This window comes from Paenibacillus sp. Soil522 (genome assembly GCF_001428245.1).
Classification (GTDB): Bacteria; Bacillota; Bacilli; order Paenibacillales; family Paenibacillaceae; genus Pristimantibacillus.
Window position 1 is genome coordinate 115,343 of record NZ_LMRV01000099.1, and the last position, 57,671, is coordinate 173,013.

Genomic DNA, 57,671 nt, shown 5'->3' on the forward strand with positions numbered 1-57,671 from the left:
GACGGGACATATGATCATCGTAGACGGTATGTGGCTCCAATCGGAACAGTATTTGACGAAATATGTAGCGAATACATTCAAAATCGTCATTCAGCTGGGTTCGATTTTAGCTGTAGTCATTATTTTCCGAGACCGGTTCTTAGAACTGCTAGGTTTGCGCCAAGGCAAACAGGATGAAGGGCAGTTGCCGTCCGGTCCCAAAAGCAAGCTAAAGCTTACGCATGTTCTTGTCGGTCTGCTTCCTGCTGGTGTATTAGGCCTTTTGTTTGATGACTACATCGATGAGTATTTATTTTCGATTAAGACCGTTCTATTCGGTCTCGTCATCGGCGCCGTACTTATGATTATTGCCGACCGCTTTAGACCGGCGAAGACAAAGGTGGAGACGGTCGACCAAATTACATACAAGCAGGCTCTTTCGGTCGGATTGATCCAATGCTTATCGCTTTGGCCGGGCTTCTCGCGTTCCGGCTCTACGATTTCAGGAGGAGTGCTGCTTGGGATGAGCCACCGCGCTGCGGCAGACTTCACGTTCATTATGGCGGTGCCGATTATGGCTGGAGCGAGCATGCTGTCACTGGCGAAAAACTGGCAATACTTCACGTTGGATACGTTGCCGTTTTTCATTGCCGGTTTCTTGAGCGCCTTCGTATTTGCACTTGTTTCTATCCGTTTCTTCTTGAAGCTGATTAATAAAATCAAGCTGGTACCCTTCGCGATTTACCGGATTGTGCTTGCTGTAATCATCTATATCGTTTATTTCTAAAAAAAATGGCCTGTGCCCGGAGTGGGCAGCAGGCCATTTTTATGCGCTGAAGAGGGGTCAGCCCGGCTTTTGAGCTTCGTAAATACCGATTCGACCCGAGCAGAGAAAAGCGATCACGCAGCCGATAAACAAATAAACAGCCCCTTCGGAGCCGAATAGCTCGATCCCCATTATGAAGCAGGCAATCGGCGTTTTGGCAGCTCCGCTAAATACGGAGACGAACCCGATAGCGGCAAGTAATGGTACCGGCACAGCGAGCAAGCCCGCAAGCGCACTACCAAGCGTTGAGCCGATGACAAATAGCGGCGTCACTTCACCGCCTTGGAAGCCTGTCCCTAAGGTAACGGCTGTAAAAAACGTCTTCAGCAGAAATACGAGCGGAGATACCGTTTCTTGAAACGACTGTTGAATGAGCGGGATGCCAAGTCCTAAATAATCCCGGGTTCCGATTGCGTAGACGAGCGCGATAATAATAAAACCGCCGACCGCGCTTTTTAATACCGGACTCGGAATCCTCCGGCTGAATTGCCGTTTGAGCCATCGTGTAAGCTGAGTGAAAAGCAAGGCTGCCAAGCCAAATAATACAGAAGCGGCAACGATCTTAGCTAATAACAGCCATTCGAGAGCAGGAACAACCCCTATCGAATAATGAATATGCTTAACTCCCCAGGCAGTGGTGATCAAATGGCCCACATAGCTGGCTATAAAGCAGGGAAGCAGCGCTTCATAGCTAATGATGCCGATTGCAAGCACCTCTAAGCCGAATATCGTACCCGCAAGCGGCGTGCCGAATACGGCGCCAAAGCCGCTGCTAATGCCGCACATGAGAATGATTTTTCGGTCGATCGGTTGTAATTTGATCAGCTTGCCGACCCATTCAGACAAGCTTCCGCCCATTTGAACGGCCGTGCCTTCCCGGCCAGCAGATCCCCCGAACAAATGTGTCATCAGCGTACCGAATAAGACAAGCGGAGCCATTCTTAAGGGAACCGCGCCGTTGCCGGAATGAATCTGCTCGATAATAAGATTATTTCCTCTTCCCGATTCTTTCCCGATCTTAAGATAGAGGAAGCTCACAAGAGCGCCGCCTGCGGGCAGCAGCCATAGCAGCCATGGATGTTGGATTTGCGTCTCCGTCACCCAGTCGAGGCTCGTAAGGAAGAGGGCGGAGGCAGAGCCTGACAGGATGCCGACTGTTCCGGCGAGCAGGAGCCATTTTAACATAAATTTAGCGATGGTGAGCGGCGCTAATTGTCGTGCATCAATCATGATGATAAACTCCTTTATTCTCCTCTGTACAAGAGTGCTCCAGGTAAACATATACTAGTATTATACAGCACCCTTGATAGAGGTAAAGAAAATCATCACAATGGTTTGGAGGATAGCAAGCATTCCTAAGCGACATAAGAAATCTAAATGAAGTAATAGATGTTGACGATGAAATAGAGCAAAGCCGTAATGAGAAGTAAAGGGTACGATAGCCGTACTTTTGTTACACTTTTAAAACTTGAATGAAGGAGTTTTTTGTCATCTCGACAAAAAACTCCTTTTTTCTTTTGGATACGCTAATCTATTTATAAAAAAAAATAATAAATATCACTCGCTTTTCGAAGAAGGCTGTAAAAAATCAAATAGAAAGTCATTTTCTGTTATGAACAACGAATGTATCAATAAACTCGGTTGAATTTATAAATAAAAATTATATAACATAACTCTTCGGATTTTTAAAATACCGTTTTGCTTACAATGTGGGAGGATATGGGAGGAACTAGATGAATCAGTCGGGTGACCTCATCTCTCACTAGGAGAGCTTTAAATTTGCTGAATTATCACTCAATTCTGGAAATGACCTCGTTGGGAATAGATGTTAGCCTTATAGGAGTTCGAAAATAAATGTAGAGGATGTGGAAGTACGTGAGGAAAGCTTTAGCTGTTTTAATGGCGATACCGATGTTGTTGTTGGCCGCTTGCGGAAACAACAGCGGGGACCAACTGGATACGCTATCACAAGCTAAGGAACAGGGGTACATTACTGTAGGATTCGCAAATGAGAACCCGTATGCCTACAAAAACGAGAGCGGCGAATTAACGGGGGAAGCTGTGGAAATTGCACGAGTTATTTTGAATCGACTAGGAATTAAAGAGTTAAAAGGGGAACTGACGGAATTTACTTCGCTGATTGCCGGGCTTCAAGCCGAGCGTTTTGACTTGATCACTGCCGGGATGTTCATAAATGAAAATCGCTGTAAAGCCGTGTTGTTTGCGGACCCGGAATACAGCATAGGAGAAGCTTTGGCAGTTAAAGCAGGCAACCCGCAAGGGTTAACCAGCTACCAAACGATAGCGGAGCAGCCGGATTTGAAGGTGGCGGTTATGGCGGGAGCAATAGAAGTAGAATATTTGAAGGCTGCTGGTGTATCGGATGAACAAATGCTTCAAGTGCCTGATCAGGATGCCGCGATCAGCGCACTTCAATCGGGACGCGCCGATGCGATGACCATGACAGGACCTGCTTTGCAATCACGTCTAGAGGCTGCGAATGACAGTGGATTGGAACGCGTTATGAATTTCGAACAACCTATGATGAATGGTGATAGCGTTCGCGGTTACGGCGCGACTGCATTTCGTTTTGGAGACGAGGCATTCCAAGAGGCATATAATGCAGAGCTTAACAAAATGAAGGAATCCGGCGAGCTGTTAGAAATATTAAAAAAATTCGGATTCACAGAGCAGGAGCTTCCACAAGATGCTACAGCTGAACAGCTCTGCAAGGCTTGAGATAAACATGCCATTGCACGAATGGCTGCCTTTATTGCTTGACGGGACATTGGTTACCGTTCAAGTTGGCATTTTATCTGCGATTGTATCATTGTTGCTTGCCGTAGGTGCTGGTTTAGGAAGCTTATCCCGATATGCCATTATAAGAGCCATTGCGAAGGCGTACGTAGAAATATTTCGAGCCTGTTCCTTGCTTGTTCTAATGTTTTGGGTCTACTTCGCACTGCCATTTCTACATATTGACCTTCCTAAGCTTATGGCGGCAGTGCTGGCTATAGGACTCAATATAGGTGCTTATGGAGCGGAAATTGTGCGGAGCAGCGTTGCAGCCGTTTCAAAGGGACAGCATGAAGCAGGTATTGCGCTGAATTTATCAGGAAACAAAAGAATAGTTCGTATTATTTTGCCTCAAGCAGCTGCGAGAATGATACCGCCATTTGGTAACTTAATGATCGAATTATTGAAGGCAACATCACTTGTGTACTTTATCACATTATCTGATTTGACATTTGCGGCGATGATATTGCGAAACAACTATTACATTTGGACGCCGCACATTTTCGGGTTGCTGCTGCTCATTTACTTTGTGCTCTCGTCCTGCATCTCCGTAACGTTCCGGTTGCTTGAGCGCAAGCTTACGGTATGGAGGTGATACAAGAGAATGTGGAAATGGGATTATGTTATTGAACTGCTTCCTATTTTTTCAAAAGCCTTTCCCGTCACACTAGGTGCAACTTTACTCGGTTTCGTTCTTTCGGTCTTCTTCGGTCTTTTATTAGCGTTTGCAGGACGCTCGGCCTTATGGCCGATTAGATGGATTTCCCGATCGATTGTTGAATTTATTCGCAGCACGCCGCTGCTCGTTCAAGTCTTTTTTCTTTATTTCAGTGTACCTATGCTAACATCGTTCGCGATGTCTGCCTTTGTAACCGGCATAATCGCACTTGGTCTTCATTACGGCACTTATATGTCCGAAGTATTTCGATCCGGTATCGATGCGGTACCCCGTGGTCAATGGGAAGCATCAACGGCGCTTCATTTATCGAAGAGAAAGACATGGGTATCTGTTATTTTACCTCAAGCGCTGCGGCCTGTTATCCCGATGATGGGCAATTATTTAATTGTGATTTTCAAAGAAACACCGACTTTGATGGCCATCACGCTTGTAGAGCTTCTTCTGACGGCAAAAAGCCAAGTATCTGTTTCCTATCGCGTATTTGAGCCATACACGATAGTTGGCCTCATATTCTTAGTCGTCAGTTTGATTTTTTCATTCGGTGTTCGCCGTTTGGAGAAGCGTTTGTTACAACGAAAGGAACGCGAGGGAGGTGAGAAACGATGAATGCACAGTTGGATAAAAGCTTCATAACCGAGCCGGAAAGCAACCTTCGAATGGAGTCGTCAACAGCACATGATGCATTGGTAAAGCCGAAACCGATTGTTAGTTTCCAATCCATACAGAAAAGTTTCGGTGATCTGCATGTCATTAAAGGAGTTGATTTAGATATTTATCCGGGAGAAAAGATCGCTCTCATTGGACCTAGCGGCTCCGGCAAGACTACGCTGGGACGAATGCTAATGACTCTGGAGGAACCGACATCAGGGACGATCTTGATTGATGATGAGCCGTTATGGCATACAGAGCCGAAGGGGAAACGGGTCCGCGCAAATGAAAAGCATTTACGGAAAATGCGCAGCAAGGTAGGGATGGTATTTCAGCATTTCAATCTATTCCCGCATATGAGTGTGATAAATAACGTTTCCATGGCGCCGCGCTCTGTACTAAAGCTTACGAAGGAACAGGCGGAGGAACGGGCGGTCATGATGCTTCGAAAGGTTGGACTCGAGGAGAAGCTTCACGTCTATCCTTCACAGCTTTCCGGCGGACAAAAGCAACGGGTTGCCATTGCAAGAGCGCTAGTCATGCAGCCTAAGGTCATGGTGTTCGATGAAGTAACCTCCGCTCTTGATCCCGAGCTTGTTGGCGAAGTATTGACCGTAATCAAAGAAATTGCCTACGAAGGTCAAATGGCGATGATGCTTATTACGCACGAAATGGAATTTGCCCGCGAGGTAGCGGATCGCGTTATATTCGGAGCGGATGGTCTTATCATCGAGCAAGGTACTCCCGAGGATATTTTTACTAATCCGCAGAGTGAACGACTGCAAGCCTTTTTGAAACGATTTTTGTAAATGAATTCGTTTATATGGGAGCTGCTGCCAAGGAGGTGAGAAGGATAAAGACTACTGTGACGGATGAGATTCAAGTACGTGCAACAACCGAGAGTGACGGCTCAGCCGTTTGGCAACTCATTAAGAAATCCGGTGCGTTAGATTTGAATTCGTCTTACTGCTATATCATGCTTTGCGATATTTTTAAAGAGACTTGTGCTGTCGCTTGCAAGGGCACTGAGATTGTTGGCTTTATGTCAGCCTATCGGCGGCCCGATCAGCCAGATACCCTTTTTGTTTGGCAGGTTGCCGTTAATGAGCAGACAAGAGGACGGGGTATTGCCAAAGCCATGCTGCAGGAGCTATTGAATCGTAAGGGAAATAAGTTACCTATACGGTATGTCGAAGCTACTGTGGGACCTCACAATATTCCTTCCAGAAGGCTATTTACGGGACTAGCCGGGAAACAGGGAACCGAATGTAAAATAGTTGAGCACTACGGGCAAAGCCTCTTTCCTGAAGGGATAAATCATGAGCCTGAGCTGTTGTTTCGAATTGGTCCGCTTAGAGACCGAAGTTAGACCTGTTAGATTTTAATGACAAACGGGGAGGTTTTACAATGGATCAAATACAAGATGGAAAAGATAATATGAAAGTTTTTAATCAAATGGAATCCGAGGTACGAAGCTACTGCCGCAGCTTCCAAACGGTTTTTACTACAGCAAGGAATGCAAAAATGTGGGATGTAAACGGTAAAAGCTACATCGATTTTTTTGCAGGGGCAGGAGCATTGAATTATGGGCATAATGATTCCCGCATCCGGACAAAGCTTATTGAATATTTGATGGAGGATGGGGTCACGCACAGCTTGGATATGGCTACCAAAGCGAAAGAAAATTTTCTCTTAACATTTAAAAAGACGATTTTGGAGCCGCGCGGACTTCAGTATAAGGTGATGTTTCCAGGCCCGACGGGTACAAACTCGGTGGAAAGCGCAATGAAAACGGCACGTAAAGTGACGGGTAGAACGAATATCATTTGTTTTACGAATGCGTTTCATGGCATGACGCAAGGATCCCTGTCTGCAACGGGCAATCGGTTTAAACGAAAAGGCGCCGGCTTATTTTTAAGCGGTACGACCTTCATGCCATATGACGGATATTTTGGAGATTCGATCGATACATCTGCGATGCTGGAGAAGCTTCTTGATGATCCCGGAAGCGGAATCGATTATCCAGCAGCGGTAATTTTGGAAACTTTGCAGGGTGAAGGCGGACTTAATAGCGCTTGCACATCATGGCTGCAAAATGTGGAACGAATTTGCCGAAAGCATCAAATGCTTCTCATTGTCGATGACGTACAGATGGGCTGCGGCCGAACGGGAACATTTTTCAGCTTTGAAGAGTCGGGTATAAAACCGGATATTGTATGTTTGTCGAAATCCATTGGCGGCTATGGGCTTCCGCTTGCGCTCACGTTAATTAAGCCAGAGCATGATATCTGGAATCCGGGTGAGCATAATGGGACGTTTCGCGGGAATAATCTTGGCTTTGTGGCAGCTGCCGAAGCGCTCCGATATTGGGAATCGGATGAGTTTCAAAAGGACATCAAACGAAAGTCCGACGTCATCTATACTTGTCTGAGTAAGCAGGCGGCGGACTATCCGGAATGGATAAGCGAAATTAAAGGTACGGGATTTATACAAGGGATGAGCTTCCGAGAGCCGGAGATGGCTTCGAAAGTATGTAAAGAAGCGTTCCGAAACGGTCTGATCATGGAAACCTCGGGACCGTTCGACGAAGTAGCCAAGCTAATGCCGCCTTTAACGATTGAGGACGAAGTCTTGAAGAAGGGGCTCGCAGTCATTGAGGAAGCATTGAAGAAGGTAATAGAAAGTGAAGAGAGAAGCAAAGCCAAGACGATAGCGGATAAGGTAGAAGTGAAGGTTTAATGAAGCAATTAATCATTTCGGCTTATTGAATAGGACGGTGACAGAAAATGATTGTAAAACATTTGGATGATGTTATTCAAACGAAGGATGATATCGATACGCAAACTTGGAATTCCCGAAGGCTGCTGCTCAAGAAGGACGGGATGGGCTTCTCTATGCATGATACGCTGATTAAAGAAGGAACAGAAACGCTTATTTGGTATCGTAATCATGTAGAAGCCGTGTATTGCGTGGAAGGCGATGGAGAAATAGAAGTTGTCGGAGGCGGTACCTACAAGATAAAAGAAGGAACGCTGTATGCGCTTAATGGTCATGAGAAGCATCTGCTTCGGGCCAATAGTCAAATGAGAATGATTTGTGTGTTCAATCCTCCGTTAACGGGCGATGAGGTGCATGATGCAGATGGTGTTTATCCTATAGTAGAAGCCAACTAAGCTAATTTACGAGGAGTGATTGATATGAATCGAATCATGAGAGATGAGAAAATGGTAAAACAAGGCTTAGAGGATAAGTATCCTTCCAGAATCGAGGATAAGCCTGTTGTGATGAAGCGTGAGGATGACGTACTCTATTCGGAATGGACCGCGAAAAGTCCTCTGAGCAAGGAGCAATCCGATTTTTACGAGAAAAACGGCTTCTTGGTTTTGGATCGATTTTTCTCTGAGTTGGAATTGTCCGAATGGCGAACAGAGTTGAAAAGACTAAATGAGATATATCGCGAGGAAGAAGCGGAGCACGTCATTTTGGAACCGGAGAGCAGAGAAGTGCGGTCGGTCTTCGCTGTTCATGACAACAATGAAAAGTTCAAGCAGCTGGCTGCTCATCCAAAGCTCGCAGCAATCGCAAATTATTTGCTTGGCTCCGATACTTATATTCATCAATCCCGCATTAATTTCAAACCAGGCTTTACGGGGAAAGAATTTTATTGGCACTCGGATTTCGAGACCTGGCATGTGGAGGATGGCATGCCTTCCATGCGGGCGTTTAGCTGCTCCATCGCGCTCGAGGATAACTTTCAGCATAACGGGCCTTTGATGGTCATTCCCGGCTCCCACAAGAAATTTATTTCCTGCATAGGGAAGACGCCCGACAATCATTTCAAGCAATCACTTCGCCGTCAAGAATACGGCGTTCCTGATCCACATAGTCTGAAAATGCTGAACAAGGAGGGCGGAATTCATACGATTACCGGAAAAGCTGGGTCCATCGTTTTGTTTGATTGTAATACGATGCACGGCTCTAATAGCAACATTACACCTGATCCGCGAAGCAATGTATTTCTCGTATATAATAGTACGGAAAATAAACTGCAGCAGCCTTACTCTGGTCAGAAGCCGCGGCCTCGTTACATCGCTTCACGAGAGTAGGCAATGAGCACGCTGCTCCTAGTCGGGTCGATCATCGGCATTAATATCGCTTATGTGTCTTTGTTTACGCTGCGCCTTATCTTTTCGATAAAAGGAAGGAGAGGCGCGGCTTCCCTCCTTGCGATGCTCGAGGTTTTTATTTATTTAGCAGGCTTGAATCTGGTTCTGCAGAATCTGTCCAATCCGGTTAATATGGCTGCTTATTGTCTTGGCTTCGGTGCTGGTGTCTATCTGGGTAGCCGGATCGAGGAATATATGGCGCTTGGCTATTCCGTCGTGCAGGTTATCGCCGATTCTGTTGAAACCAAGCTGCCGGACAAGCTTAGAAGCTACGGCTATGGCGTGACGTCATGGGCTGCGGATGGCCGGGATGGCAAACGCTTGGTCATGCAAGTACTCGTCAAACGAAGCAATGAGAAAAAGCTTATGGACAGCATAGCGGTAGAAGCGCCGCGGGCGTTCGTCATTTCCCACGAACCAAGACAATTCAAAGGCGGCTTCTGGACGAAAATGATCGAGAGGTAGCTCCATTTTATTTGACTAAACATAAGTTCTAATGGTATATTGGAATGTATGCTTAGGAGATGATTTGCACAAACGGCTGCGTGCTTGCACGCAGCCGTTTGTGCCTATTATATGGAGGCCAGCAACCCGTGAATAAATATCCGTTTGATTTTGACCCGAAACAGCCCTTTATCCAGCAGGCTAGCGATTGGATTGCCGATGTTTTTTATGAGAAGCTGCCCGAGGCCGGCTTTGAAATTAGAGACGAACAAATTTATATGGCCTTTCAATTGGAACGAGCCTATGCGGATAAACAAACCATTTTTGCGGAAGCGGGAGTGGGTACCGGCAAGACATTCGTATACCTGCTGTATGCGATCAGCTATGCTCGTTATACGAGAAAGCCGGCCATTATTGCTTGTGCCGATGAATCGTTAATCGAGCAGCTTGTGAAGCCCGAAGGCGATATCGCGAAGCTAGCCCGCCACTTGGATTTAACGATCGACGCCAGATTAGGGAAATCCCCAGATCAGTATATTTGTTTGAATAAGCTGGACGATGCAAGAGCAGGACAAGATCATGCAGAGCTGTTCGATAGTATTTATCGTGACCTTCCCAGCTTCGTGAATAAGCCGGATTCGATGCAAAGCTTCCACCATTACGGAAATCGCAAGGACTATCCAAGCTTAAATGACGAGCAGTGGAATAAGATAGGCTGGGATGTATTCCAGGACTGCTTGGTGTGTGATGTCAGACATCGCTGCGGCCAAACGCTATCACGCGACCATTACCGCAAAGCGGCAGATGTCATCATATGCTCCCATGATTTTTATATGGAGCATATTTGGACTTATGAGGCTAGAAAGCGCGAAGGCCAGCTGCCTCTGCTGCCAGAGCATAGCTCGGTCGTCTTCGACGAGGGACACTTGCTTGAAACAGCTGCACAGCAAGCGTTAACGTATAAGCTGAATCATGCCGTATTTGAAGGAATCGTTACGCGCCTGCTCCAAGAAGAGATTCGGGAATCGCTTGCTGTAGCCGTAGAGGATGCCATTACCCAAAGCGAATATTTGTTTAAAATGATGAACAAGCACAGTAAGAAGGTGCCGGCTTCGGACCGAAAGGAAATCGTTTGGAGCACTGAGCTTATGCGCGAAATTAATCGTTTGCAGGATACGCTATCGGTCATTGAAGAAGAGCTCGTATTTGAAAGCGGCTTATATACGATTGATACGTATCAGTTGAAAATTGTCGAAGAGCATTTGGAAATGATACAATTTGCGCTTTCCTTATTCAAGAAAGAAGACAAGCCGATTTGCTGGGTGTCGCAGGATAAGGAAGGAATCTCACTCGTTATCATGCCGAAATGGGTGAAGGAAGTATTGAAGGAGCAAGTATTTTCCCGTAAAATGCCAATCGTATTTTCATCCGCGACGCTTTCGGTTAACGGCTCATTCGATTATATGATGGATATTTTAGGAATGGAAAGCTCCTTGTCCTTTTCGGTGCCATCTCCTTATGATTATGAGCACCAAATGACGGTGGCAAGCCCAACGGTTAATCATTTAATGGGGTTAAACGATAAGGTAGAGGAAGCCTATCGATTGCTAAAGCAATCAGGCGGAAGAACGCTTATTTTATTCCCGTCCATGGAGCAATTAGAGCAGTTCAAGGCTGCATCGGATATGCATGCTGATTCTTCGGCCTATACCTTCTTGTATGAGGGCTCAAGCGAAATTAGCTATCTGATTGAGCAGTTTCAAAATGATGAAGCGAGTATTTTATGCGCGGTAACGCTCTGGGAAGGTTTAGATATTCCAGGGCCGTCCCTCTCGCAGGTCATTATGTGGGAGCTGCCGTTTCCGCCGAACGATCCGTTATTCGCGGCGAGACGGAATGATTCGGATTCGCCCTTTGAGAAGGTGGACATGCCTTACATGCTGCTGCGTCTCAGACAGGGAATCGGGCGTTTGATCCGAACTCGGGAGGATAGCGGTAAAATCGTTATTTTCGGCGAAAAAATGAATGACAGCTATGTGCGGGAGCAGGTTGGGAACGTACTGCCGAAAGGCGTAACGCTTAGTAATTGCTAAAAAGGTAATAAATGGATAATGCTAGAAGAAGGGGGATACCCTTCTTCTTTTTTTTTCTTTGTAATCGTATGTATAGTGGTTTATAACCTTCTTTTTACGGCGAAAATGCTCATAATTCGACAAAGTTTATTGAGATAAGGAGCAGATGCCCATTGTTTTACCGCGATATCATCCACATTCCTGAATGGTCCGTGTATCTGCAGGCTTTGATTTGCCTCTTGATTCCTCTCATTATTTCTTATGTAGTTAACCGGTTTCGTCAAACAGAGGATGAGTGATCCCGATGCATGAAAATATGTTTGAGAAGCTTGCTGCGATTCGTGAACAAATGATGGACCACTCGGATGTCATGATACGGGAATTTTCAATTGGCCGCAAGGGCATACCGGCAGCTATAGTGTTTGTGAATTGCTTGGCTGATCACGAGCTTATCGATCAACATATTTTACGGACATTAATGTCCTTGCGTGACCAAGACTTGTCCCTTACAAAATCGTATCTCAAGAATCAAGTGTTATCCGTAAGTCAAATATCGGAAACGAATGATATAGATGAACTGATGCCGAAGGTATTAATCGGTACTACGGCGCTAATCATCGATGGCCTCCCGGAAGCCTTTATGATCAACACGGTAAAAAATAAATCAAGAAGCATAGAGGAACCGATATCTGAAGCGCTGGTTAGAGGGCCGAGGGCGGGTTTTGTGGAGACCTTGTCAGATAATACAGCACTTCTGCGCAGACATGGTGAAAACGCCAGCTTAGCATTTATGAGTATGCAGGTCGGCGCACGAGCCAAGAAGGAGCTGATTATTGCTTACATTAAAGATGTAGCCGATCCGGATTTAGTCGAAGAGGTTAGGAGGAGAGTCAGCAAAATCGATATCGATAATCTTCCCGAATCGGGGTATGTCGAGCAATTAATTGAGGACGATTTTTTAAGTCCATTCCCGCAGATTCAGAGCACGGAAAGACCTGATCGGGTAATAAGCGCATTGATGGAAGGGCGGGTCGCCATCCTGCTCGACGGTACGCCGTTCGCCTTAATCGCTCCTGTTACCTTTAGCATGCTGCTGCAATCGCCTGAGGATTACTACGAGCGTTGGCTGGCGGGCTCTTTGCTTAGAATATTGCGTTTTTTCGCTGCTTTAATCGCTTTATTGACACCAGCCCTGTATATCTCTTTCATTTCGTATCATCCGGGCTTAATTCCGACGAAGCTGGCTATTTCCATTGTAGGCGCCAGGGTAGGAGTTCCTTTTTCTTCGCTTGTAGAGGCGTTAATTATGGAGATAGCCATTGAAATATTACGTGAGGCGGGACTTCGTTTACCCAAGCCTATAGGTCCGGCAATGGGCATTGTTGGCGGTTTGATCATCGGCGAAGCAGCTGTGCAAGCGGGTATCGTGAGTCCGATTCTCGTTATCGTCGTAGCGGTAACTGCCATTTCGTCCTTTGCGATACCGCAATTTAGTGCAGGGATTGCATTACGGATGCTGCGTTTTGTTACGATGTTCTGCGCTGCTGTATTCGGGTTGTACGGCGTTGTGTTGTTTTTCTTATTGTTATGCGCGCATATCGTCAAGCTGAAAAGCTTTGGCGTGCCTTACGCGAGCCCGGCAGTTCCTTATCGCGTTAGCGATTGGAAAGATTTTTTTGTTCGCATGCCTATTTTCATGATGAAACGAAGACCTGAAATGCTGCATACAAAAAATCAGAGGAGAAAAAAGAAATAATATGGCGTTGAAAGAAGGCTCATCATGACAAATAGCACGAAGGATCGAATTACCACCGTCCAAACAGCTGTAATCGTATCTAATTTTATGTTAGGTTCAGGAATTCTGACGTTGCCCAGAGCAGCCGGGACAGAGGTGGAGACTCCAGATGTATGGATATCCGTGCTTATTGGAGGCATAATCGCGATTGCGGCAGGCGTGATCATGGCAGTGTTATCCAAATCACATGTTGGCCGATCTTTATTTCAGTATAGCCAGGACCTCCTTGGAAAATGGATAGGAGGAGTCATCAGTATCGCGTTTGTTATTTATTTTTTTATGACAGCAGCGTATCAGATTCGAGCTCTGGCTGAAGTAGCGGCTTTTTTCTTACTTGAAGGCACTCCGACGTGGGCAATCTTCATGGTATTTATGTGGGTAAGTCACTATTTGATGACTGGCGGCATCAATGCGATTGCGCGTTTGTTCGAGATCATCCTTCCAATAACAATTGTCATCTATTTGTTAGTGATGTTAATGGCATTAAAAATTTTTGAGCTGGACAATCTGCGGCCTGTATTGGGACAAGGAATTATGTCTGTTTTAGCAGGCTTGAAAGCAACTTCGTTATCCTTTATCGGCTTTGAAATCATACTCATACTGACTGCTTTTATGAATGAACCTAATAAATCGGTCAAAGCGGTTGTTTATGGGATCGCGATACCGCTGTGTCTGTATCTTCTAACCGTTGTTATCGTTATAGGATGCTTATCCTTGGATGGTGTTCTGACTAGATCATGGCCGACGCTAGATCTCGTCCGAAGCTTTGAATTGTCGGGCTTGATTTTTGAACGGTTCGAATCTTTATTGCTGGTCATTTGGATCATGCAAATTTTTTCATCCTACACGAGTGCTTTTTATGCAGCTTCGCTTGGAGTATCACAGGTTTTCAATATAAATATGAATAAATGCCTGTATATCCTGCTTCCGATTGTATTTATCATTGCAACACTTCCACAAAATACAACGGTTTTATTTGCATCCGGAGATTTGCTGGGCAACATCGCTATTTATTTATTTATTTTAATACCTTTCCTATTGTTGCTGACGAAATGGAAGAAAAGGAGCAAAGGATGATGGTATTCCGTCGTATTAACTGGGGTCGTTGGTTTCTATCTTGCCTTTGCTTACTTACGCTGCTCGTTCAAACGGGCTGCTGGAGCAAGGATGAGATTGAAGATCTAAGTATTTATGTGGGCATGGGATTGGATATGGCGAATGAAACGGCATTAGAAGATAAATTGGACAAGTTAGGATCAGGCTCTAGGAAAAAAAACTTGATTACATATACCGTGCAAATCGTTGATAAGCAATCGGAGGCAAAAAGCGGAGATACCAAAAGTAATCCAAGCTCCAAACCTTACTTAAATGTTTCTGTCACAGGGGATTCTCTCTTTGAAATGATTAGAGAATTTTCTACACGAATGGAGCGCCCTCTTATTGGTCATCACCTGAAAATAATCGTCATTAATGAAGATCTATCACGGCGTAACAATATGAATAATCTACTTGATTTCATTTTAAGGGATAACGATATACGGCCCAATTGTCTCGTCTTTATGAGCAGCGGCTTATCGAGAAAAGTGCTGGAGGCAAAAGGGAATTCGATTATTCCTTCCTTTCGCATTATAGGTATGGTCGATAATCGCTACCGGTCATTAAAAATATTGCCGTCCATGTCACTGATAAAGCTTGAAGCTAAAATGAATAGTAGATCCAGTTATATGCTGCAAAATATAATTGCTGCTGACGGGGAAGTGAAGTTTTCGGGAGCAGCGGTTATTAAAGGTAAAACACAAAATTTTAGGGGGCGGTTATCCGAAGAGGAGTTATTAGGCGTAACGTGGCTAAGCGGAAACGGCAAAGGGGGAGACGTCAAAAGCTATGATGAAAAGACAAAGCAGGTAATGACATATGAACTGAAATCAATGAAAAGTAAAATCCATTCTTATGTAGATGGCGATAAAATAAAATTTCATGTAAACATACAATCCGAAGGGCGTTTGATCGAAGAATGGATCAACTTAAACGAACCAATCCAAGCTGAATTAATGAAGAGGGCTGAGCAAGCAGCGGAGAAAGAGATCAAGCGAGTAATAAAGCTTGGATTAAATAAAATTCAAAAAGAATATAAAACCGACGTCGTCGGCTTCGGCACCCGATTAAGCATTGAACACCCTAAGATGTGGCAAAAGGTAAAGAAGGATTGGGATAATGTTTTTAGTGATGTTCCAATCACCTATAGCGTAAAGCTTGCGATTACAGATACGGGTGCGAAGCAGTCCCGATAATTTTTATACGAAAATGGGCTGATTTTCGCTTCCAAAAAACTGCGTGAAATACATATTTCACGCAGTTTGCTTTTATATCGGTTTTTCAGCTATGATACTAGAGTAGTGTTCACACATAAATAGAGTACATAGAAGCGATTTTGATGGAGGATTTGCCTTGCGAAAGAGACAATATGAGGTGTCGGATTGCTATGGAATCGAAATAGAGCTCTTTTCCATTTGGATGAAAAATAAAGGGATGACCAAGTCGACGCATCAAGCCTACATAAGCGACGTAAGCGATTTTCTCCAGACTGTGCACCCGAAGGAAACGAAGCATATAGCGAAAATGGATATTATGCGTTATATGGCCGTATGCCGCGAGAAGGGAGCGGGGGATGAAGCGCGCAATCGAAAGCTGTCGTCCTTGCGTTCATTTTTTAAGGCAATGATTGAGATGGAGCATTTGGAAGCGAATCCTGCAGCGCTAATTGCGAAGTCAAAGCAGGAGAAAAACCGCATCCCGGTTTATTTAGAGGAAAATGAGCTGGAGGCGCTGCTCCACACGATAAAGGGCAAATATTATATCCGTAATGCAGCCATCGTTCTATTAATGGCGTATGCCGGCCTCCGCGTAGGGGAGGTGCACCGGATGAACTTGCAGGATTTTCGCCAGGACGGCTCGATTCATATTTTAGGAAAAGGGCGCAAGTGGCGCGTCGTACCGCTGCCGGACGCCTTGCAACACGTTTTGAATGAAGCGATTGCAGAACGCATGGAATCAAGGCAGAATAAGGAGCAGCCGTTTTTTGTATCGCAATTCGGTCGCAGGCTATCGATTCGGATGATTCAGACTGTAGCCGACGATACGATTAAGCAGCTAAAGGAAGCGATGCCGTCACTTGCGGATAAACGGCTCTCCAGCCATAAGCTTCGCCATTCGTTCGCGACGATGCAAATTCGCAGCGGCACAGACATTCGGACGCTGCAGGAGCTGCTCGGGCATGCGAGCATCGAAACGACACAAATTTATACGCATATCGACAATAAGCAGCTTCGGCATGCGATGAACAACATTTCAAGCAAGATTCCTATGAAATTCCAAAAACAATTAACGTAAATATAATTATGTAAACTAAATAAAAATTGAGGGTAATGCTCATGTCAATATCTATTTTGTGATATAGAAGCTGAACCCTTGCAAAACACAGGGAAGCACAGTAAGGAAGTAAACAAGAAGCCGGGGTGAGTAATTTCGCACATCCCGGCTTTTTTCGTGTTTCTAGATAAAATCAAATTTGTGTATAAACAGAGTGTCTCTTACTTAAGTAAATGTTCTAAAATATTAAGCGAATATTCTAATCTGTACTTAGTGAAAGAATACTTATAATAGTAAATGGATGGATATCTTAATCGTATAAAAAAACTGGAAAATAGATATGCTAAATAAATAGGGAACACATCAACGCTTCTTTCAATCACACTACACACTTGGAGTGTTATAAGAAAATGAACAGTGCATGGAATCGGTTAACAAAAACGCGAAAAAAAAGAAAGCAGACACTACAGTATGAGGAAACAGAAATAAACGCAAACAAACAGGAAATTAGTGAACATTTAGATGGAAACCTTACAAATATTAAAGAAGCTTTAGGCAACAGCAGTGACTTAGCCATTCGTGAATTTAAAATGGGTAAACCATCCCTGCATAAAGTTGCGATTGTATATATAAATGGGTTAGCCGATAATGAACTCATTGGCCGTTTTATCATAGAAAAACTAATGGGTAACGTAAACAATACTGAAAGTGTTGATCCCGAATCACCGAGCCAATTATTTACATACATTAAAGAGAATATTTTAATAGTTGGGACAGTTGAGGATATAACGGACTGGAACAAAATGCTGCTTTTTCTCTTATCTGGACAAACCATTCTTCTGATTGATGGCTGGAATCAAGTCATTAGCTGTGCGGCACAAGGCGGGGAGATAAGAGCCATTACAGAACCTTCGGGAGAACCTGCTATTCGGGGGCCTAAAGAGAGCTTTGTTGAGGCGCTTATAACCAATACGGCCATGGTTCGCCACAGAATTAAAAGCCCTAATCTATGGGTTGAAACCATGAAGCTAGGGAAGATCACACAAACAGATGTGGCCATTATGTATATAGAAGGGATTGTCAATGACAAGCTTCTTACTGAAGTCAAAGAGCGGCTGGGTAAAATTGAAGCTGATGAGATTACTGGTTCCAATACAATTGAAGAATGGATTAATGACGACACATGGACACCTTGGCCAACTATGTTAACAACGGAACGTCCGGATGTTGTGGCTGGAAATTTATTGGAAGGACGTGTCGCTATTTTCGTTGATGGGACACCGATTCCTTTAATTTTACCAGCGACATGGAATCAGTTTTTTCAAACGGCGGAAGATTATTACATGCGTTGGAATATTGCCAGCTTTTTGAGACTTCTACGATTTGTTTCATTTTTAATCACCCTTTTTGGACCGGCACTTTTCATTGCGTTTATTTCCTTTCACCCTGAAATGATTCCAACCCCTTTATTAGTAAGTCTGACAGCACAGCGCCAGGGAATTCCATTTCCGGTATTTATAGAGGCTTTGTTAATGGAGTTTACATTTGAGATTTTGCGGGAAGCCGGTGTTCGGATGCCGCGTCCGATTGGTCAGGCGGTTTCGATTGTTGGCGCACTTGTATTGGGAGAAGCAGCTGTTTCAGCAGGAATTGTATCAAGTTCCATGGTCATCGTGGTGGCTGGGACAGCAATTGCCAGTTTTACAATGCCCCATCATTCCCTGATGGATGCGACACGTTTACTTCGATTTTTGATGATGATTTTGGCAGCTTCTTTTGGTCTTTACGGAATTGGACTCGGAGTCATTGTTTTAGTGGCACACACTTGCAGTATACGCTCTTTTGGTATTCCGTATTTGGCACCCTTTACCCCGCTCATTTTTGCTGATTGGAAAGATACCTTGATTCGTTTACCAAAACCGTTTTTGTCAACACGTCCACGATTAATCAGTCAAACGAAAATAAAGAGGACGGGTAATATCCAAAATCTCGGGCCGTCACCAAGGGAAAATCAAACAAAGGACAACGAATCAAAGAGGGGTTCCAATGAAACATAGAACATTCATCATTCTTTTTATGCTTCTATCTACTGTATTGCTGTCAGGCTGTTGGGATCGTGATGAATTACAAGACCTTGATCTCGTAAGTGCTATTGGAATTGATGAAGGCGGCGATGATGTGGAAAACAGATATCGCGTTACGGTCCAAATTATAAATGAAGGACAAATAGCCGGTGCGCCAGGGCAAGGAGGGAAAGCAGAATTGGCTCCTGTTACGACCTATTCGGATACAGGAAGCACCGTTGCGGAGACACTCCGAAAAATCACGCTAAAGACATCTAATGAACTTTTTTTTCCTCATGTCCAATTGATGGTGATTGGGGAGGAGCTTGCGAGAAATAAAGGGATTCAAGATTTGTTTGATTGGATTGAACGTGATTCCAAATTTCGTACTCTATTTCCTATATTAATTGTCAGAGATAATACAGCAATGAATGTTCTCCAAATCACGACACCTTTAGAGACCGTTCCTTCTGCCAAGATTGTTGGCAGCCTAGAAACTACAAAAAAAATCTGGGGAGAGTATGCAAGTACCCGCGCTGATAAAGTCATTCAACAATTAGGCGGAGAAGGAGCGAATTTAACGGGGATTCGGATTACCGGAGACCCCAAAAAAGGGAACAGTTTAACAAACGTTCAACAAATATATCCAAAGGCTGATATAGAGATAAAGGGTCTTGCCATATTTAAAAAGGGTAAACTCATAAAATGGTTAGATGGAGATTCGGCACGCGGTGCAACATGGATTAATAATGAATTGACAAAAACGATTATAAATCTTGATTGTGAAAAGAAGAAAAAAGGGATTGCAGTAGAAATGATGCGCTCTAAAACGAAAATTAAAGTGGAAATAAGAAATAAAAAACCCGTAATTTATATCAAAGTTCGATCAGAAGGCCACATCTCAGAAGTCCATTGCCCAATTGATCTCGGTAATCATGAAACCATTCAAAAACTTGAAAAACAGATGGAGAAGGAAATAAATGAGGAAATCATGATAGCATTAGAAGCGGCCAAAGAACAAAAAAGCGATATTTTTCGTTTTGGCGAATATGTCAACCGTGAGGACTCAAAATTGTGGAAGAAGATAAAGAAAAGATGGGATGATGAAATCTTTCCCGAAACAGAAGTCAACGTTAACGTACAAGCGTTTATTCGACGGTCAGGATTACGAACGAAACCGTATTTAAAATAAGGACAATTCAAGTCATAACGAAGGGAGGTTTCCACGCGATGGAAAAAGCGAAGATTAGTGTTATTCAACTATTTGCTCTGATGTTTTTATTTGAACTTGGAAGCGCGCTTGTCGTAAGTCTTGGCAGTGATGCCAAAAAAGATGCCTGGCTTGCGGTTCTTTTAGGACTGTGCGGTGGAATTGTTTTGTTTTTTATTTATTACTTTTTATTTCGCCAATATCCAAATCTGCCGTTTACCGGATATGCCAGAAAAATATTTGGCAAGTACCTTGGATGGATGATTGGCTTGTTATACACGGTATACTTCTTGTACGCATCTGCCCGGAATTTGCGTGACTTCAGTGATTTGCTGCTTACGTCGGCATTGCCGGAAACACCGTTATTGGCGATCAATATCTTATTAGTTCTTGTCATTTGTTATGTGCTTTATCTAGGGATTGAAGTAGTAGGGAGAACAGCCGAAGTATTTATTGTTATTTTGATCTTTATTGGACTTACAGGAAATTTTTTCATCGCTATTTCAGGTAATATTGATATCCATAATATACAGCCATTTCTAGAAAATGGATGGAAACCAATCATAACTACAGCCTTTCCGTTGATTACATATTTTCCTTTTGCAGAAATGTTTGTCTTTACGATGCTGCTTCCTTATTTAAATCGGCCTGAATTAGTGAAAAAAGTTTGGCTGTCTGCTTTGATTGTGAGTGGTCTCATCTTAAGTTATACAGTAAGTTTAAATATCGCCGTTCTCGGTGTTGAAGAAGTGGAGCGATCTACTTTTCCTTTGTTATCAACCATTGGAAAAGTCAACCTTTTCGAATTTATCCAACGACTCGATTCCCTTGTTGTCTTTACCTTTCTAATTACGATGTTTTTCAAAATATCCATCTTTTTTTATGGTGCAGTCATCGGAATAGTCGATTTGTTCAAGTTAAAAAAACATCAACACATTCTATTGCCAGCTGGGGTGATACTCATTTTTTTATCTATGGCGATTGCTTCAAATTTTTCGGAACATATTGAAGAAGGCCATGACATTACATCGTATTACATTCACATTCCTTTCCATATCATCATCCCGTTGTTCATGCTGATTATTACCATCATTCGCAACCGTTTCAAAAATAAAGCTAACTAGAACCATTTTGTTTGTTTTTTTTATCTTTTATGATGATTACGATTTGTTGACCAATTGTAAGCAATAAAAAAAATCCTAACATTACATATTCTCCAGGTTCTATTACCCAAAACGGGTTTAGTAAATGGAATAATGCGTGAGAGAGATTAATGCCTAAAAGAAGATCCATTCCTACGCTAAGTGCATTGGTTAATATAAGAATGAATATAAATATTCCTAACACTTTCATATTTTTTTCTCCTTATTTATATGAGTTAAATATAGTCTTTATCAAAAGGCAATCTTTTATGTAGTTGCTAATCTAAAAGTGTTCCACTTACATAGCGACTGTTATTGTGAAAGTTAACCACCCTGAGCCAAGTCCCTGCTAAGAGCAATAAAACACAATTTAATAACGTAATTTTAATTATGTAAACAACATAGACGAAAAATAGCTATGATGATTAAAAAAAGCTGTTGACGGATACGGGAGGTATCAGTCATCAGCTTTTCTGTCATAAATGAGACCGAGCAGCAACTAGCCTGCTTCTTTCATCGCGTTGCCACTATGAATGGCTCAACAATGGTTTTAACTCGTTCAAGCCCTTGCCACATATCCCCTGGACCATCATAAATGAGAACATAGGCGCGGTTATAGCCTACTTCCTGCACCTTGTTCAGGTAGGAAATAAGCTCATCTTTATCCGGAAACCCAGCTTCATCATACGTTGGTTTCACATGAACCGATACACTCAGATGGGCTGTCGCACCAATTTCCGCTATTTTTCCCGCACCGTGATAATTGCCGAAATCGGTTATAAACCCTATTCCCTTACCGGCTTTAGTAAGCAGCTTGAGACTGCTCTCGGCTGTAGAGGTAAGAGATTTAAAATTTTCTGTAATGACGTGAACGCCTTTGGATGCAGCATAGTTCGCGAGCTCAGCCAAAGAGGCTGCCGAAATTTGAAGCGCTTTCTCATCGGTGGGCGCAGCTTCGCCGGCAATAACGCGAATTTGCTTGGCGCCGCAGAGAGACGCAATAGCTATCCATTTACGGATAAGAGAAAGGTCTGCTAATCTTTTTGTTTCATCGGAAGCCGTTAAATCGCCGTAGTCGAGAAGCAGCGTGTCGAATTTGACGCCAGCCGCTTGAAAAGAGCTGCGAAGCTGCTCTAGATAAGCCGGCTCCGTCGATGGAAAATGAAAATGACAAACTTCGATCGCTTGATAGCCTCTTTCAGCTGCTTCGGCAGGCAGCTCAAGCAGTGTAAAAATTTGCGGCTGTTCCTGCTCCTTTGTCTGATGGCTGCCGGTTTCCGCATCCCACACGGTCCAGCGAAGAGGACCCAGTATTCGATGCAAGCTCCATGTGCTTATAGATAGGTATGACACTATTCATCCCGCCTCTTAATATAATGATTAAACTCATAATTAGCATAGCATTTAACGGGCCGAAAAAAAGTATCGCTTTTGGCTTATCATTCCTCTTGTTGGTGATTGTTGTCCAATAAGGCTTCATGCAGTGTTAGATTTATGGCTTGTCATCATGAGATACAAGAAGCAAGGGAGTGCTGGATGACGATGGGGTTAAAAAGAGCGATACAGGAGAAATTATTATTTTTGTATCATTTTTTTTACAAGCCGGGACAAATCGGAAGCGTGACGCCAAGCTCTAAATATTTGGCGCAAAAAATGGTCGAGTGTGTACCCTGGCATGAGGTTAACTATATAGCGGAGCTGGGGGCGGGAACGGGAGCGATAACGAAGCACATTCGGACGGCTGCTCAGCGTAATACAAAGGTTTTGCTTTTCGAGAAAGATCCGCATATGCTAAAAACGTTAAAAGTTGAATTTCCGAATTTCTCGTGCTATAAGAATACGACAGAGCTCCAAGCGGTCGTATATGAGGAAGGAATCGAACAGCTGGACTGTATTATAAGCGGGCTTCCTTTTTTTAATTTTCCCCAAACGCTGAGAGATAAGCTGATCGAACAAATTACTGCCACTTTAAAAGATAATGGTCTGTTTATCGCCTTTCAGTATTCGCAGCAAATGAAAAAACAATTAAGCTATCATTTTCATTTGGAGGAAATTAAATTTGTGCCGTTGAATGTTCCGCCTGCTTTTGTATACGTTTGCAGGAAGAAGGAGCAAAAGAGCTTGTTTGTTGCAGGCTTGAACAAGACTGAGCAGTAAACAGATCTTATAAACCGTTATGGAGGAGAACACCCCTCATGTTAAGATGGTTAAAGATTTATCGCATTAATTAATTTATGGATAGGAGCCTGCGGCATGCAGGCTCTTTTTTTGATCGTTAGACGATTTTTTTTCGATAGTGGGAGGGGGATATGCCCTTTACTTTTTTGAACATTTTCGAGAAGAGCAGCGGATCGGTATAGCCGACGGAATGGGAAATGTCCGATATGGACAACTGTTGATTGTTCATCAAATCGCAGGCTTTATCCATTCGATAATGCAATAAATACATTTGCGGCGAAAGCTGCTCGACCTCTTTGAATAAAGAGGATAAATAAATCCGCTCTATTCCAATCAGCTTTGCCAGCTCGGATATGCTGACTTTATTATAGTAGTTCATTTTTATATATTCGATCGCTTTGCTAACGTATACCTCCTTGGCCTTCGGCAGGTAACCGGTTTGATTAGGGGCGGTCAGCATGTCGATCCATTCCGCAATGAGGCGGTACAGGAGGCTATGAACGATAAGTCCGCTATTTTTCTCGAGTACTTGGGCATCTGTAAACTGATCCAGCCAAGGATCAAACCAGCCTGCGGGCGCAAATTGAAAATGAGGGCTTGATTTGCTTAAGTTTACTTGTGCAAGCAGACGATCGACGCTGGTGCCTTGGAAGGCGATCCACGAATAAACCCAAGGCTCGTGCTCATCGGCTGTCATCTGGCAAATCGTGTCCGGAAACACCATGAAGCCTTGCCCTTTTTTGAGCGCATACGTACAGCCGTTGATTTGATAGCTGCCTTTGCCCTCGTGGATAAACAGTATTTTATAATGATCCTTAACCCCGGGTCCCCAATTATAGCCTGGCACGCAGTACTGTTTGCCATGATAATAATAAATAAGTTCATAGCGCTCACACATCTATTTTCAGCTCCTGCTCACATTCCTTTAATATATTACATTATGCCATATAAAACTTGCTTGTGGACATTCCATTTATTTGTACTGCTAAGCTATACTTTGAAAGTATTCATGGATGGCAGACATCATAATAGCATGCTTCCAGCGATGAATCAATCCATTTTAGCAAAAGGGGAATGCTGACTAATGCCTTACGTAGCTGATCAAACTCGATATTCCGATATGAAGTATATTCGCTCAGGAAAGAGCGGCATTAAGCTGCCGGCTATTTCGCTTGGCCTATGGCAAAATTTTGGCGGCAATCAGCCGCTGGAAAATTCACGTGCGATGATTTTAAAAGCGTTCGATCTTGGCATCAATCATTTTGACCTGGCGAACAATTACGGGCCTCCTGCCGGCTCTGCCGAGGAAACATTCGGAGCGGTGTACAAGAAGGATTTGACGCCATACCGGGATGAGCTGCTTATTTCAACAAAAGCAGGCTACTATATGTGGGAAGGGCCTTACGGCGAATGGGGCTCCCGCAAAAACCTGCTTTCGAGCCTGGATAGGAGCCTCACGCGAATGGGACTTGATTATGTCGATATTTTTTATTCGCATCGTCCAGATCCGGAAACGCCGCTTGAGGAAACGATTGGCGCGCTTGACCAAGCCGTGAGACAAGGCAAAGCATTGTATGTCGGCTTATCCAATTATAGTGCGGAGCAGACAAATGCAGCGCTCAAAATTTTGAAGCAGCTTGGTACGCCATGCCTTATTCATCAGCCGAATTACTCGATGCTGAATCGTTGGATCGAAGACGGCCTGCAGGAAGTGTTGAATGAGAATGGCGTAGGCTCGATCGCCTATTGTCCGCTCGGAAGGGGACAGCTGACGAATAAATACATTGATAAAATCGAAGCGGAGTCCAAAGCTTCCTCCAGCACAATGAAGCCGGAAGCAATCACCGCGGAGCGTATTCAGAAATTCCGCAGCCTTGAGGCATTGGCAGCCAGAAGAGGACAAACCTTGTCCCAAATGGCGCTGTCATGGGTGCTGCGTGAGGGCGGCGTAACCTCGGCGCTCATCGGCGTCAGCCGCGTCAGCCAGATCGAAGAGAATGTGAAGGCGCTGGAAGGCGCGCCGTTATCGGCTGAGGAATTAGCGGAAATCGACGCGATCCTGCATCATATTGGCAATATTCCATGGTAAAAACGAACCCAGGCACTATGCCTGGGTTTTTTATATGGGCAGAGAGCAGCAGATTAGCTCCAAAAGCAGGAAATGTAGTTGCGTGCGCTTTTCCGTCATAAAATGCAAGTTTTGACCATAGATATGGTAATGGGAGATGTTCGTTAGGTTAGGTGAAACGGGAGGAGAGGCCGCAGCGAAGGAGCATTACCTGCAGCTGGGAGGGATTGTAATGAGTATCGAATTGCTCATTCAACTACTCGTGCTTATTGTAATGATCATCGATATGGCCAACAGATCAAAGGATTCTTAGCCAATGAAGAAGACAAAGCATCCGAATCGGATGTTTTGTCTTCTTTTTCGTGCTCAATAAGGATTACAGAAAAAGGAAACCATTGAGAAGCAACGAATTACTTATATCAGTTTAATCAGATTATAGAATGAGCTGGAAAAACTCCTGCTAAACTTACTCACATGCTTCTTTTTAGGTAAAAGCTACTTTTATGGATCATTTGATCATTTAGAGGGAGAAATTCCTGATAAATGGATTCCGAAAGGCTACATAAGCAAAATAGCGGGAGCTATTCCTGTTGCTTTATACGCATTCGAAAATATATCAAGACTACGTATAGCTAAAGCGAGAAAGGAAGATTAAAATGATTGAATGTCCTTGGTGCAGCAGGGAAGTACTATTGGATCAAAATGTTTGTCCGGCTTGTAAGCACGAGGTTCTAGCCGAGCATTTGGAGCCTAGCCTAATTGATCAGGATAACAATTCGGTTGAGTCCGAAATCGCTCTGGACGAGCTTGATATGGAAGCTATTATTGCCAATGAGTTCGAATGCTCTAAATGTAAGCATGATGAGTGTGAGATTAATGAAATCGCCATGACAGGTGCGGGTCTAAGTAAAGTGTTAAATATTCAATACCATCATTATTTATATGCTTCTTGCTTGCAATGCGGGTTTGTTGAAATATATAATCCGAACTTATTAAACCGCAGATGATACATAGATCTGCCGATCGTTTATGGCAGTACCGGAACGTGGACTTTGCTTGTACTTTCGTAAGCGAGATCGACAGGAGGATATTTAAATGAAATACGAGGTTATTTTGTTTGATGCGGATGATACATTATTTGATTATTCACTGGCAGAGGCGCACGCTCTTAAAAGTGTGTTTCTGGAACACCAAATCGAGCTAATGCATTCTCATGTTGAGCTGTATCGCTTGGTGAATCAGCAGCTATGGAATGATTATGAGAAAGGGAAGGTTACTCTCGATTTTTTGCGTCATGAACGATTTAGAAGGTTATTCGCTGATATTCAGGTAGAGATGGATGCCGTTTATTTTAGCGAGCGATATGTTCAATATTTGGGGGAAGGCTCTTTTCTCATAGAAGGCGCGGATGCCCTTATTCAGCAGCTGCTAAAAAACGGTCACCGTGCAGCAATCATTACAAACGGGATTAAACAGACGCAGCAAAGCAGAATCGGAAGATCCAGCTTGGCGAATTCGTTTGAGCATATTATTATTTCCGAGGATACAGGCTATTCGAAGCCGCATACGGGCATATTTGATTACGCCTTTGAAAAGATGAACCTATCAGATAAGACTACGATGCTTATTGTCGGGGATTCATTAAGCTCTGATATTCAAGGCGGTATTAATTATGGCATCGATACATGCTGGTTTAATCCGAAGAAAATAACGAATGTGTCTGCGATTAGACCTACTTACGAAATCCAGCGTTTAGAAGAGCTTCTTCTCATTTCATAAAGATATTAAAAGAAAAAAAAGATCCGCTCCCATCGTCGTAAAGGTGGGGGCTATTTGACGCTCGCTTCCACGAAGTCTTCTGTTTTTTCTTCATCATCATCAATTCCTCCTCTATGAAATGCAATCCTTATTGCGACAAGTTTAAAGTAAATTATGGAACCATTTTTCATAAATAGGAGATATTTAAACGGTTTGAATTCTGTTGCTAACAAGAAAGTGCGAGTCGGGCAAAAAAATCCTAAACCGTTATAGGCTGTCCATTCATCGATTATTTGTTATATGCAAAAAGTTCTTATTGATGGAAAATACTCACTTGTAATAGGTACAAGACGCTATATCCCACGGGTAGAGAAGAACTTGTCCTATCACGCTCAATTATTTATTGAGATGTGGAAATAGTTGAATATGCAGGAACGGGCAGGCCGCTGCAGCGGCCTGCCCGTTTTGTTGCGAGGAAGGATAGAACAACGAATACGACTTATCGTTTATTAATGGACCGCATAATCGATCCTGACTTGCTTTCGTACGCTATGCAATCCGTCAATTAAGCTCCCATGCCTGCAGCAGCATAATAGCCGCGCCGGCGGTAACCGCATCCTCTGTCAGCTGTCCTTGCGTAAATTTTGGTTCATATTGCTGAGAATAATAAATATTGCTGCGGGCGACCTGAATGACCGTTTCATAAATGGACTTGTGCACATTAACGAGCGGACCGCCTAAAATAACAGCCTCGGGATGCAAAATGTTGATCAGATTGGCAATGCCAATGCCGAGGTATGCTGCCGTTTGCAAAAATTGCTCCGTTATGAAAGCATCCTTCTGTATAAAAGCTCTTTGCAAGGCTTCAAATTGAATTTGCTCCGGTGGTATGCCATTTAACGAGCTTGTTCTTCCCAGCTTCAGCTGCGAGCGGATCTTCTTCTCCAATGCGGGAATGGAAACAAACGCTTCAAGCGCGCCGTAGTTGCCCTCATCGCCGAGACGCGGACCGTCTGTCTGAATGATCATTTGCCCGAAGGAGCCTTCCATATCCACGGCACCCCTCACAATTTGGCCGCCTGACATCATCGAGGTCCGTAAGCCAACGCCGGCATGCACATAAAGCATATGCTTCACTTCTTCATTTCGCAGCGCCCAATGCTCGCCAATAATAGCTGTATTCGCTCCATTATCGAGCATAGCCGGCAGTCCGAGCCGCTCCTCCAGCCAGTCACAGATCGGTACATTGCTCCAGCCTTCTGCCGGAAAATAGCGGGGCTTCAGCATAATTCCTTCTTCGCCGCTCAGCGGACCGACTGCACCGATTCCAATTCCTATCACTTTCTCGCGTTCAATCTGACATTCACTCATCATGCGTTCTGCGAGCTGCGTTATTTTGGTTAGCAGCCTCTCCGGCGTCATTCGTTCATCCATCTTCCATCTCTCGAACGCTAGGGGCCTTAGGTTTAAATCGTATAGACCGATAGAGGAGGAGAACCGTGATATTTCCAAACCGAATACAGCGCGATGGGACGGATTTACACAATAAAGGATCGGCTTTCGACCGCCTGTAGACCGACCCAGCTCAGAAGCAAGAATTAAACCGTCATTCAGCAATTCCTCGAGCAATCTCGATAGGCTGGTGCTTGTTATCGTTAGCCGTTTCATTAAGGCAGCTTTGGACACTAAACCATTGCGGATAATAAAATCAAAAACTTGTTTTTTGATTGTCGGATTCTTCACGTTCATCATAAAATCTCCAATTGTCCAAGTAATTATATCGGATATAAACCAATCTCTATTATATGCTGTAGTTGGAAGCGTGACTAGATACTCGTAATAAATAAGTTGGACAGTTCAATACAACAAGAATATTACGATCTAAGGCACCTTACCGGTAAGCCAGCAAGTTTGTTAAAATTCGACAAAATATTCGGTTGTCTCGACGGGAATTAAGCTCTATAATAACGCTATGGAGCAAATTATCGATAATCTGAAACGGATAGGAGGTAAATAGCGCTCACTCTTTATAGGAATTTTAGCAACGCTTTCTTTTTTTGATCTGTATTATCGATAATCGATAATATGAAATGGAGATGTGAGTGCGATGAATGGTAACGTACCTATTTCACCTGTTAACTCGATAAGCGAGCATGTATATACCAATTTAAAGAAAGAAATTCTTGCAGGCGATTTGCAGCCGGGCGCGCGCTTACTCGTGCTTGAAATTGCAAAAAAGTTTAATATAAGCCAGGCGCCTGTTCGCGAAGCGCTGGAGAGACTGAAGTCAGCCGGTTATATTACAAGCATTCCGAACAAGGGTTCAGTCGTCTCCAACATTACGTCTAAGGAAATTAAAGATATTTTCGAGCTAAGGGAAATTATCGAGGGCTTTGCGGTCCGGCAATCGATGCAGCATTTAACCGAAAGTGATTTTAGTTATTTAGAAGGAATTACCCGGAAAATGCACCTTGCTCATGAGCAAATTGATATCTTGAACATATTGGAGCTGGACATGGAGTTCCATGGCTTCTTTTATAAACGCTGCGATAATCATATGATCCTCGAGATGTGGAATCGTATGCGGATCAAAGTGATGCGGTTTATGGCCATCTCCAATCGCCATTACACAACGGATGGGCTCGCTGATTGGCATCTCCGTCTCGTTGAAGTGCTGCGCTCCGGCGATGCGGACCTGGCGGAACAAACGTTCATCGAACATATGCACTCTTACAAAATGATTCATCTGAATTAATGTCATGCATCTCGTAAGTCATCCTTACAAAAGGGGAAATGGAGCATGCTGCAAGAGGGTTTATTGTTTAAAGAGGATGTCATCCTTACTTGGATGAGAGATCGTTTTTTGCGAAATTTGATGTCGGATAGCGGTGCCGTGAAGTCGGATTTAAAGGAAAGCCTGGCTCGGTTACAGCTAAATCCTTATTACACCTTTCCTGCATTGGCTTTGCTGGAGCCGACCGCTCATTTTGACGACGAGCATGAGAAAATCCTTTATCTGGAGCAAATGCGGGATTACATGCAGAAAAAAATATCAGATGGCAGCGTCGTATTCGTTGACGAGGAGGGCAGAGTCGGTCTGCTCTTCTCATGGGTGTCGAAGGCTTCGGTCGAAACGATTCAGGCTATGCTGAAAGAGCAGTTTCAGCAGCCGTTCAATATCGGAGTAGGGAAACCGTGCAGCCATCTGTACGATATCGTTCATTCCTACCGGCAGGCATCGCGCGCGCTGCAGTTTAAATTTTACCGTGGAACGGGCAAGATCATTTATTACAGCGAGCTTGGAAGGTATGAATCGCTGCAGCACTATCCTTCAGATAAGGAGAAGGAGCTGTTCGACGCTTATAAAGCAGCGGAGACGGCTGCCGAGATTGAAGATTGCGTTCTGCTTTTTTACGGCGAGATGCTTCGAAAGGGACCGCTCGATACGCAGAGCGTTTACGATTTGACGGTTAGGCTGCTTGTCGGAATCGAAAAGCGGGTGCTTGCGGAGGCAGATAATGTAAGCGCATACGAACGATTCGACGTCATGTCGATTGTGAAGCTGGAGACGCTGGAGGAAATCAAGCAATATGTCATTCACTTTCTGATCGGGCTTAAGGATGTGCTCTCGCACAGCCAGAAGGAAAGCCACCGCAGCATCATCAAAAAAACGATTCATCACATGGAGCAGGAATGCCAATTTGCCTCTCTGCAGAGTGTCGCTCAGAAGGTGTATATGACGCCGACCTATTTGAGCCTCTTATTCAAAATGAACACCGGAAAAAGATTTATCGAGCATTTAACCGATATTCGGATTGATAAAGCGAAGGACATTCTGAAGAGCACCCATTTCAAAAATTATGAGGTCGCGGAAAAGGTAGGGTATCAGGATCCGCGATATTTTAGCCAAATCTTTAAGAAGAAGGTTGGTTTGTCGCCTAGCGAATACAGGGAATCGATCGGTAAATAAACGCAAGCCTTTGCCGTCATTTGACGGCAAAGGCTCTTTTTTATAGACGAACATCGCTTTGAGGACCGTTTCGCTCCGTATTGCGCGCATTCTCCAGCTCGGCTTCCCACGTAAGATAACGGTATTCCTCCGCTGCGGCATCATTTTCGAACCAATTTAAGAAATCCGTCCAGAGCGCTACGTCCCAAGCCGCATCGATTTGTGCAGTCGAATATACGCTGTCGCGCAGTCGAACGAATCCGAACACATCGCGTACTTGCGATTTCTCCGCTTGAACGACGGTTAGCTCCGCCAGGTGAGGCGGGATGAAAATGACACCCGAGGGAGTACCGAGCACGACATCGCCGGGCATGCAAATGGCTTTACCTATGCGTGTCGGCACGTTCATCCCTACCATCGTTACATCCGCAATGGCTGTCGGGTCGCTGCCGCGATAGAACACATTGATGTTTTCGATTTCCACCACCTGCTGATTATCGCGAATACCGCCCCAGATAACCGCTCCGCCGCGCTTCGTGCGGGTGGAGATTGCCGTCGATAGATTTCCGCCTACATAGGTGCCGAGATGCACTTTATCGAACATGTCCACGACTGCGACATCATCCTCAACCAAAGCATCGATGACCCATTGATTGAAGAAGCCCTTGCGATCCTCCTGCTCGTGACCGTATTTGAGCAGAGTATCATGCAGATCCGGCCGCTTCGGCACCATCACGGCCGTTACGGCGCGTCCGACCATTACTTTATCCGGATGGATGATTTTGAAATCTCCTTCGAATTGAAAGGCATAGCCTCTGTTCCAAAGAGGGCCCCAGGCTTCCTCCAATGTAATTTTACGCATGCGTCGAAGAACATCCTCGGACACTTTAGGGCGGCCATTGGGAAATCGTTCTCCCTCCCAGTGCGGCGTGAGCTGAATCATATCTTCCGGATTATCAAATTTCATGTGAGCACCTCTTTCGTATTTGTGTTTTGCAGGCTGGCTTGACTCCGTTTCTAAGTCTATTGTTAGGGACATTCCCGTATTTGTCGATGCGACTTTCTTAAGGCGTTTTTATGGAAATCTATGAATTTTTCACACTATATAAAATCAAACAATTTCATAATTTCTTCCCCTTCAATCATGTAACCGCTTTCGTTTACAGTTAGAGAACATTATCCACGAAGGGGGAGGAGATTATTGAGGTGAAAGCGGAGACGGCGTCTATCACAGGATTGAAAAGCAAGCTGGCAAAACCTGCGTTAAAGCAAAAAGGGGCTAATCATTTAGCAGGTTATGTTTTTATATCACCATGGCTAATCGGTTTTTTACTTCTGACGCTTTGGCCAATCGCACAATCGTTTTATTTGTCTTTCACCGACTATTCATTATTAGAGGAACCGGTTTGGACGGGGGCGGACAACTATACGAAAATATTAACAAGCGATGCCACCTTCACGAAGTCGCTCAGCGTCACGTTTATGTTTGTCCTATTTTCCGTTCCGCTCAAGCTGTTTTTCTCGCTTATGGTTGCTTTGGCTCTGGTCAAAAGCATTCGGGGCATGAACATTTACCGGACGGCTATCTATTTTCCATCCTTGATCGGAGGGAGCATAGCGGTAGCGGCGCTTTGGCGCAATATGTTCGGAATCGACGGCTATATCAATCAGATGCTGGCCTGGTTCGGGATTGAGGGAGTAGGCTGGATCTCCAATCCGGATACGTCGCTGGGTACGCTGATTTTGCTCAATACGTGGCAATTCGGCTCTACGATGGTCATTTTTCTGGCAGGGTTAAAACAGGTGCCGCAGGAGCTTTATGAATCGGCATCCGTAGATGGAGCGGGCAAGGTGAGGAAGTTCATCAGCATTACGCTTCCTATGCTCTCGCCGGTCATGTTCTTTAATCTTGTGCTGGGAATTATCGGGTCATTCCAGACGTTCACGTCTGCCTTCATCATCACGAAGGGCGGACCGATTAATTCGACCTACATGTATGCGATGTTTCTATACGAGAAAGCGTTCAAGCATTATCAGATGGGCTATGCGTCCGCTCTTGCTTGGATATTGCTTTCGATCGTAGCCATTCTTACGGTCATTAATTTCATGGCTTCGAAATACTGGGTGTTTTACGAGTCGGATGGGGGGAAAACGAAATGAATTCGCTGCGTTCAAAGCTGACGAGCCATTTGTATTTGTCGCTTTTCTCCTTTCTGATGCTGTATCCGGTCATCTGGTGGACAGGAGCCTCCTTGAAAAAGACAGAGGAGCTCAGCCTGCCGACCATTTGGCCGTCAACGCCCATGTGGAGCAACTACTGGGATGGCTGGCACTTCTCAGCCGAATATACGTTTGCCCATTTTTTTGGCAACACGCTGCTTATGGAGCTGGGCAATGTCCTCGGCGGCGTTGCCACGGCAGCGATAGTCGCTTACGGATTTGGCAGATTGCACTTTAAGCTGCGCGGCTTCTGGTTCTCCATCCTGCTCCTGACGATGATGCTTCCCGGACAGGTGACGGTCGTCCCGCAGTACATATTGTTCAATAAGCTCGGGTTTGTCGATAGCTATGTACCGTTAGTGCTTCCGCATTTTTTTGGCGGAGGAGCCTTCTTTATCTTCTTGCTCGTGCAATTCATCCGCGGCATTCCGAAAGACCTCGATGAGGCTGCAACGATAGACGGTGCGAGCGTTTACGGTATCTTTTTACGCGTGATATTGCCTTTGCTGAAGCCTGCGCTTGTAACGGTTGCGATCTTCACATTCATCTGGAGCTGGGATGATTTCTTCGCTCAGGTGCTTTACTTAAGCTCCGTCGATAAATTTACTGTCGGTCTCGCGCTGCGTATGTTCATTGATCAATTCGACATTCAGTGGGGACAATTGCTTGCTATGTCTTTACTGTCGATCTTTCCTTCGGTCATTATCTTTTTCCTTGCACAGAAGCACTTTGTCGAAGGAATAGCTACTACAGGCTTAAAAGGGTAAAGGCATCACATTTTACTAATGTAAAGGGGATGTATGGGAATGAAAAATGGAGGGTCGAAGAGCTTCGGATTGCTAATGCTGGCTTTACTGCTTATGTTGACCGCATGCAGCGGAGGCGGAGGCGGCAATAACGGTAAGCAAACGAATGAAGAGGCTAACAACACAGCAAAGCCAGACAATAATGGCGGTAAGGAAGCGGTCGGCGGCACTACGCTGAGCATTATGTGGTGGGGGCCGGATGCCCGTCACGAGGCGACGAAGAAAGCGCTGGAGATTTATTCGCAGCAAAATGCGAACGTGACGTTTAAGCCGGAATTTATGGCATGGGATGCGTTCTGGCAAAAGCTTCCGACACTCGCCGCATCGAAATCGATTACGGACGTGCTGCAAATGGATGCCGCTTACATTCAAGAATATGTGTCACGCGGACAGCTGGAGGATCTCTCCGATATTGATCTAAGCGGCATCGTCGATCCGTCGGTCATTGAAAATTTGAAAATTGACGGAAAGCTTTACGGTATCCCGCTCAGCCAAAATGCGCAAGGGATCGCTTTCAACAAAACCGAGCTGGAGCAATACGGTATTCCGCTGCCGCATAAGGATTGGACTTACGATGAGTTTTTTGGATGGGCAAGGGATGCAAGAGCCAAGCTTCCGGAAGGAAAGTATCCAATCGGCGATACAACGACATGGGACAGCTTTAACTACTATCAGACGTCGATGGGCAAAGCTCCGGTTATGTCCGATGGCGGCAAAACGTTCACGCTCGACAAAGATTTGTTTATGACCTTCTATCAGACGTACGAGGATTTCCGTAAAGCGAAAATCGTACCTTCAGCTGAGAAAGCAGCCGCTTTCCTGGAAAATGACCCGCAGGCCGATCCTATGGCATCCGGTGTAGTGATGACAAGAGGCGCGACAACCGGCTCCGTCAGCGCATTAGAGCAGTTAATGCCTGGAAAAGTAGGCGTCGTGAATCTGCCTGTAGGACCAGCTGGCGGCGGCTGGGCGCAATCAACGATCTTTTTAAGCGTCAGCGCGAACTCCAAAAATAAAGAAGAAGCAAAAAAGTTCGTGAAATGGTTTATTACCGATAATGAAGCCGGTAAAGCGCTTGGCTTAACGCGCGGCATTCCGATTAATCCTGAAATTTATAGTGCGCTTGAGCCTACACTTGAAGCGAAGGATAAGCTGGGCAAGGAAATTTATGACCTGTCGCTGGACAAGGCTTTACCGTTCTACCCGCCGGCAGCAGGGTTCTCGGAATGGGTCGATACGTATAAGAAAGAGATGGAGGCTGTTACGTTCGGCCAGCAATCCATCGAAGACGCCTTTAACAAGATAGAAAAAATGGGCAAGGAGCTTGCAGCTAAAGCAGGCGGCCAATAAACGAATAAGAGAGAGGTGTACTTAAATGCAGCTTGCAGAATTTTTCTCGTCTCAACCAAACCGGCTTTGGCATTTGGCGAAGCAGCTCGATGTGAATTATGCAGTTGGAGGATTGCCTTGGGAGGAAAAGCAGGAGAAGCCATGGGATCCGATGCCGCTCATTCGTATGAAGCAGAGATATGCCGATTCCGGTCTGAAGCTGACGGTTATTGAATCGATGCCGCCTAGCAATGAGATTAAGCTTGGAACCGCCGGCCGGGATGCCGAAATAGAAGTGTTTCAACAGTTCATCAGAAATATGGGGGCAGCCGGCATTCCCGTTCTCTGCTATAACTTTATGGCACAGTTCAATTGGTTCAGGACATCTACGACAACGCGGGCGCGCGGCGGAGCACTTGTCTCCAGCTACGATCATAGCCTGATGCAGGATGCTCCGCTTACCGAAGCCGGGATCGTGAGCGAGGAGCAGCTATGGGAAAATCTCCAATACTTTATGGAGCGCATCGTTCCGGTAGCGGAGCAGGCGAGGGTGAAGCTGGCGCTTCATCCCGATGATCCTCCGATTACGCCGATAAGGGGCGTATCGCGAATTTTGACCAGCGCTGCCGCCTTACAGCGGGCCATCGATTTAGTTCCGAGCAAGTATAACGGCATTACGCTATGCCAAGGTACGCTGGCTACAGCTGGAGAAGACATTCCAAGCGTTATCCGGCATTTTGCCAAGCAGGATAAACTATTTTTCGTACATTTCCGCGACGTAAAAGGAACGCCGGAGAAGTTTGAGGAAACATTCCATGATAACGGAAAAACGAATATGCTCGAGGCGATGCACACGTATTACGAGGTAGGTTTCAACGGACCGGCCAGACCGGATCATGTGCCGACTATGGAAGGCGAGGACAACTCGAATCCAGGGTATGAGCTGCTGGGCCGTTTATACGGAATCGGGTATATTCGCGGTTTGATGGAAGCAGCCGCGGCTGCCCGGTCGGTGAATGGATCTAAGGTAAGTGCCGGCATTTAAGCAGCAGGTATGAAGGATTGCCCTATAAAGGTACGACCGAATTGCGGTCAACCCCATAATGTGTAGAAAAGAACCTTCATAACCACTTTAGAAGTGGATCTGAAGGTTCTTTTTTAGAGCAATTTCACCATTACGCAATTAGCTGGTTTTCCCGTCCAAGGCTGTCGGGGCATTTCAAATGGTTGTTTTTCATAATAAAGAGATTGACATTTTTATACAAGTGACTTTACAATATGATTATTCAAGTGATTTATTGAATAATTGAGGAGTGGGATTATAGTTACTATCGAAAGAATGTGGAAAGACCGCCTTTATCAGGAATTTGCGCGTATTGGAAAAAGCTTTTCCAGCCCTAAACGATTGGAACTCCTTGACTTATTGGCACAAGGTCCAAAATCTGTGGAGGCTTTATCTAGAAGCACTGGTATGAGTATTGCGAATGTATCGCAGCATTTACAAACGTTGTATGAAGCGAGATTGGTCCGTTTCACGAAAAAAGGCACTTTTGTTATTTATGAACTTGTAGATGCATCTGTGGCTGATTTTATGCTGTCCTTACACAGTTTGTGTGAAAAACAGTTAGTAGAGATTCAAAGAATTAAAACTGAAATATTACAACACCATGTCAGTATGGAACCCATTTCACTGGAAGGTTTCGTTAAGCGAATGGAGAAAGGCGAAGTCTTGTTGTTAGATGTAAGACCTAGAGAAGAATATGAAACAGATCATATTCCAGGTGCAATTTCAATTCCCATTGAAGAACTGGAACAGCATATATCTTCTTTACCAGCGAGTAAGGAAATTGTTGCATACTGCCGTGGACCATATTGTCTGATGTCGGCTCAAGCAGTAGAAATCTTGAACAGAGAAGGGCATAAAGCTTTTCGTTTGGAAGAGGGAGTACACGAATGGCGCCAGTATGCTGAGCAGCAACATTAATTATATCTAGGTACCAATTTTGCAATTGAAAGGTGGTTCTGAGCGATGTCGCATGCACCCCATGAGTTAGGAATAATTGAAAGTCAAACATCCAGATTTCGGAGTTACATTGATTCCCCGGAAATGCAGGCACGATTATATAAACGGACGTTGCTGATCGTCGTCATTTCACAAATTTTTGGCGGCGCAGGACTTGCAGCGGGAGTAACGGTCGGAGCGCTCCTCGCCCAGGATATATTAGGTACGGAAAGTTCTGCAGGTATTCCTGCCGCGTTATTCACCCTTGGCTCTGCCGTGGCCGCGCTGCTTATTGGGAGACTCTCTCAACGTTTCGGACGTCGTTCAGGACTCGCGACTGGATTCTTAACTGGAGGCATTGGCGCAATCGGGGTATTGATTGCAGCAATAGATCACAATATTCTACTTCTGTTTGCTTCGCTGCTAATCTATGGTGCAGGCACCGCTTCAAACTTGCAAACACGCTATGCAGGAACAGACTTAGCAAAACCTGCACAGCGTGCAAAAGCAGTCAGTATTGCAATGGTTTCAACTACCTTCGGTGCCGTTTCAGGTCCAAACTTAGTTGATGTAATGGGCCGATTCGCTATGTCAATCGGTATCCCAGCCTTAGCTGGTCCTTTCATTTTAGCTGCCGCTGCCTACATACTTGCCGGGCTGGTCCTTTTAGCTTTTCTTCGTCCAGATCCATTCGTCGTTGCGAAAGTAATCACCGAAGCACAGAATTCGGATCAGAGCGGCCCCTCAAACATGAATTCGAATATACTTGCAATCAACAGCCGGGGGATCATTGTTGGTGCTACCGTAATGATCTTAACCCAAATCGTTATGGTCGCAATTATGACAATGACTCCAATACACATGAAGCACCACGGACATAGTTTGGGTGAGGTAGGATTAGTAATCGGTATCCATATCGGCGCGATGTATCTCCCATCCCTCATAACAGGTGTTCTCGTTGACAAGGTCGGACGCACTGCTATGTCGTGTGCCTCTGGTGCCGTTCTGCTTGCCGCTGGTATTTTTGCTGCTGTTGCGCCTGCCGATTCCATGCTGGGCCTCATCATCGCTCTCGCACTGCTAGGAATTGGCTGGAACTTTGGCATAATTAGTGGCACAGCTCTCATCGTTGATGCAACTCAACCAGCCACTCGAGCAAAAATACAAGGAACTATTGATGTCTTGATTGCTTTGGCTGGGGCATCTGGTGGAGTACTTTCTGGCATACTTGTAGCAAACTCTAGTTACGCAACACTTTCATTTATCGGGGGCACCCTTTCACTGCTGTTGATACCAGTCATTATCTGGTACCGAAACAATCGCAAAATGGAGAGATCCAAAAATATGCCATTTTAATACAGGTAAGCATAACGCAAAAAAGCGAAACGCAGGTTCACGTTCCGCTCTTGGACTACTTATGCTATGCCGAACGGTCAGCTCCAAAGCCGATCGTTGGAGTGGTAATGATTCCAGTTATCTGTCGACTCCCACAGGCCTGGAATTTGCGGATGAAGATGCTGAGCCAGCACCTCATCATTCAGATCGTCGATGCCAAGTCCGGGTGCATCGGTCATGTGGATAAAGCCATTCTGAACGAGCTTCTTCGGAAGCTTGCCGCTAATGATGATATCATCCCACCAGGGAACTTCGCACGAGTGATACTCAAGCGCCATGAAATTCTCCGTAGCTGCGGCGACATGGGCGGCTGCGAGGCAAGCGATCGGGCTTTCCGCCATATGAATCGCCATGGCAACACCGTATTCCTGCGCCATATCACCGATTTTTTTCGTTTCCAATATACCGCCGGTCGTCAGCACATCAGGATGGATAACGGATACACCGCCAGCCTGTAGTAGAGGGCGGAAGTTTTCCTTCAAATAAATATCCTCGCCCGTGCAAATCGGGGTGGCGACCGCACGCGACAGCTTGGCGTATTGCTCCGTGTACTGCCATGGCAGCATATCCTCCATCCAGGCAAGATTGAATTTATCGACGCGTCGTCCAAGCTTAATGCAATCCTCAAGGCCGATATGGCCAAAATGATCAACTGCAAGCGGTACCTCATAACCGATAACCGCACGCACATCCGCAACGTATTGCTCAAGCATATCCAGCCCTTTTTCAGTTACATGAATCGCGGTGAAAGGATGAGGGATGTTGTAAATATCATAATGTTGGTTACGAATATCGCGAATATCGTCCTCTGTTAACGTACCGGTATTCGCACGATAACGGTTTTTCGATTTGCTGCGCATTTCCTCCAAAAAACCGAGCGGGGCGCTTAACGTGCCGGGCTCGTTAATAATTTGACCAATGCCGAGATCCATCTTCAGAAAGGTGAAGCCTTCCTCCATACGCTTCTTAAGCGCTACACCCATGGCCGTGCCCGTATCCTTGCCGACTACTTCGGTATCGCAGTACATCCGGATTTTTTCACGGAACTTGCCGCCCAGCATTTGATAGATAGGAACACCATAAGCTTTTCCCGCCAAATCCCATAATGCGATTTCGAGCCCGCTGACACCGCCGCCTTGACGGGCATGGCCGCCAAACTGCTTGATGCGGCGAAAAAGTTTGTCGATATTGCAAGGATTTTCGCCTAACAGCCGACCTTTAAGCATTTGGGCATACACCTTATCCGCGCCGTCACGCACCTCGCCAAATCCGACCAGCCCTTGGTTGGTGTACACCTTAATTAGACTGCTATGAAACGGACCGCCAACAATATCGGTAAACCGAATATCGGTAATGCGAAGCGTAGACGGGCTGGAAAAAGTGCTGACATGGGCAATCGTTTCTTCGTAGGATTGGCTGTTGGACATGGAATATCACTCCTTGATTTTTATTATTTAGCGTTATTATTCAACCGGTCCGGATTAAAGCAGCATGCTGCCGCCGTCAAGCCTAATAGAAGAGCCCGTCATGAACTCGCTCTCATCCGATGCGATATAACAAACGAGCTGCGCTACATCGAGTGGGCGGCCGACTCTGCCAAGCGGGAATTTATCGCGAATTGAGCGGGTCGTTTTTTTGTGCTTCTCGAGATCTTCTGCGGTCATAATCGGCCTGGATTCCCTGGCGCTCTGTTTGCCGACATCCACAGCGCCGGGCTCGATCGTATTAACGGTAATGCCATATTGGGCGAGCTCGATTGCGCTTTCCCTGCCGAGCATGCGGATGCCGCCCTTGGTCATGGCGTAGACGACGTCGAAGTCGGTAGGCCGCTTACTATGAACCGATGACATATTAATGATGCGGCCGGATTGTTTCTGCTTCATGTAAGGGACTACGGCCTGCATGCATTGCCAATAGCCCTTCACGTTGATGCTCATCATGCGATCGAATGAGGACTCGACATAGTCGAAGAAATCATAGTTGAGCTGCAGGGCGGCATTATTAACGAGGATGTCAATGCCTCCGAAGTGATCCGCGACTTTTCCGATCATCTGATCAATTTCCCGCTTATGCGCGACATTAGCCTGTACGATCATGGTGTCACCGCCGAAGTCATCAATTTGCTGCTTCGTATGAAGCGCACCGGCATCGCTTTGATTGTAATGAACCGCGACTAGGACCCCGCGGCGCGCGAGCTCAATAGCTACACCCTTGCCAATACCTGTTCCGGCGCCGGTCACTAAAGCGATTTTGCCTGCAATACTCATGCTACACCTCCATACCGGCGGTTAACGTCGTTTCATCTTGAAATTCATATAGTGCAGCAGAAAACCCCCGTCAAGCCTAATATCTGATCCGTTTATGTAGCGCGCTTCGTCTGATGTCAGAAATAAGATAAGCTCGGCAAGATCATCATAGCTGCCTAAAACAGCGTTTGGAACCTTGCATTCGTACTCGTTATATAGTGTGGAGATCGAACTTTGAAATAGCTCATCGTCGCCTTCCAGCGGACCTAATTCGATCGTATTTACACTGACACCGAATCGGCCCAGCACGAGAGCAGCTTCCTTCGAGAGCATTTTGACCGCGCCTTTGGAGAGGCTGTACGTGAAGGCGGAGCCTGTCGGCTTCTCGGCATGAATGGAGGAGACGTAGATGATTTTTCCGGCTTGCTTCTCCCGCATCTGTTTGCCGACCGCCTGCGTACAAATAAAAGCGGATTTCGCATTCACATTTAAGCTTTGCAAAAAAAGCTCTTCTTCGCCGTGTTCGACCGTGCTTGGGTAGACAGCTTTATTATTATGTATGAGCACATCTACCTTGCCTAGCTGCTGCTCCGCAAATTGAAGCATGTCTGCAACCTCGGCGCTTTTACAAAGGTCAATATTGACAACGATCGCTTGTAAGCCTGCCTCATGGATAAGCGCTAATTCCCGAGTGAGCTTTGCGCCTTCTGAATAACTGTTCAAAATAAAATGAGCGCCTTTTTGAGACAAACGACTTATGACAGCTTTGCCGCTGCTGCTATCCGAATCCGTAATAAAGACAATCTTTTTTTGCAGATTCATAGATCCCCTCCATAAAAGCAGACATGTGTTGATGAAAGCCCTTGCAGCTAATTTTAGTAAGTTTGACCCTCGCATGGCGATGCCGTAAAGTTATGATTTTGTTTGTTTTTTTTCAAACCGTCCATTTGCCTCAGAAGTATATCATTTTCAAATATTAAAAGATTTGCGCATATGGTACTATTAATTGTGCGAAGCGGTCATCAAGGCGCGAGCGCTATTAAATCCGGCAAGAAAGCAAGCCTGCTGAAACGTCACACCATAAGCCAGCTATTTAGATCGTAACGGATTCCATTGACAAAGAGGAGCGATTGACGATGAAGGTATTGTTTATTGGTGGAACTGGTTTGATAAGCGAAGCTGTGTCCAGGCTTGCAATAGCAAGAGGAATTGAGCTCTATCTATTTAACAGAGGGAAGCGGGACGGCTTCGTACCTGACGGCGCTAAGGTAATAACCGGCGATATCCGCGATGCTCATGCTGCGGCTGCGGCGCTCCAGGGACATGTTTTCGACGTTGTTGTCGATTGGATTGCTTTTACGCCAGAGCATGTCAGCGTTGACATCGAGCTGTTTCGCGGACGCACGAAGCAATACATATTTATAAGCTCGGCCTCCGCTTACCAGAAGCCGCCAAAGCACTATATGATAACGGAGGAAGCAACGCCGCTTGAAAATCGCTACTGGCAATACTCGCGCGATAAGATTGCATGCGAGCAGCTGCTGCTAGAGAAGCAGGCAGAAGCGGAGTTTCCTGTCACCATTGTTAGACCGTCGTTTACATACGGAGACACGATGATCCCGGCGGCACTAAACAGCTGGCCTCATCCTTGGTCACTAATCGCTAGAATGCGAGAGGGACGTCCTGTTATTGTCCATGGAGACGGTTCATCACTCTGGACGATGACCCACAATACCGATTTCGCCAAAGGCTTTGTCGGGTTGCTCGGACGAGAGGAAGCGATTGGGCAAGCTTATCATATTACCTCGGATGAAGTATTAACCTGGAATCAAATTTATGAAGCGATAGGTGAGGCAGCCGGCGTAGAGCCGAAGCTCGTACATATTTCAACCGATTTTCTCGTATCGCATGACCCAGATCTCGAGGGCGGCCTGCTGGGCGATAAATCGGTTACGAGTGTGTTTGATAACAGCAAGATCAAGAGCTTGGTTCCCGAATTTGAAGCAACCCTATCGTTTGCGGAAGGCATTAAACGTACGGTCGCTTGGTTTGAAGCGCATCCTGAGCGCTGCAGCGTGGACGAGGCTTGGAACGAGCAGATGGATTCGATTATCGCTGCCCATGCTGCCGGTTTAAAAAAATAAATGGTTAATCACAAAAAAGCTCTTATTCTCTAAGGAATAAGAGCTTTTTTGTGTCTAAATATGCACTCCGCAGGCGTGACTATAACCATGAGGATTTAGTTTAAAATTTTCTCATAATTAGCTTTTTCACGGAAATCCGTATAAAACCTCGTCTTTTGGAGGAGACAGCGACATATACTCATCACAGACCGTCCACTTATTATTCTTACTTATGAATTTAATCCATCTAACTTATATCGTAACAGGTATACTTCATTAACTTAAAAGGAGAGATATCTACATGCGAAAAAAGTTAAATCAGCATTTATTCGTTTATTTACTTATTTTATCCCTAGTTATTACATTAGGGATGTATGTGAAGCCTTTAAATAACGCCGCGGAAGCCGATTTGTCTGAGGCGCCGCAGAAGCTGGCGGTTGAAGCCACAAGCGCGATAACGACTGCCGCTCCCGGCAGCGATCCAATCGTATCCACCGTCCATTTAGCGATCCCCTCATCCACCTCTAATCCAACAACTGCCAGTACGCCGGATATCCCGATCGAACAACCCCCGAGCACCCTTCCAAAGAAGCAAATCCAAGCTGAAAAAGAACAGGCTATCGACGAAAAGCCTGATACATACGAGGTTACTGCGTTTTACCTTAACGTACGTACAAAACCGAGCGCGCAGTCGGATATTATAAAGGTCGTAAAGCAAGGTACGCGGTTAAAGGTAACGGCAAAAACCGATAATGGCTGGCTCGAGCTGCAAGGCGAAGGCTTCGTTCATGGAGGCTATGCCGAAAAAATAAAAGGGGAAGTATCCGTGTTATCCTTCTCAGCTGCAAGCAATCGTGTGCCCGCAATCGAAATTAATGATGCCGGCGCAGAGAGAGAGCGGCAATCCGAAAGGATAGAAGAGCCAGAAGTGGAAGAGCTTAACCAGCCGACTTCGATCGTTGAGTCTGATTCTGGCCTGACCGAAGCGCATATCGCAAAAATATTCGAAGGCACCGCGCTATCCGGCCACAATTTGGAACAAGCTATCCTAGAGATCGAGGAGGAGTACGGCATTAACGCTTATTTTACGATCGCCGTCATGAAGCTGGAGAGCGGCAACGGCAAAAGCTGGTTGGCCAAAAAGAAAAATAATTTATTCGGCCTGAATGCGATAGATGGCAATAAATATAATAAAGCCTTCAGCTTTAAAACGAAGGGAGACAGCGTTCGGAAATTTGGAAAGCTGCTTTCTAGGAATTATGTCAACAAAGGGCTGACCACAATTGAGAAGGTAGCCCGAAAATATTGCCCCGCCAATTCGAGATGGTCGAGCTTAGTTAAAAATATTATGAAAAGAGATTACAATAAGCTTTAACTTGGCATTTTCGCAGCAAGTATGTTATTTTCATCTCCTAAGTAACTTTTGTAAAGAATACATAGGAGGTCACCAGCATGATGGAAACCGTTCAAAAGATGCCGTTCGGCTATGAACCGCCAAAGGATGAACGAAAGGGTACGATCGTTTATTATGATTCATTCGAGCATACGACGGAACGGGAGCTTGATCTAGCGGCTTACATTGCCAAAGAACGGTTATTTCTTAAGCTTGTTCTCTATCCGCTGCATGAGCAAAGCGTAAAACGGATGACGAGGGAAGAGGTTAGTCCGTTCTATAAGCGGGAAGACCGGCTGCATGAATGGAAGCGTGATCGCAAAGAGGAGAATGTCGTCGTTGAGCGGCTCGAAGTCAAACGGAAAAAGTATACGCCAATCGATTCTGCGCTGCGGCATTTGGCGGAAACCTATCCTAAACCGCTATTTTTGCTCATGACCGGGGAGATGGCTAATTTATTCGCGTCGTTCTCCTCATTCGAGGAATGGATTGTGAAAATTAGATTATTGCTGACGGAGGAGCCGGCAAAGCTGCATCCGCGGCTTATACAATACCGTCATCGGTGGGAGCCTGTTATCAATAAATGATGTCAAAGCAACAGAAGCGAAAAGAGCTGCCCGTGAGAGAACCTCAAGGACAGCTCTTTGCCGTTTTATCAGTGCTGCTGCAAGCTAGCCCGTAGAAGGGCTGTTTGGCACATGGCCTTTTTGATTGCGATTATCGTCTGTTGAAGCTGCCACGGCATTCTCCGCATCCTTAGAGCTTGCTTCAAATGCCTGATTTTTGCTTGCAATCGACTTATTTTTGTTGCGAGCCATCGTATTACCTCCACAAGCTTGATTGCCTTAAACAATGAGGCAAGTATAGGTTATCCAAGTTTTATTGAATTAATCTTCCGTATTACACCACGACATGCTCTTCGCATTCAGTCGAGCAGAAGCCCTGCTTCGTCTCTTCGCATTCTGTACATACGATATGCTGACGATGGCAGGAATCATCCGCACAGTTGATGTAAGTATCCGCCGGCTGCTCGCAGTGGTAGCATTTACCGACAACGACCGCTTCATCCGTCTGATTAATCTCAACAGATGTTCTCTCATCGAATACGTAGCATTTTCCGTCAAACAGTCTGCCTTGCACATCCTCGTCTTTGCCGTAGGTTACAATTCCGCCCTCTAATTGATAAACGTCACTGAAGCCCTCGCTAAGCATTACACCGGTCAGCTTCTCGCAGCGAATGCCGCCCGTGCAGTACGTGAGGATCGGCTTGTCTTTGAAATCGGCCATATTCTCCCGGAGCCACTCCGGAAATTCCTTGAACGTCTCCAGATCAGGTCTGATCGCATTGCGGAAATGCCCAAGATCGTATTCGTAGTCGCTTCTTCCGTCAAGCACAATGACATCTTCTCTTTGCAAATATTCATGAAACTCTTTAGGGGAGAGATGCGTGCCGCTTAGCGTATTCGGATCCAGCGGCTTATCGTAACGCAGTGTTACAAGCTCTTTTTTGTAGCGGACGAATATTTTTTTGAAAGCATGCTTATCGGTCTCATCGATTTTGAACACGATGTCCGAGAATAACGGATTGGCACGCAAGTGCGCCATGTATTGCTCGGTTTGCTCGATTGTGCCGGAGAGCGTACCGTTAATGCCTTCATCGGCAATCAGAATACGGCCCTTCACGTTTAATTCCTTACAATATGCAAGATGCTCGGCAGCGAATTGCTCCGCATCGGGTACAGCTATAAATTTATAATACAATAAAACTCGAAAATGATTAGCATCGCTCATCGTAGTTTTTCCTTTCCGGTAAACAAATAAAAGCATACTATATTATAGTTGACCGAAAAGATTTTTTCAACAGATAACAAAATCTTTCACGCTATAAGGTAAGTCCGAATCGCTTCAGCTCAATAAAGACAGGGAGGCTGTTTCTATGATCCGAGCAGCTCAGTAAAGCGCTTTGCAATGATCGGTAAGGAGCCTTCCTTTCTTATTGCAAATCCGACGGAGCGTGCAGGAACCGGTTTATGGGTATGCAATTGAAATAAATTCCCTTCTTCGAGCTCTTGTTCGATGAAGGATTTCGTAACAAAAGCAGCGCCATAGCCGCGTCCGGCCAGCTCAATCAGCATATCCATACTGCTAAGCTCCATGTCGGCTTCAATTGAAGTGCCTTGAGAAGAAAACCAGCTCTCGACAAACTGTCTGGTACTGCTTCCTTCGGAGAGCAGCAGCAGTGGAATTTGCGATAACTCCTGCGAGGTTAAAGGTGCGCCGGCCAAATGCCGAAACGCCTCTCCCACAACAAAGCAGTCCTCTATATCAGTCAGATGCGAAACGGTAAGCTCTTCATCCGAAAAAGGCAAATGGACAAGTCCAACGTCGATTATTCCCGATTTTAAGCGCGTGCGAATATCGGATGTTTTTCCTTGCGAGAGACGTATGCGTACAGTCGGATGCTCCATATGGAACGTATCGAGGAGCGGAAGCAGCAGATGCTTGATAATGGGACCGCTAGCTCCAATCCGCAGCTCACCGGCCGTTAAATTTTTGAGAGATAACAATTTGATTTCGCCTGCATGCAGAATAGAGAAGGATTTCTCCACGTAATGAAGCAGTTCCATGCCCTCGGGAGTAAGCTTCACGCCTTTGGAAAGCCGATCAAACAGCTTCACCTCAAGCTGTGCTTCCAGCTGTTTGATGGCGTAGCTGACCGAAGGCTGAGTAATATGCAGCTCCTGTGCCGCTTTCGTCAAATTACCTAATTTGGCCGTATGCAAAAATATGCGGTACCACTCCATATTCATCAGCATGATATAGATCCTCTCTATGACAATGTTCCGATATTTGAATTTCATTAATTTCATTATAGAAATTATAATGGATCTATAACGGATGCGTCAAAGCATAGACTCGGGAGGAACGGACAATGGCAGGAAATACTTATGGAAATTGCTTTAAAATTACAACCTTCGGTGAATCTCACGGTGAGGCGGTTGGGGTCATTGTAGATGGCATAACGCCCGGTATCGAGCTGGATGAGCAATATATTCAGACGCAGATGGATCGAAGGAAGCCGGGGCAATCCTCCGTTACTTCGCCCCGCAAGGAATATGATGTCATTCGCATACTTTCCGGCATGTTTGAGGGGAAGACGACAGGGACACCGCTTTTTATTATGCTTCACAATACGGATATGAAACCCGAAGCCTATACCGATATCCAGCACTCCTTCCGGCTGGGACATGCCGATTTCACGTACTTGAAAAAATATGGCATTCGCGATCACCGCGGCAGCGGAAGGGCATCGGGAAGAGAAACGGCAGGCCGTGTAGCGGGTGGGGCAGTTGCGCGAAAGCTGTTAGAAAATAGAGGAGTAAGCGTTGTAGCTTATACGAAGGAAATTGGTGGCATCAAATGCGAAACCTATCTCGAGGATGAGATTGAAAAAAATGCGGTTAGAGCTTGCGACCCGGAAGCTGCCCTTCGCATGATCGAGAAGATCGAGCATTTAGCATCCGTGGGGGATAGCTGCGGCGGAATTGTAGAATGCAGAATAAGAGGCGTACTGCCCGGCATTGGCGAGCCCGTATTTGATAAGCTGGATGCTGAGCTGGCTAAGGCGATGCTGTCGATCGGCGCCGTTAAAGGGATCGAATTCGGTGCAGGATTTGCGGCAGCCGAAATGCTAGGCAGCGAGCATAACGACGAGATGAGCAAGAGCGGTTTCTTAAGCAACAACGCGGGTGGAATCGTTGGCGGCATAAGCACGGGCGAGGAGATTGTATTTCGGGTGGCGGTTAAGCCGACCTCTTCGATTTCTTTGCCGCAGCATACGATAGATATCCATGGACAGGAAAAAATGATTGCGACGATCGGCCGGCATGATCCTTGCATTTGTCCTCGCATTATTCCTGTCGTAGAAGCTATGGCTTGTATCGTGGTTGAGGATCTTATTAAGCGGCAGGCGGCTATGTACGAATAATCTAAGCTTCACGATCATCGCTCCTGATGTGATATGCTAATTAATGATGATTGCTGAGAGGAGAATGTTTATGAAACCATCTGTATTTATTGATCGCAAAATACCGAGTGAGGTAGAAGCGTACATAGCCGAGCACTGCGTTGTCGATAAATGGGAAGGCTTGACTCCGATTCCGCGTCAGCAGCTGCTTGAAAAAATCGCGAAAACGAACGGATTGCTGACGGCAGGTGCGAAAATTGATTCCGAGCTGCTGAAGCAAGCCCCGCATTTAAAAGTCGTAAGCAGCATTAGCGTCGGATACAATCATTTTGATCTTGCAGCTATGAAAGAACGGGGCATTATCGGAACGCATACGCCCCATGTTTTGGACGATACGGTTGCGGATCTGGCAATAGCTCTCCTATTAGGAACGGCAAGACGAGTAGCGGAGTTAGACCGTTATGTAAAAGAAGGACAATGGAAAACTGGCGACGGCGTAAAATTGTTCGGCACAGACGTCCATCACGCTAAGCTCGGCATTATCGGCATGGGGCGAATCGGCGAGGCGGTGGCCCGCCGTGCAAAGTTTGGCTTTGAGATGGATGTTGTATATTTCAATCGCAGCCGCAAGCCGGAAGCGGAAGAGAAGCTTGGCGTTCGTTATGCACCATTAAATGAGCTGCTGGCAGCTTCGGATTTTGTCGTGATGCTGGCGCCCTTAACGGCGGAAACGACTAAGCTGATTGGACGCAAACAATTTCAGCTCATGAAATCAACCTCAATTTTTATTAATATTTCGCGCGGTCAAACGATAGACGAGGAGGCGCTAATCGAAGCGCTTCAGGAAGGCACGATTGCGGCAGCCGGTCTTGACGTTTTTGAGAAAGAGCCGATCAATGCTGATCATCCATTTCTAAAGATGGCGAATGTGCTGACTCTGCCGCATATCGGCTCGGCTACGACACAAACCAGGTTTGATATGGCCATGCTTGCAGCGCAAAATCTGGTAAGCGGAGTAACCGGACAAACTGCTCCAAATATTGTGGACGAGCTTAAATAATACGAGCATTTTAAAAACAATATACTTGTTTCCACTCTTTCGCATCCTCGCGCATGCAGCTTCGAGGCTCGCTTGGCAGCGCTGTCTGACACGGTTGCCCGCGAAATGAAGAACATTTAAATTTAGGTTGATTGAGGGCATCGGCAGTATTGGACTTAATTTAGAGTCCGATGCTGCCGATGCTCTTTATTTCGTTCACTTTAAACATTGTACGATTACTTCGTGCCTCATGCGACCGTTTCATCACACAAAAACGTGTTTCACCAGGCGATAAACGATAAACCTTTAATGTAAGCAACAACCGTAAAAACAATATACTTGTTTCCACTCTTTCGCATTCTCGCCCATGCAGCTTCGCGGCTCGGCGGCGCTGCCTGCCACGTTTTCCCGCTCCGCATACCTACTCCGTTCGCTCGTCTGCCGCTGCTTATTCATTGCTATCGAATCCTGCTGCACACCACTTCTTTATTTCATTCCGGTTTCCGGGGCATTTTTTCAAGTTCCGATTATGCCGCCTGCTGCAATGCCGCCGGACTTGCAGCTATCGGCGCTAGTTGCTGGCCTGCACCGTATGGTGAGCTCTGATATACATTTGTATTGACTTCTACTTTGGGGTGTGGTAATCCAGTTTCGGCCATGTTTTGGTTTCGCGAAGCGTGCGGCGGCCCCCCCGACGATCGATTTCTGCTGCTAAATTCGGATTTAGTTGCAGAGATGAGATTTGCAACTAGAAAAAAGAAAAGCAAAAGGATAAAAACGTACAAAGCAGCAAAACAGAAATCTGCAATCTAAGTACGAATCTAGACACAGAAGAGGTAGAAAACCGGGTAGAAAGGAGATAGATAAGGAAAAATCGAAATGGTGCACGAGCGGATGACGAAAGGGTGGTAACAAGTATATTGATTACAGTCCTATTTGTGGTATAATATGGGTATGCGAATATATGTTCGCGTTCCTGCTTACAACCGGCGTCGCGCTCGGTTTTTGGGGGCAGGAGGTGGAAAAGCTGTTGTCGAATTATAGTTTATACAGGTTTTTTGCCCCTCTCCTCTTCCTATAAGCTGGATTTGCTCGCTGCAGTCTGATTTCTACGGAAAGCTGTTGTAACCTCAGATTCATCAATTTGAAAGGGTGAATACTATGGCTCGCAATGAACATCCCATCGAGAAAACGGAATCTCTTGGCCACGTCGTCAAGGTACAGCAGGTCATCGACTTTATTGTGCTGTCTGAGCTTCAGAACGGACAAATGTACGCGAGTGAATTAGAGCAGCGAATCATCCAAACGTTAGGCAGCCATGTAGGAGTCAATGACGCTTACCTTAGCCAGCGCCTTAAAACACTTGCAGAAAACGGTCATGTTTTTCGGAAATGGGAGGGAGATAGCCGTTATAACCGATACTACCGGATAACGGATACCGGCATGGAGTATTTCAAGGGACTTCTCCGCGAGCTGCCTGATCGGGTCAAGAAAGCCCAGCAAGTGTACAGCAGCTTCGATAGCTACATGAGCAAGTTTGGAAAAATGAGCACGAAATAAGGAGAGGAGCAAGGGATGGACGATTTTGACTATAAGGAAGCCATCGATCGTATTAAGGCTGCGTTTCCGCCCGGCACCGTCCAAAAACGCGGGGACAATGGCCGGGCTTATATTCCGAACCAGGTCTATACGGACCGCGTCGAGGAAGCTACAGGCAGCCGCTGGAACAGAGAGATTAGAGACGTCGAAATCAACATCCCTCACGGATTTGTAAAAGTTGTGGCACGCGTTACGATCGGGGAGCATTACCGGGACGGCATCGGGTTCTCCGAGATTGAGCAGGATGCGAGCGGTAAAGGGAAGTCCGTCTCGAATAAGGTAGATCAAGCATATGCCGAAGCGGTCCGAGAAGCGCTCGATACGTGGCAAATCGGCTGGAAAAATCTTGCGCCCTATTATCAAGAGGAAAAGGATTGGGCAAAGAATCCTGCGCTTCATCATTTACTTCAATCCCAGGCGCCGGGTGAAGCTGGCCGTAACTCCGTTATGCAGGCGCGCGCTGTCGTAGAACACTACTGCATTTTCGCGAAATGCGGCAAGCAGCTGTCGCGTGACGAATGGGATTTTCTAAGCTTAATTCCAGCTCTTAACAGAGATAAAATGAAATTCTGTTTTGAGCATGTTCCGAATCATCTTAAGAAAAAGGCTCCGGCAGACGTGCTAAAAAGCTATGAAGAAAAATTTAAGCCTAAATAATGAAATCTCAAATAAGTAAAGGGGCATGCCGAGAATGAAACTGCTGCTGATCGGATCAACTGGCAAGACCGGGCAATTTATCCGCCGCTTCTTGGAGGAAAAGGGCGTACAGGTAAGGCGCTTTGTGCGCTCTGCCGAGCAAGTGGAGCCAGGAAGTTTTCTGGGCGATATTCGAAATCGACACGATGTGTTTGAGGCGATGGCAGGCGTAGACGGAGTCATATGTTCGTTAAATACAGAAGGAAACGGTACGCTTGCCAGCGGTATGGACAATGTAATCGCCGCGATGCTGGAGCTCAAAATAAGCAGGCTCATTACGATTGGTACCGCTGGCATATTGCAAAGCGAGCTGCAGCCTGAATTATTAAGGTATCAGTCAACCGAAAACAAACGGGTTAATCACGAGGCCGCGATGGAGCATGAGCATGTTTACCGGCAATTAACTAAATCATCTCTGGATTGGACGATCGTTTGTCCGACGAGACTCGTGCAGGAGGAGCAGAGAGGCAGCTACCGCGTTCAGAAGAATGTGCTTCCCTCCGGCGGCTCGTTTATTTCCTTTGCCGATACAGCCGAGTTTGCTGTTTCCGAATATTTGAACTCAGCTTATGTCCGCGAACGAGTCGGAATTTGCTATTAATCGATTACTGCAAAAAAAACCTGAATTCCCTAATAACAGGAGTTCAGGTTTTTTCTTTTGCCGCTGGATTAATTCTGATCTATACGCAGCACTTCCACGCGGTTGGAGAAAAAGGTGGCGCCGCCGCCCATATCCGCAAGCCGCTGCGGCGTAAGGGCATTGACAGCTTGCCGGCCTATTTGATGATCTTCCCACCACAAGCCTTGCGTAACGAGTACACCCGGCAGCACATCATTTCCGATTCGCAGCGTCATTTCTACAGCGCCTCTATCGTTGCGGATTTTTACGCGTTCCCCATCGTCGAAGCCGAGCGCTGCCGCATCATCCGCATGCATATGAAGCTGCGGTTTCTTCTCAAGCTTCTGCAAACGTTCTTGATTAGCGAAGGTCGAGTTGATGAAGCTGTGGTTCGGGCCGGTTACCAGCCAAAACGGATAGGTGTCCGGCTCGCGCAGCGGCGAGTGAACGGGTACCGGCGGCAAGCCGGCCTTCAGCATGGACTCCGAAAAAAGCTCGATTTTACCGGATGGCGTCGGAATGATTGATGTGATAGGAGGAAGCAGACCGCCTCCAGCTTTCATCCATGTTTTCGCCTGCAGCTCATCGAAGGTGATGCCTTTCAGGAATGGGTTGTGCTCGCTATCCAGCGCCTCGCGTATCATTTGCTCCTCGCTTATGTCAAATAGCTCTTGCTCAAAGCCTAGCCGGAGCGCCAATTCCTTAAAGAGAGTAAAGTTCGATTTGCATTCTCCCATAGGGTCCATAATCGGCTCGTGAAGCTGCAAATACAGATGCCAATAAGACGTGTATAAATCTAAATTTTCAAAATGAGAGGTAGCCGGCAGCACAATATCCGAATATTTGCAGGTGTCCGTTAAAAACAAATCATGCGTGACCGTAAAGAGGTCGCTGCGCAGAAGCCCTTCGCGCACGCGGTTCTGATCCGGCGCAACGATTGCCGGGTTGCTGTTATAGACGAACAGCATCCGGACAGGAGGAGCCAAATCGAGAAGGGCATCTCCAAGCTGGTTCATGCTGACGGTGCGGACATCCGGGTCCGGCAGCAAATCCGGCCGCTCGATTTTTAGGCCGTTAAGTCGCGAGTACCAGCTGTTTCCCTTCATGGCGCCTCCGCCGCGAACCCCCCATTGACCGGTTAAGGCAGGCAGACATGAAATCGTTCTAACGATCATGCCTCCGTTGTCGTGATGCTGTAACCCGTTTCCAATGCGAATAAAGGAAGGGCTTGTTGTACCGTATAGGCGGCCAAGCTCTTCGATCTCTGCTGCAGGCACGCCGGTAATCGCTTCGACACGCTCAGGCGTATATTCCGCTGCTTGCAGAGCCAGCTCCTTGTAGCCTATTGCGTGCTGTTCGAGAAATGCCGTATGCGCAAGTCCGTCTCGAATGATGACATGCATCATGCCAAGCGCAAGTGCAGCATCGGTTCCCGGCTTTACATGGATGAAGCGATCCGCCCATGCAGAGGTGCGGTTGCGGTGAACGTCGATATGGATAACCGTTGCTCCATTTCTTCTGGCTTCCGTTGCCAGCATCGTCTGATGCATATTGGTAGATACCAAGTTACATCCCCAAATCAGGAATAGCTTCGTATGTACCGTATCCTCCGGATCAATACCAATGGAGCCTCCCATCGTATATGTATATCCTTCAGCTCCAGCCGCGTTACAAATGGACCGATCAAGCTGACTCGCGCCGAGACGGTGGAAGAAACGGCGATCCATGCCTTCGGCATTCAGCACGCCCATATTGCCATAGAAGCTGTAAGGCAATATGGCGTCGGCGCCGTGCTCTGTCTTGATGCTCTGCATACGCGCCGCAATTTCCTCGTATGCTTCCTCCCAAGTGATGCGCTCGAAAGAAAGATCTCCCTTAGGCCCGATGCGGCGCATCGGATAAAGCAGCCGCTCCGGATGATATACCCGGTCACTTAATTGTCTAACCTTGTTGCATATCGCGCCGCGAGTGACGGGATGCTCCGTATCTCCGGTTATTTGAGTAATTTTTCCTTCTTCGAGGGTGACGCTAAGCCCGCAAGTATCGGGACAGTCAAAAGGACAAACGGAACGCACTGTTCTGTTTACCACAGGTCTACTCATTACCGTTTCACTCCTTTCAGCAGTTGTTTCATGTCTTTCTATCATAACATAGGAGAAGCTGTTAATAGTGCCTTATTGCCCGCAGCGCACGGACAGACATGCCGCCATAGACGTTTCCAGCTGTTTGTCTATTGACAGTACCTCACTTGTTATGTAAGATTTAATCTGCTGAACATGAAGCCGTACAACTAAATCATTCGTATAACCTCACAGATTTAAGCTTGAATAGGGTGAGGGTCTCTACGGGAAGCCTAACTTCCTAACTACGAATATGCGATCATTTCACTTTGATCCTGTATTCGTCGTTAGGATTTTTTTGTGCGTTCATATGGAAATTTGCGATACTTCAGGAAGGAGAAATGTACGGGATGAAATATTTATTATCGGTTTTTCTGGGTGCGGCAAGCTATGGCATTTTATCCACAATCGTCGTTTTGGCTTATGGCAACGGTTATATGCTTGGCGAAGTGGTTGGCAGTCAGCTGCTTACGGGCTTCGTACTCGCGTGGATGCTTGCTTTATTTATGAAGTGGAGGAAGAAGAGCAGCAAAGGAGCAAGCAAGGGGTTTGTTGCTGTCGTCGCTTCGGAGAGCGTGACGAAGCTAACCTGGAAGCATCGTCTGCTCCTGATGGCGGCGGGAACGCCATCAGCTGTAACCGGCCTGCTTTATTATCAATCGCTTCGTTACATTCCGGCTTCATTGGCCATTATTTTATTATTCCAATTCACATGGATCGGTGTTCTCATTCAAGCCGTAAGCAAGCGAAAACGTCCTAACGGCATTATGTTTTTCACGATTGCCATCTTGTTCGGAGGAACGGTGCTTGCTGCCGGCATCATGGAGCAAGGCACAGGCATGTTTAATATAACAGGTGTAATTTTGGGCCTGCTATCTGCAATAAGCTACTCGCTGTTTATTTTATTTAGCGGAAAGGCAGTTCCCTCCGTACATCCGGCGTATCGCAGCGTGTGGATGATAACCGGCGGCATGCTGCTTGTATTTATTTTGTTTCCGCCGTTGTTTTTGTTCAATGGTCTTTTTTGGAGCCATTTAATGCTTTATGGTTTTTTGCTTGGCTTGTTCGGCGCATTTATTCCACCTGTTCTGTTTGCAGTCGGTGTGCCGCATATCGGTGAGGGGATGGCTGGCATTGTTGGCGCATCGGAGCTTCCTGTAGCGGTACTGCTTTCGTCCTTTATTCTCAATGAGCATGTGAGTGTGCTGCAGTGGACTGGAGTTATCGTCGTATTGATCGGAATCGCGCTGCCCGAGCTGTTGAAGCGAAGACGAATAAGCATGGAGTAGCCTTACAGCCAGCAAGCTCTTCCCGGATGAGCAGCTGGCTTTCTTTTGTCAAGGACATAAGCCGTTCATATATTCGTTGAATAACGGGTACACATTTCATTAATAATAAAGAATCATTTGTTATTGAATTCGATTAGCTGGCAGGGCAGGAGGATTTAGGGTGCAATATGACTGTGTGATTGTAGGGGGAGGCATTGCAGGTCTACAAGCTGCTATACAATTAGGAAGATATCGTCATCATGTAGCCGTGATTGACAGCGGCGATGGACGATCTACCGTATGCAGAAGCTACCATAACCTAATCGGCTTTCCGAATGGCATTAGCGGTGCCGAGCTTCTTGCTTCAGGAAAAAAGCAAGCAGAGAAGCTGGGCATAAGATTTATAAAGGCTACAGTCGTACGTGCGGAGAGGGATGCTGATGGCTTACGGTTAATTACCTCCGATGAAATGAGCTTTCGAGGTAAACGGCTGCTGCTCGCAACGGGTGTAAAGGACCGGCTCCCTAATTTCCCTATGCTTTTTCCTTGCATGGGAATTAGTGTTTACGTTTGTCCGGACTGCGACGGTTACGAAGTATCCGGCAAGCAAACGCTTGTGCTGGGAGCCGGAAATACGGGTGCGCAAATGGCGCTTACCCTCACGCATTGGACGGTAGATCTCATCTATGTGAATCATGAACGGTCACCGGTTGATGAAGAGCTTCGCCGTCGTCTTGCAGAGAAAAGGATCCTATACATCGAAAAATCGATCCGAACGGTCATTGCCGATCAGGCTCAGTTCCAAGGCATTATATTGGAAGACGGCTCGAGTATTTACCGCGAGCGGTGCTTTGTCGCTTTCGGAGGCAACGAAGTGCGCTCCGCTATCGCCAATCAGCTTGGGGCTCAGCTGATGGATAATAAGCATATACTCGTTGATCAGCGTACCAAGCTCACTAGCGCCGAGCATGTTTGGGCTGCGGGGGACGTTACCGCACATTCCGAAATGGTAACCATTGCGATGGGAGACGGAAGTCAAGCGGCCATTTGGATTCACAAGAGTCTAATCGCTACATAGATGTAATCACCTTGTCGATTATTCCGTATTCCAACGCTTCTTCAGATGACATATAATAGTCACGATCCATATCTTTTTCGATTTTTTCGAGCGGTTGACCTGTTCTTTCGGCGGAGATTTGATTTAATTTTGTCCGAATGTTCAAGATCCGCTTTGCACTAATTGCGATGTCGCTCGCTTGCCCCTGTACACCGCCGTGAGGCTGATGAATCATAATTTCGCTATTAGGCAGCGCGGATCGATGACCTTTCTCGCCTGCTAGCAAGAGGATGGCGGCGAAGGAAGCGGCAAATCCGGTACAAATCGTATGCACAGGAGGCTTGACGAATTGCATCGTATCAAGGATAGCGAAGCCGGCAGAGGTGGAGCCCCCGGGACTGTTAATGTACATTGAAATTTCTTTATCCGGATCCTCCGCTGCCAGAAACAATAATTGAGCGATGATGCTGTTCGCGACATTATCGTCAATCGCCGACCCTAAGAACACGATCCGATCTTTCAAAAGTCTGGAATAAATGTCGTAAGATCTTTCGCCGCGACTTGATTGCTCAACCACATATGGAACATAATGACTCATCATTTTAACCTCCCGATTCATTTTGCTGTTTTCGATCTGTAAACGAATAGGA

At 45.9% G+C, this 57,671-nt stretch carries 56 protein-coding genes and 1 riboswitch (1 of these 57 cut by a window edge); of the genes, 41 read left to right on the forward strand and 15 right to left on the reverse strand.

What is annotated here, in order from left to right; genetic code table 11:
* Positions 1–766, forward strand: partial view of an undecaprenyl-diphosphate phosphatase gene (locus ASG81_RS27520; RefSeq protein WP_056642261.1) — the 3' portion only. 77 nt of this gene lie to the left of the window's left edge; only the last 766 of its 843 coding nucleotides appear in the window; its start codon lies off the left edge, out of view; its stop codon occupies positions 764–766.
* Positions 767–823: 57 nt separating this feature from the next.
* Here ASG81_RS27520 and ASG81_RS27525 read toward each other — a convergent pair whose 3' ends face one another.
* Positions 824–2,035: a voltage-gated chloride channel family protein gene (locus tag ASG81_RS27525; RefSeq protein WP_155971998.1), complete on the reverse strand. Its 1,212-nt coding sequence runs from the start codon at positions 2,033–2,035 to the stop codon at positions 824–826.
* Between the two features lie 645 nt (positions 2,036–2,680).
* Between ASG81_RS27525 and ehuB the strand changes: the two genes are divergently transcribed.
* The 17 genes from ehuB (at position 2,681) to ASG81_RS27610 (ending at position 21,171) form a co-directional block, all read left to right on the forward strand.
* Complete coding sequence (ehuB, locus tag ASG81_RS27530; RefSeq protein WP_442952967.1) at positions 2,681–3,544, forward strand: ectoine/hydroxyectoine ABC transporter substrate-binding protein EhuB; 864 nt, start codon at positions 2,681–2,683, stop codon at positions 3,542–3,544.
* Positions 3,513–4,196 carry an ectoine/hydroxyectoine ABC transporter permease subunit EhuC gene (gene ehuC / locus ASG81_RS27535; RefSeq protein WP_235549056.1) on the forward strand — a complete coding sequence of 228 codons (684 nt, stop codon included), beginning with the start codon at positions 3,513–3,515 and terminating at the stop codon, positions 4,194–4,196. The genes ehuB and ehuC overlap by 32 nt, the downstream gene beginning before the upstream one ends.
* A 9-nt stretch (positions 4,197–4,205) precedes the next feature.
* On the forward strand, positions 4,206–4,886 hold the full coding sequence (gene ehuD / locus ASG81_RS27540; RefSeq protein ID WP_056642267.1) for an ectoine/hydroxyectoine ABC transporter permease subunit EhuD: 681 nt from the start codon (positions 4,206–4,208) through the stop codon (positions 4,884–4,886).
* A 50-nt stretch (positions 4,887–4,936) separates the two neighbouring features.
* Positions 4,937–5,737 (forward strand): ectoine/hydroxyectoine ABC transporter ATP-binding protein EhuA, encoded by an 801-nt coding sequence (ehuA, locus tag ASG81_RS27545; RefSeq protein ID WP_056642534.1) that lies wholly within the window; start codon positions 4,937–4,939, stop codon positions 5,735–5,737.
* Between the two features lie 56 nt (positions 5,738–5,793).
* Complete coding sequence (gene ectA / locus ASG81_RS27550) at positions 5,794–6,297, forward strand: diaminobutyrate acetyltransferase (RefSeq protein ID WP_235549057.1); 504 nt, start codon at positions 5,794–5,796, stop codon at positions 6,295–6,297.
* A 38-nt stretch (positions 6,298–6,335) separates the two neighbouring features.
* Positions 6,336–7,667, forward strand: a complete 1,332-nt coding sequence (ectB, locus tag ASG81_RS27555) for a diaminobutyrate--2-oxoglutarate transaminase (protein ID WP_056642271.1) — start codon at positions 6,336–6,338, stop codon at positions 7,665–7,667.
* A 47-nt stretch (positions 7,668–7,714) separates the two neighbouring features.
* Entirely contained in the window at positions 7,715–8,101 is a 387-nt protein-coding gene (locus ASG81_RS27560) for an ectoine synthase (protein WP_056642274.1), read from the forward strand.
* 24 nt (positions 8,102–8,125) lie between these two features.
* Positions 8,126–9,034: an ectoine hydroxylase gene (thpD, locus tag ASG81_RS27565; protein ID WP_081417626.1), complete on the forward strand. Its 909-nt coding sequence runs from the start codon at positions 8,126–8,128 to the stop codon at positions 9,032–9,034.
* 3 nt (positions 9,035–9,037) lie between these two features.
* Positions 9,038–9,559 (forward strand): DUF2179 domain-containing protein, encoded by a 522-nt coding sequence (locus tag ASG81_RS27570; RefSeq protein ID WP_056642277.1) that lies wholly within the window; start codon positions 9,038–9,040, stop codon positions 9,557–9,559.
* A 128-nt stretch (positions 9,560–9,687) separates the two neighbouring features.
* Positions 9,688–11,631 (forward strand): ATP-dependent DNA helicase, encoded by a 1,944-nt coding sequence (locus ASG81_RS27575; RefSeq protein ID WP_056642279.1) that lies wholly within the window; start codon positions 9,688–9,690, stop codon positions 11,629–11,631.
* A 274-nt stretch (positions 11,632–11,905) separates the two neighbouring features.
* Entirely contained in the window at positions 11,906–13,366 is a 1,461-nt protein-coding gene (locus ASG81_RS27580) for a spore germination protein (RefSeq protein ID WP_442952968.1), read from the forward strand.
* Positions 13,367–13,390: 24 nt separating this feature from the next.
* Positions 13,391–14,482 (forward strand): spore germination protein, encoded by a 1,092-nt coding sequence (locus tag ASG81_RS27585; protein ID WP_056642284.1) that lies wholly within the window; start codon positions 13,391–13,393, stop codon positions 14,480–14,482.
* Complete coding sequence (locus ASG81_RS27590) at positions 14,479–15,696, forward strand: Ger(x)C family spore germination protein (RefSeq protein ID WP_235549058.1); 1,218 nt, start codon at positions 14,479–14,481, stop codon at positions 15,694–15,696. The genes ASG81_RS27585 and ASG81_RS27590 overlap by 4 nt, the downstream gene beginning before the upstream one ends.
* Positions 15,697–15,853: 157 nt before the next feature.
* A complete protein-coding gene (locus ASG81_RS27595; protein ID WP_056642291.1) occupies positions 15,854–16,795 on the forward strand; it encodes a tyrosine-type recombinase/integrase in 942 nt (313 codons plus the stop codon).
* A 389-nt stretch (positions 16,796–17,184) separates the two neighbouring features.
* Positions 17,185–18,831, forward strand: coding sequence for a spore germination protein (locus tag ASG81_RS27600; protein WP_056642294.1), 1,647 nt, complete (start codon positions 17,185–17,187; stop codon positions 18,829–18,831).
* Positions 18,821–20,029, forward strand: coding sequence for a Ger(x)C family spore germination protein (locus tag ASG81_RS27605; protein ID WP_056642297.1), 1,209 nt, complete (start codon positions 18,821–18,823; stop codon positions 20,027–20,029). Before ASG81_RS27600 ends, ASG81_RS27605 begins: the two co-directional genes overlap by 11 nt.
* Before the next feature lie 38 nt (positions 20,030–20,067).
* A complete protein-coding gene (locus tag ASG81_RS27610) occupies positions 20,068–21,171 on the forward strand; it encodes a GerAB/ArcD/ProY family transporter (RefSeq protein WP_056642300.1) in 1,104 nt (367 codons plus the stop codon).
* On the opposite strand, the gene ASG81_RS27615 is transcribed toward ASG81_RS27610, so the two are convergent.
* Complete coding sequence (locus ASG81_RS27615; RefSeq protein ID WP_056642303.1) at positions 21,164–21,400, reverse strand: hypothetical protein; 237 nt, start codon at positions 21,398–21,400, stop codon at positions 21,164–21,166. The genes ASG81_RS27610 and ASG81_RS27615 overlap by 8 nt on opposite strands.
* Positions 21,401–21,702: 302 nt before the next feature.
* Entirely contained in the window at positions 21,703–22,542 is an 840-nt protein-coding gene (locus ASG81_RS27620) for a sugar phosphate isomerase/epimerase family protein (RefSeq protein ID WP_056642306.1), read from the reverse strand.
* 189 nt (positions 22,543–22,731) lie between these two features.
* Here ASG81_RS27620 and ASG81_RS27625 point away from each other — a divergent pair, with 189 nt between their 5' ends.
* Entirely contained in the window at positions 22,732–23,346 is a 615-nt protein-coding gene (locus tag ASG81_RS27625) for a class I SAM-dependent methyltransferase (RefSeq protein ID WP_056642544.1), read from the forward strand.
* Between the two features lie 118 nt (positions 23,347–23,464).
* Here ASG81_RS27625 and ASG81_RS27630 read toward each other — a convergent pair whose 3' ends face one another.
* Positions 23,465–24,265, reverse strand: a complete 801-nt coding sequence (locus ASG81_RS27630; protein ID WP_056642310.1) for an AraC family transcriptional regulator — start codon at positions 24,263–24,265, stop codon at positions 23,465–23,467.
* Between the two features lie 186 nt (positions 24,266–24,451).
* Between ASG81_RS27630 and ASG81_RS27635 the strand changes: the two genes are divergently transcribed.
* The 4 genes from ASG81_RS27635 to ASG81_RS27645 all read left to right on the forward strand — a co-directional run bounded on the left by ASG81_RS27635 (position 24,452) and on the right by ASG81_RS27645 (position 27,214).
* The gene (locus ASG81_RS27635; protein WP_056642311.1) at positions 24,452–25,456 is read left to right on the forward strand and encodes an aldo/keto reductase; all 1,005 of its coding nucleotides are present in this window, start codon (positions 24,452–24,454) and stop codon (positions 25,454–25,456) included.
* A 136-nt stretch (positions 25,457–25,592) separates the two neighbouring features.
* The gene (locus ASG81_RS31505) at positions 25,593–25,748 is read left to right on the forward strand and encodes a hypothetical protein (protein ID WP_155972000.1); all 156 of its coding nucleotides are present in this window, start codon (positions 25,593–25,595) and stop codon (positions 25,746–25,748) included.
* A 379-nt stretch (positions 25,749–26,127) separates the two neighbouring features.
* A complete protein-coding gene (locus ASG81_RS33325) occupies positions 26,128–26,442 on the forward strand; it encodes a zinc ribbon domain-containing protein (RefSeq protein WP_235549059.1) in 315 nt (104 codons plus the stop codon).
* An 88-nt stretch (positions 26,443–26,530) separates the two neighbouring features.
* Complete coding sequence (locus ASG81_RS27645; protein ID WP_056642314.1) at positions 26,531–27,214, forward strand: YjjG family noncanonical pyrimidine nucleotidase; 684 nt, start codon at positions 26,531–26,533, stop codon at positions 27,212–27,214.
* Between the two features lie 540 nt (positions 27,215–27,754).
* On the opposite strand, the gene ASG81_RS27650 is transcribed toward ASG81_RS27645, so the two are convergent.
* Positions 27,755–28,945: an ROK family protein gene (locus ASG81_RS27650; RefSeq protein ID WP_056642317.1), complete on the reverse strand. Its 1,191-nt coding sequence runs from the start codon at positions 28,943–28,945 to the stop codon at positions 27,755–27,757.
* A gap of 355 nt (positions 28,946–29,300) precedes the next feature.
* Here ASG81_RS27650 and ASG81_RS27655 point away from each other — a divergent pair, with 355 nt between their 5' ends.
* A complete protein-coding gene (locus tag ASG81_RS27655) occupies positions 29,301–29,948 on the forward strand; it encodes a GntR family transcriptional regulator (protein ID WP_056642319.1) in 648 nt (215 codons plus the stop codon).
* Positions 29,949–29,993: 45 nt separating this feature from the next.
* Entirely contained in the window at positions 29,994–31,163 is a 1,170-nt protein-coding gene (locus ASG81_RS27660; protein WP_056642323.1) for a helix-turn-helix domain-containing protein, read from the forward strand.
* A gap of 40 nt (positions 31,164–31,203) precedes the next feature.
* Here the strand turns inward: ASG81_RS27660 and ASG81_RS27665 are convergent, their stop codons facing one another.
* Entirely contained in the window at positions 31,204–32,109 is a 906-nt protein-coding gene (locus tag ASG81_RS27665; RefSeq protein WP_056642326.1) for an RraA family protein, read from the reverse strand.
* A gap of 260 nt (positions 32,110–32,369) precedes the next feature.
* On the opposite strand from ASG81_RS27665, the gene ASG81_RS27670 reads away from it, so the two are divergent.
* The 6 genes from ASG81_RS27670 to ASG81_RS27695 all read left to right on the forward strand — a co-directional run bounded on the left by ASG81_RS27670 (position 32,370) and on the right by ASG81_RS27695 (position 38,855).
* A complete protein-coding gene (locus ASG81_RS27670; RefSeq protein ID WP_056642550.1) occupies positions 32,370–33,302 on the forward strand; it encodes a carbohydrate ABC transporter permease in 933 nt (310 codons plus the stop codon).
* Entirely contained in the window at positions 33,299–34,129 is an 831-nt protein-coding gene (locus ASG81_RS27675) for a carbohydrate ABC transporter permease (protein ID WP_056642329.1), read from the forward strand. The genes ASG81_RS27670 and ASG81_RS27675 overlap by 4 nt, the downstream gene beginning before the upstream one ends.
* A 39-nt stretch (positions 34,130–34,168) precedes the next feature.
* Positions 34,169–35,518 carry an extracellular solute-binding protein gene (locus tag ASG81_RS27680; RefSeq protein ID WP_155972004.1) on the forward strand — a complete coding sequence of 450 codons (1,350 nt, stop codon included), beginning with the start codon at positions 34,169–34,171 and terminating at the stop codon, positions 35,516–35,518.
* Positions 35,519–35,543: 25 nt separating this feature from the next.
* Positions 35,544–36,542, forward strand: coding sequence for a mannonate dehydratase (locus ASG81_RS27685; protein ID WP_056642335.1), 999 nt, complete (start codon positions 35,544–35,546; stop codon positions 36,540–36,542).
* 294 nt (positions 36,543–36,836) lie between these two features.
* Entirely contained in the window at positions 36,837–37,481 is a 645-nt protein-coding gene (locus ASG81_RS27690) for an ArsR/SmtB family transcription factor (protein WP_056642339.1), read from the forward strand.
* A 45-nt stretch (positions 37,482–37,526) separates the two neighbouring features.
* Positions 37,527–38,855 (forward strand): MFS transporter, encoded by a 1,329-nt coding sequence (locus ASG81_RS27695; RefSeq protein WP_056642342.1) that lies wholly within the window; start codon positions 37,527–37,529, stop codon positions 38,853–38,855.
* A 77-nt stretch (positions 38,856–38,932) separates the two neighbouring features.
* On the opposite strand, the gene ASG81_RS27700 is transcribed toward ASG81_RS27695, so the two are convergent.
* From ASG81_RS27700 to ASG81_RS27710, 3 genes are read right to left on the reverse strand one after another with little or no spacing between them, the layout of a single operon-like run.
* Positions 38,933–40,321 (reverse strand): mandelate racemase/muconate lactonizing enzyme family protein, encoded by a 1,389-nt coding sequence (locus ASG81_RS27700; RefSeq protein ID WP_056642346.1) that lies wholly within the window; start codon positions 40,319–40,321, stop codon positions 38,933–38,935.
* A gap of 54 nt (positions 40,322–40,375) precedes the next feature.
* Positions 40,376–41,161: an SDR family NAD(P)-dependent oxidoreductase gene (locus tag ASG81_RS27705; protein WP_056642350.1), complete on the reverse strand. Its 786-nt coding sequence runs from the start codon at positions 41,159–41,161 to the stop codon at positions 40,376–40,378.
* Positions 41,162–41,182: 21 nt separating this feature from the next.
* The gene (locus tag ASG81_RS27710; RefSeq protein ID WP_056642352.1) at positions 41,183–41,962 is read right to left on the reverse strand and encodes an SDR family NAD(P)-dependent oxidoreductase; all 780 of its coding nucleotides are present in this window, start codon (positions 41,960–41,962) and stop codon (positions 41,183–41,185) included.
* A 314-nt stretch (positions 41,963–42,276) separates the two neighbouring features.
* Between ASG81_RS27710 and ASG81_RS27715 the strand changes: the two genes are divergently transcribed.
* The 3 genes from ASG81_RS27715 to ASG81_RS27725 all read left to right on the forward strand — a co-directional run bounded on the left by ASG81_RS27715 (position 42,277) and on the right by ASG81_RS27725 (position 45,243).
* Positions 42,277–43,284 (forward strand): SDR family oxidoreductase, encoded by a 1,008-nt coding sequence (locus ASG81_RS27715; RefSeq protein ID WP_056642355.1) that lies wholly within the window; start codon positions 42,277–42,279, stop codon positions 43,282–43,284.
* Positions 43,285–43,564: 280 nt separating this feature from the next.
* A complete protein-coding gene (locus ASG81_RS27720; protein ID WP_056642358.1) occupies positions 43,565–44,638 on the forward strand; it encodes a glucosaminidase domain-containing protein in 1,074 nt (357 codons plus the stop codon).
* 77 nt (positions 44,639–44,715) lie between these two features.
* Entirely contained in the window at positions 44,716–45,243 is a 528-nt protein-coding gene (locus tag ASG81_RS27725) for a hypothetical protein (protein ID WP_056642361.1), read from the forward strand.
* A gap of 84 nt (positions 45,244–45,327) precedes the next feature.
* Here the strand turns inward: ASG81_RS27725 and ASG81_RS32420 are convergent, their stop codons facing one another.
* The 3 genes from ASG81_RS32420 to ASG81_RS27735 all read right to left on the reverse strand — a co-directional run bounded on the left by ASG81_RS32420 (position 45,328) and on the right by ASG81_RS27735 (position 47,472).
* Positions 45,328–45,474, reverse strand: coding sequence for a hypothetical protein (locus ASG81_RS32420; RefSeq protein WP_200961631.1), 147 nt, complete (start codon positions 45,472–45,474; stop codon positions 45,328–45,330).
* A gap of 82 nt (positions 45,475–45,556) precedes the next feature.
* Entirely contained in the window at positions 45,557–46,447 is an 891-nt protein-coding gene (trhO, locus tag ASG81_RS27730; protein ID WP_056642366.1) for an oxygen-dependent tRNA uridine(34) hydroxylase TrhO, read from the reverse strand.
* Between the two features lie 143 nt (positions 46,448–46,590).
* Positions 46,591–47,472, reverse strand: coding sequence for a LysR family transcriptional regulator (locus tag ASG81_RS27735; protein WP_235549060.1), 882 nt, complete (start codon positions 47,470–47,472; stop codon positions 46,591–46,593).
* A 116-nt stretch (positions 47,473–47,588) separates the two neighbouring features.
* On the opposite strand from ASG81_RS27735, the gene aroC reads away from it, so the two are divergent.
* Positions 47,589–48,644: a chorismate synthase gene (gene aroC / locus ASG81_RS27740; RefSeq protein ID WP_056642368.1), complete on the forward strand. Its 1,056-nt coding sequence runs from the start codon at positions 47,589–47,591 to the stop codon at positions 48,642–48,644.
* A gap of 70 nt (positions 48,645–48,714) precedes the next feature.
* The gene (locus tag ASG81_RS27745) at positions 48,715–49,683 is read left to right on the forward strand and encodes a 2-hydroxyacid dehydrogenase (protein ID WP_056642372.1); all 969 of its coding nucleotides are present in this window, start codon (positions 48,715–48,717) and stop codon (positions 49,681–49,683) included.
* A 285-nt stretch (positions 49,684–49,968) separates the two neighbouring features.
* On the opposite strand, the gene ASG81_RS33330 is transcribed toward ASG81_RS27745, so the two are convergent.
* Positions 49,969–50,118, reverse strand: a complete 150-nt coding sequence (locus ASG81_RS33330) for a hypothetical protein (protein WP_162255079.1) — start codon at positions 50,116–50,118, stop codon at positions 49,969–49,971.
* A gap of 705 nt (positions 50,119–50,823) precedes the next feature.
* Between ASG81_RS33330 and ASG81_RS27750 the strand changes: the two genes are divergently transcribed.
* The 3 genes from ASG81_RS27750 to ASG81_RS27760 are packed head-to-tail and all read left to right on the forward strand — an operon-like array spanning position 50,824 to position 52,558.
* Complete coding sequence (locus tag ASG81_RS27750) at positions 50,824–51,222, forward strand: PadR family transcriptional regulator (RefSeq protein ID WP_056642375.1); 399 nt, start codon at positions 50,824–50,826, stop codon at positions 51,220–51,222.
* A gap of 15 nt (positions 51,223–51,237) precedes the next feature.
* Positions 51,238–51,918 carry a hypothetical protein gene (locus tag ASG81_RS27755; RefSeq protein ID WP_056642378.1) on the forward strand — a complete coding sequence of 227 codons (681 nt, stop codon included), beginning with the start codon at positions 51,238–51,240 and terminating at the stop codon, positions 51,916–51,918.
* A 34-nt stretch (positions 51,919–51,952) separates the two neighbouring features.
* Entirely contained in the window at positions 51,953–52,558 is a 606-nt protein-coding gene (locus tag ASG81_RS27760) for an NAD(P)-dependent oxidoreductase (protein ID WP_056642381.1), read from the forward strand.
* A 68-nt stretch (positions 52,559–52,626) separates the two neighbouring features.
* On the opposite strand, the gene ASG81_RS27765 is transcribed toward ASG81_RS27760, so the two are convergent.
* Positions 52,627–54,678, reverse strand: a complete 2,052-nt coding sequence (locus ASG81_RS27765) for a molybdopterin-containing oxidoreductase family protein (RefSeq protein ID WP_056642384.1) — start codon at positions 54,676–54,678, stop codon at positions 52,627–52,629.
* Between the two features lie 177 nt (positions 54,679–54,855).
* A riboswitch (purine riboswitch) is annotated at positions 54,856–54,964 on the forward strand.
* Positions 54,965–55,046: 82 nt separating this feature from the next.
* On the opposite strand from ASG81_RS27765, the gene ASG81_RS27770 reads away from it, so the two are divergent.
* Both ASG81_RS27770 and ASG81_RS27775 read left to right on the forward strand, forming a co-directional pair.
* The gene (locus tag ASG81_RS27770; protein WP_056642387.1) at positions 55,047–55,985 is read left to right on the forward strand and encodes an EamA family transporter; all 939 of its coding nucleotides are present in this window, start codon (positions 55,047–55,049) and stop codon (positions 55,983–55,985) included.
* A 160-nt stretch (positions 55,986–56,145) separates the two neighbouring features.
* Positions 56,146–57,042 (forward strand): NAD(P)/FAD-dependent oxidoreductase, encoded by an 897-nt coding sequence (locus ASG81_RS27775; RefSeq protein ID WP_056642390.1) that lies wholly within the window; start codon positions 56,146–56,148, stop codon positions 57,040–57,042.
* Here the strand turns inward: ASG81_RS27775 and clpP are convergent.
* Positions 57,035–57,622: an ATP-dependent Clp endopeptidase proteolytic subunit ClpP gene (clpP, locus tag ASG81_RS27780; RefSeq protein ID WP_268795837.1), complete on the reverse strand. Its 588-nt coding sequence runs from the start codon at positions 57,620–57,622 to the stop codon at positions 57,035–57,037. The two genes, ASG81_RS27775 and clpP, sit on opposite strands and share 8 nt — an antisense overlap.
* Positions 57,623–57,671 lie beyond the last annotated feature (49 nt).

Coding starts and splice junctions, on each gene's coding strand:
- ASG81_RS27655 (WP_056642319.1), top strand. CDS start 29,301: ATGAATGGTAACGTACCTATTTCACCTGTTAACTCGATAAGCGAGCAT.
- ASG81_RS27615 (WP_056642303.1), bottom strand. CDS start 21,400: ATGAAAGTGTTAGGAATATTTATATTCATTCTTATATTAACCAATGCA.
- ASG81_RS27610 (WP_056642300.1), top strand. CDS start 20,068: ATGGAAAAAGCGAAGATTAGTGTTATTCAACTATTTGCTCTGATGTTT.
- ASG81_RS27675 (WP_056642329.1), top strand. CDS start 33,299: ATGAATTCGCTGCGTTCAAAGCTGACGAGCCATTTGTATTTGTCGCTT.
- ASG81_RS27560 (WP_056642274.1), top strand. CDS start 7,715: ATGATTGTAAAACATTTGGATGATGTTATTCAAACGAAGGATGATATC.
- ASG81_RS27720 (WP_056642358.1), top strand. CDS start 43,565: ATGCGAAAAAAGTTAAATCAGCATTTATTCGTTTATTTACTTATTTTA.
- ASG81_RS27685 (WP_056642335.1), top strand. CDS start 35,544: ATGCAGCTTGCAGAATTTTTCTCGTCTCAACCAAACCGGCTTTGGCAT.
- ASG81_RS27650 (WP_056642317.1), bottom strand. CDS start 28,945: ATGATGAACGTGAAGAATCCGACAATCAAAAAACAAGTTTTTGATTTT.
- ASG81_RS27770 (WP_056642387.1), top strand. CDS start 55,047: ATGAAATATTTATTATCGGTTTTTCTGGGTGCGGCAAGCTATGGCATT.
- ASG81_RS27705 (WP_056642350.1), bottom strand. CDS start 41,161: ATGAGTATTGCAGGCAAAATCGCTTTAGTGACCGGCGCCGGAACAGGT.
- ASG81_RS27680 (WP_155972004.1), top strand. CDS start 34,169: ATGAAAAATGGAGGGTCGAAGAGCTTCGGATTGCTAATGCTGGCTTTA.
- ASG81_RS27710 (WP_056642352.1), bottom strand. CDS start 41,962: ATGAATCTGCAAAAAAAGATTGTCTTTATTACGGATTCGGATAGCAGC.
- ASG81_RS27760 (WP_056642381.1), top strand. CDS start 51,953: ATGAAACTGCTGCTGATCGGATCAACTGGCAAGACCGGGCAATTTATC.
- ASG81_RS27715 (WP_056642355.1), top strand. CDS start 42,277: ATGAAGGTATTGTTTATTGGTGGAACTGGTTTGATAAGCGAAGCTGTG.
- ASG81_RS27690 (WP_056642339.1), top strand. CDS start 36,837: ATGTGGAAAGACCGCCTTTATCAGGAATTTGCGCGTATTGGAAAAAGC.
- aroC (WP_056642368.1), top strand. CDS start 47,589: ATGGCAGGAAATACTTATGGAAATTGCTTTAAAATTACAACCTTCGGT.
- ASG81_RS27635 (WP_056642311.1), top strand. CDS start 24,452: ATGCCTTACGTAGCTGATCAAACTCGATATTCCGATATGAAGTATATT.
- ASG81_RS27570 (WP_056642277.1), top strand. CDS start 9,038: ATGAGCACGCTGCTCCTAGTCGGGTCGATCATCGGCATTAATATCGCT.
- ASG81_RS27765 (WP_056642384.1), bottom strand. CDS start 54,678: ATGAGTAGACCTGTGGTAAACAGAACAGTGCGTTCCGTTTGTCCTTTT.
- ASG81_RS27725 (WP_056642361.1), top strand. CDS start 44,716: ATGATGGAAACCGTTCAAAAGATGCCGTTCGGCTATGAACCGCCAAAG.
- ASG81_RS27745 (WP_056642372.1), top strand. CDS start 48,715: ATGAAACCATCTGTATTTATTGATCGCAAAATACCGAGTGAGGTAGAA.
- ASG81_RS31505 (WP_155972000.1), top strand. CDS start 25,593: ATGTTCGTTAGGTTAGGTGAAACGGGAGGAGAGGCCGCAGCGAAGGAG.
- ASG81_RS27755 (WP_056642378.1), top strand. CDS start 51,238: ATGGACGATTTTGACTATAAGGAAGCCATCGATCGTATTAAGGCTGCG.
- ehuA (WP_056642534.1), top strand. CDS start 4,937: ATGGAGTCGTCAACAGCACATGATGCATTGGTAAAGCCGAAACCGATT.
- ASG81_RS27590 (WP_235549058.1), top strand. CDS start 14,479: ATGATGGTATTCCGTCGTATTAACTGGGGTCGTTGGTTTCTATCTTGC.
- ASG81_RS27525 (WP_155971998.1), bottom strand. CDS start 2,035: ATGATTGATGCACGACAATTAGCGCCGCTCACCATCGCTAAATTTATG.
- ASG81_RS27630 (WP_056642310.1), bottom strand. CDS start 24,265: ATGTGTGAGCGCTATGAACTTATTTATTATTATCATGGCAAACAGTAC.
- ectB (WP_056642271.1), top strand. CDS start 6,336: ATGGATCAAATACAAGATGGAAAAGATAATATGAAAGTTTTTAATCAA.
- ASG81_RS27600 (WP_056642294.1), top strand. CDS start 17,185: ATGAACAGTGCATGGAATCGGTTAACAAAAACGCGAAAAAAAAGAAAG.
- clpP (WP_268795837.1), bottom strand. CDS start 57,622: ATGATGAGTCATTATGTTCCATATGTGGTTGAGCAATCAAGTCGCGGC.
- ASG81_RS27695 (WP_056642342.1), top strand. CDS start 37,527: ATGTCGCATGCACCCCATGAGTTAGGAATAATTGAAAGTCAAACATCC.
- ASG81_RS27660 (WP_056642323.1), top strand. CDS start 29,994: ATGCTGCAAGAGGGTTTATTGTTTAAAGAGGATGTCATCCTTACTTGG.
- ASG81_RS27700 (WP_056642346.1), bottom strand. CDS start 40,321: ATGTCCAACAGCCAATCCTACGAAGAAACGATTGCCCATGTCAGCACT.
- ASG81_RS27665 (WP_056642326.1), bottom strand. CDS start 32,109: ATGAAATTTGATAATCCGGAAGATATGATTCAGCTCACGCCGCACTGG.
- ASG81_RS27645 (WP_056642314.1), top strand. CDS start 26,531: ATGAAATACGAGGTTATTTTGTTTGATGCGGATGATACATTATTTGAT.
- ASG81_RS27625 (WP_056642544.1), top strand. CDS start 22,732: ATGGGGTTAAAAAGAGCGATACAGGAGAAATTATTATTTTTGTATCAT.
- ASG81_RS32420 (WP_200961631.1), bottom strand. CDS start 45,474: ATGGCTCGCAACAAAAATAAGTCGATTGCAAGCAAAAATCAGGCATTT.
- ehuC (WP_235549056.1), top strand. CDS start 3,513: ATGCTACAGCTGAACAGCTCTGCAAGGCTTGAGATAAACATGCCATTG.
- ASG81_RS27735 (WP_235549060.1), bottom strand. CDS start 47,472: ATGCTGATGAATATGGAGTGGTACCGCATATTTTTGCATACGGCCAAA.
- thpD (WP_081417626.1), top strand. CDS start 8,126: ATGAATCGAATCATGAGAGATGAGAAAATGGTAAAACAAGGCTTAGAG.
- ASG81_RS27605 (WP_056642297.1), top strand. CDS start 18,821: ATGAAACATAGAACATTCATCATTCTTTTTATGCTTCTATCTACTGTA.
- ASG81_RS33330 (WP_162255079.1), bottom strand. CDS start 50,118: ATGAATAAGCAGCGGCAGACGAGCGAACGGAGTAGGTATGCGGAGCGG.
- ASG81_RS27585 (WP_056642284.1), top strand. CDS start 13,391: ATGACAAATAGCACGAAGGATCGAATTACCACCGTCCAAACAGCTGTA.
- ehuD (WP_056642267.1), top strand. CDS start 4,206: ATGTGGAAATGGGATTATGTTATTGAACTGCTTCCTATTTTTTCAAAA.
- ASG81_RS27750 (WP_056642375.1), top strand. CDS start 50,824: ATGGCTCGCAATGAACATCCCATCGAGAAAACGGAATCTCTTGGCCAC.
- trhO (WP_056642366.1), bottom strand. CDS start 46,447: ATGAGCGATGCTAATCATTTTCGAGTTTTATTGTATTATAAATTTATA.